This window comes from Mammaliicoccus sp. O-M54 (assembly GCF_022386035.1).
GTDB lineage: Bacteria > Bacillota > Bacilli > Staphylococcales > Staphylococcaceae > Mammaliicoccus > Mammaliicoccus sciuri_A.
On the sequence record NZ_JAJNJE010000004.1, the window covers coordinates 230,686 to 288,072 of the forward strand.

General features: G+C 33.5%; 65 protein-coding genes and 2 riboswitches (2 of these 67 cut by a window edge). Of the genes, 57 read left to right on the forward strand and 8 right to left on the reverse strand.

Annotated elements, in window-relative coordinates; all coding sequences use genetic code 11:
* Together LQ673_RS08990 and LQ673_RS08995 are read left to right on the forward strand one after the other, a co-directional pair.
* On the forward strand, positions 1-1,206 hold the 3' portion of the coding sequence (locus tag LQ673_RS08990) for an FAD-binding oxidoreductase (protein ID WP_025906398.1). The gene continues 204 nt to the left of window position 1, outside the view; 1,206 of the gene's 1,410 nt are visible here — the last part of the coding sequence; the start codon falls outside the window, past its left edge; its stop codon occupies positions 1,204-1,206.
* Positions 1,196-2,452, forward strand: coding sequence for a (Fe-S)-binding protein (locus LQ673_RS08995; RefSeq protein WP_191836465.1), 1,257 nt, complete (start codon positions 1,196-1,198; stop codon positions 2,450-2,452). The genes LQ673_RS08990 and LQ673_RS08995 overlap by 11 nt, the downstream gene beginning before the upstream one ends.
* A gap of 824 nt (positions 2,453-3,276) precedes the next feature.
* Here LQ673_RS08995 and deoD read toward each other — a convergent pair.
* On the reverse strand, positions 3,277-3,987 hold the full coding sequence (deoD, locus tag LQ673_RS09000; protein WP_025906394.1) for a purine-nucleoside phosphorylase: 711 nt from the start codon (positions 3,985-3,987) through the stop codon (positions 3,277-3,279).
* 112 nt (positions 3,988-4,099) lie between these two features.
* On the opposite strand from deoD, the gene LQ673_RS09005 reads away from it, so the two are divergent.
* The 5 genes from LQ673_RS09005 to LQ673_RS09025 all read left to right on the forward strand — a co-directional run bounded on the left by LQ673_RS09005 (position 4,100) and on the right by LQ673_RS09025 (position 8,713).
* Positions 4,100-5,035 carry a sugar-binding transcriptional regulator gene (locus LQ673_RS09005; protein ID WP_191836464.1) on the forward strand — a complete coding sequence of 312 codons (936 nt, stop codon included), beginning with the start codon at positions 4,100-4,102 and terminating at the stop codon, positions 5,033-5,035.
* Positions 5,036-5,119: 84 nt separating this feature from the next.
* Complete coding sequence (gene deoC / locus LQ673_RS09010) at positions 5,120-5,782, forward strand: deoxyribose-phosphate aldolase (RefSeq protein ID WP_037589818.1); 663 nt, start codon at positions 5,120-5,122, stop codon at positions 5,780-5,782.
* An 83-nt stretch (positions 5,783-5,865) separates the two neighbouring features.
* Positions 5,866-7,167, forward strand: coding sequence for a pyrimidine-nucleoside phosphorylase (locus LQ673_RS09015; RefSeq protein WP_239745039.1), 1,302 nt, complete (start codon positions 5,866-5,868; stop codon positions 7,165-7,167).
* An 11-nt stretch (positions 7,168-7,178) separates the two neighbouring features.
* Positions 7,179-8,363, forward strand: a complete 1,185-nt coding sequence (deoB, locus tag LQ673_RS09020) for a phosphopentomutase (RefSeq protein ID WP_025906387.1) — start codon at positions 7,179-7,181, stop codon at positions 8,361-8,363.
* Positions 8,363-8,713, forward strand: coding sequence for a DoxX family protein (locus LQ673_RS09025; protein WP_191836463.1), 351 nt, complete (start codon positions 8,363-8,365; stop codon positions 8,711-8,713). Before deoB ends, LQ673_RS09025 begins: the two co-directional genes overlap by 1 nt.
* Positions 8,714-9,197: 484 nt before the next feature.
* On the opposite strand, the gene LQ673_RS09030 is transcribed toward LQ673_RS09025, so the two are convergent.
* Positions 9,198-9,665, reverse strand: a complete 468-nt coding sequence (locus tag LQ673_RS09030) for an S-ribosylhomocysteine lyase (RefSeq protein WP_126477249.1) — start codon at positions 9,663-9,665, stop codon at positions 9,198-9,200.
* Between the two features lie 137 nt (positions 9,666-9,802).
* Here LQ673_RS09030 and LQ673_RS09035 point away from each other — a divergent pair, with 137 nt between their 5' ends.
* The 9 genes from LQ673_RS09035 (at position 9,803) to LQ673_RS09075 (ending at position 17,162) form a co-directional block, all read left to right on the forward strand.
* Positions 9,803-10,345, forward strand: coding sequence for a GrpB family protein (locus LQ673_RS09035; RefSeq protein WP_025904443.1), 543 nt, complete (start codon positions 9,803-9,805; stop codon positions 10,343-10,345).
* Positions 10,346-10,388: 43 nt separating this feature from the next.
* Positions 10,389-10,488: riboswitch (SAM riboswitch) on the forward strand.
* Positions 10,489-10,547: 59 nt separating this feature from the next.
* The gene (locus tag LQ673_RS09040; protein WP_037589813.1) at positions 10,548-11,735 is read left to right on the forward strand and encodes a M20 family metallopeptidase; all 1,188 of its coding nucleotides are present in this window, start codon (positions 10,548-10,550) and stop codon (positions 11,733-11,735) included.
* Positions 11,732-12,925: an L-aspartate--L-methionine ligase LdmS gene (gene ldmS / locus LQ673_RS09045; RefSeq protein WP_191836462.1), complete on the forward strand. Its 1,194-nt coding sequence runs from the start codon at positions 11,732-11,734 to the stop codon at positions 12,923-12,925. The genes LQ673_RS09040 and ldmS overlap by 4 nt, the downstream gene beginning before the upstream one ends.
* Before the next feature lie 95 nt (positions 12,926-13,020).
* Positions 13,021-13,683: a DUF2750 domain-containing protein gene (locus LQ673_RS09050; RefSeq protein WP_025904446.1), complete on the forward strand. Its 663-nt coding sequence runs from the start codon at positions 13,021-13,023 to the stop codon at positions 13,681-13,683.
* 223 nt (positions 13,684-13,906) lie between these two features.
* Positions 13,907-14,677 carry a hypothetical protein gene (locus LQ673_RS09055; RefSeq protein WP_239745040.1) on the forward strand — a complete coding sequence of 257 codons (771 nt, stop codon included), beginning with the start codon at positions 13,907-13,909 and terminating at the stop codon, positions 14,675-14,677.
* Positions 14,664-15,320, forward strand: a complete 657-nt coding sequence (locus tag LQ673_RS09060; protein ID WP_191836460.1) for a hypothetical protein — start codon at positions 14,664-14,666, stop codon at positions 15,318-15,320. The genes LQ673_RS09055 and LQ673_RS09060 overlap by 14 nt, the downstream gene beginning before the upstream one ends.
* Complete coding sequence (locus LQ673_RS09065; RefSeq protein ID WP_191836459.1) at positions 15,317-16,015, forward strand: hypothetical protein; 699 nt, start codon at positions 15,317-15,319, stop codon at positions 16,013-16,015. Before LQ673_RS09060 ends, LQ673_RS09065 begins: the two co-directional genes overlap by 4 nt.
* Entirely contained in the window at positions 16,012-16,632 is a 621-nt protein-coding gene (locus tag LQ673_RS09070; RefSeq protein ID WP_191836458.1) for an ATP-binding cassette domain-containing protein, read from the forward strand. The genes LQ673_RS09065 and LQ673_RS09070 overlap by 4 nt, the downstream gene beginning before the upstream one ends.
* Complete coding sequence (locus tag LQ673_RS09075) at positions 16,629-17,162, forward strand: hypothetical protein (protein WP_191836457.1); 534 nt, start codon at positions 16,629-16,631, stop codon at positions 17,160-17,162. The genes LQ673_RS09070 and LQ673_RS09075 overlap by 4 nt, the downstream gene beginning before the upstream one ends.
* A 73-nt stretch (positions 17,163-17,235) precedes the next feature.
* Here the strand turns inward: LQ673_RS09075 and LQ673_RS09080 are convergent, their stop codons facing one another.
* From LQ673_RS09080 to coaW, 3 genes are read right to left on the reverse strand one after another with little or no spacing between them, the layout of a single operon-like run.
* On the reverse strand, positions 17,236-18,006 hold the full coding sequence (locus LQ673_RS09080) for a TrmB family transcriptional regulator (protein WP_191836456.1): 771 nt from the start codon (positions 18,004-18,006) through the stop codon (positions 17,236-17,238).
* Between the two features lie 11 nt (positions 18,007-18,017).
* The gene (locus LQ673_RS09085) at positions 18,018-18,647 is read right to left on the reverse strand and encodes a pentapeptide repeat-containing protein (protein WP_191836455.1); all 630 of its coding nucleotides are present in this window, start codon (positions 18,645-18,647) and stop codon (positions 18,018-18,020) included.
* Between the two features lie 18 nt (positions 18,648-18,665).
* Positions 18,666-19,463 carry a type II pantothenate kinase gene (gene coaW / locus LQ673_RS09090; RefSeq protein WP_107617612.1) on the reverse strand — a complete coding sequence of 266 codons (798 nt, stop codon included), beginning with the start codon at positions 19,461-19,463 and terminating at the stop codon, positions 18,666-18,668.
* A 150-nt stretch (positions 19,464-19,613) separates the two neighbouring features.
* On the opposite strand from coaW, the gene LQ673_RS09095 reads away from it, so the two are divergent.
* Genes LQ673_RS09095 through LQ673_RS09110 form a run of 4 tightly spaced genes read left to right on the forward strand, consistent with a single transcriptional unit; the run spans position 19,614 to position 22,330 of the window.
* Positions 19,614-20,222, forward strand: a complete 609-nt coding sequence (locus LQ673_RS09095) for a CDP-alcohol phosphatidyltransferase family protein (protein WP_202188953.1) — start codon at positions 19,614-19,616, stop codon at positions 20,220-20,222.
* Positions 20,219-21,157 carry a phosphatidate cytidylyltransferase gene (locus LQ673_RS09100; RefSeq protein ID WP_025904453.1) on the forward strand — a complete coding sequence of 313 codons (939 nt, stop codon included), beginning with the start codon at positions 20,219-20,221 and terminating at the stop codon, positions 21,155-21,157. The genes LQ673_RS09095 and LQ673_RS09100 overlap by 4 nt, the downstream gene beginning before the upstream one ends.
* A 13-nt stretch (positions 21,158-21,170) precedes the next feature.
* Complete coding sequence (locus LQ673_RS09105) at positions 21,171-21,800, forward strand: lysophospholipid acyltransferase family protein (RefSeq protein WP_159315416.1); 630 nt, start codon at positions 21,171-21,173, stop codon at positions 21,798-21,800.
* Positions 21,794-22,330 carry a YqaA family protein gene (locus tag LQ673_RS09110; protein WP_191836454.1) on the forward strand — a complete coding sequence of 179 codons (537 nt, stop codon included), beginning with the start codon at positions 21,794-21,796 and terminating at the stop codon, positions 22,328-22,330. Before LQ673_RS09105 ends, LQ673_RS09110 begins: the two co-directional genes overlap by 7 nt.
* Positions 22,331-22,398: 68 nt before the next feature.
* Here LQ673_RS09110 and LQ673_RS09115 read toward each other — a convergent pair whose 3' ends face one another.
* A complete protein-coding gene (locus LQ673_RS09115) occupies positions 22,399-23,997 on the reverse strand; it encodes a BCCT family transporter (protein WP_126477259.1) in 1,599 nt (532 codons plus the stop codon).
* Positions 23,998-24,149: 152 nt separating this feature from the next.
* On the opposite strand from LQ673_RS09115, the gene LQ673_RS09120 reads away from it, so the two are divergent.
* The 3 genes from LQ673_RS09120 to LQ673_RS09130 all read left to right on the forward strand — a co-directional run bounded on the left by LQ673_RS09120 (position 24,150) and on the right by LQ673_RS09130 (position 27,377).
* The gene (locus LQ673_RS09120) at positions 24,150-25,010 is read left to right on the forward strand and encodes a GNAT family N-acetyltransferase (protein ID WP_162841896.1); all 861 of its coding nucleotides are present in this window, start codon (positions 24,150-24,152) and stop codon (positions 25,008-25,010) included.
* 104 nt (positions 25,011-25,114) lie between these two features.
* Positions 25,115-25,630 (forward strand): DNA-directed RNA polymerase subunit delta, encoded by a 516-nt coding sequence (gene rpoE / locus LQ673_RS09125; RefSeq protein ID WP_037589792.1) that lies wholly within the window; start codon positions 25,115-25,117, stop codon positions 25,628-25,630.
* Between the two features lie 145 nt (positions 25,631-25,775).
* Positions 25,776-27,377, forward strand: coding sequence for a CTP synthase (locus LQ673_RS09130; RefSeq protein WP_025904459.1), 1,602 nt, complete (start codon positions 25,776-25,778; stop codon positions 27,375-27,377).
* 220 nt (positions 27,378-27,597) lie between these two features.
* On the opposite strand, the gene LQ673_RS09135 is transcribed toward LQ673_RS09130, so the two are convergent.
* On the reverse strand, positions 27,598-28,125 hold the full coding sequence (locus LQ673_RS09135; RefSeq protein ID WP_239705397.1) for a DUF2529 family protein: 528 nt from the start codon (positions 28,123-28,125) through the stop codon (positions 27,598-27,600).
* A 60-nt stretch (positions 28,126-28,185) separates the two neighbouring features.
* Here LQ673_RS09135 and LQ673_RS09140 point away from each other — a divergent pair, with 60 nt between their 5' ends.
* From LQ673_RS09140 to fabZ, 30 genes are all read left to right on the forward strand, one after another.
* On the forward strand, positions 28,186-28,539 hold the full coding sequence (locus LQ673_RS09140) for a response regulator (RefSeq protein WP_025904461.1): 354 nt from the start codon (positions 28,186-28,188) through the stop codon (positions 28,537-28,539).
* 85 nt (positions 28,540-28,624) lie between these two features.
* Positions 28,625-29,482: a class IIb fructose-bisphosphate aldolase FdaB gene (gene fdaB, locus LQ673_RS09145; RefSeq protein WP_025904462.1), complete on the forward strand. Its 858-nt coding sequence runs from the start codon at positions 28,625-28,627 to the stop codon at positions 29,480-29,482.
* 274 nt (positions 29,483-29,756) lie between these two features.
* Positions 29,757-31,013: a UDP-N-acetylglucosamine 1-carboxyvinyltransferase gene (locus tag LQ673_RS09150; RefSeq protein ID WP_037589788.1), complete on the forward strand. Its 1,257-nt coding sequence runs from the start codon at positions 29,757-29,759 to the stop codon at positions 31,011-31,013.
* Between the two features lie 72 nt (positions 31,014-31,085).
* The gene (locus tag LQ673_RS09155) at positions 31,086-31,415 is read left to right on the forward strand and encodes a winged helix-turn-helix transcriptional regulator (RefSeq protein WP_025904464.1); all 330 of its coding nucleotides are present in this window, start codon (positions 31,086-31,088) and stop codon (positions 31,413-31,415) included.
* A gap of 170 nt (positions 31,416-31,585) precedes the next feature.
* Complete coding sequence (locus LQ673_RS09160) at positions 31,586-33,016, forward strand: aldehyde dehydrogenase family protein (RefSeq protein WP_037589787.1); 1,431 nt, start codon at positions 31,586-31,588, stop codon at positions 33,014-33,016.
* Positions 33,017-33,231: 215 nt separating this feature from the next.
* Positions 33,232-34,548 carry a transcription termination factor Rho gene (gene rho / locus LQ673_RS09165; protein ID WP_025904466.1) on the forward strand — a complete coding sequence of 439 codons (1,317 nt, stop codon included), beginning with the start codon at positions 33,232-33,234 and terminating at the stop codon, positions 34,546-34,548.
* 109 nt (positions 34,549-34,657) lie between these two features.
* The gene (locus LQ673_RS09170; protein ID WP_025904467.1) at positions 34,658-34,912 is read left to right on the forward strand and encodes a type B 50S ribosomal protein L31; all 255 of its coding nucleotides are present in this window, start codon (positions 34,658-34,660) and stop codon (positions 34,910-34,912) included.
* A gap of 118 nt (positions 34,913-35,030) precedes the next feature.
* A complete protein-coding gene (locus LQ673_RS09175) occupies positions 35,031-35,630 on the forward strand; it encodes a thymidine kinase (protein WP_025904468.1) in 600 nt (199 codons plus the stop codon).
* Positions 35,623-36,699, forward strand: coding sequence for a peptide chain release factor 1 (gene prfA / locus LQ673_RS09180; protein ID WP_025904469.1), 1,077 nt, complete (start codon positions 35,623-35,625; stop codon positions 36,697-36,699). Before LQ673_RS09175 ends, prfA begins: the two co-directional genes overlap by 8 nt.
* Positions 36,686-37,540 (forward strand): peptide chain release factor N(5)-glutamine methyltransferase, encoded by an 855-nt coding sequence (gene prmC, locus LQ673_RS09185; RefSeq protein WP_191836452.1) that lies wholly within the window; start codon positions 36,686-36,688, stop codon positions 37,538-37,540. Before prfA ends, prmC begins: the two co-directional genes overlap by 14 nt.
* A gap of 90 nt (positions 37,541-37,630) precedes the next feature.
* The gene (locus tag LQ673_RS09190) at positions 37,631-38,677 is read left to right on the forward strand and encodes an L-threonylcarbamoyladenylate synthase (RefSeq protein WP_107565675.1); all 1,047 of its coding nucleotides are present in this window, start codon (positions 37,631-37,633) and stop codon (positions 38,675-38,677) included.
* Positions 38,674-39,090 (forward strand): low molecular weight protein arginine phosphatase, encoded by a 417-nt coding sequence (locus LQ673_RS09195; RefSeq protein ID WP_191836451.1) that lies wholly within the window; start codon positions 38,674-38,676, stop codon positions 39,088-39,090. The genes LQ673_RS09190 and LQ673_RS09195 overlap by 4 nt, the downstream gene beginning before the upstream one ends.
* 86 nt (positions 39,091-39,176) lie before the next feature.
* Entirely contained in the window at positions 39,177-39,614 is a 438-nt protein-coding gene (rpiB, locus tag LQ673_RS09200; RefSeq protein ID WP_191836450.1) for a ribose 5-phosphate isomerase B, read from the forward strand.
* Complete coding sequence (locus LQ673_RS09205) at positions 39,611-40,135, forward strand: TIGR01440 family protein (RefSeq protein WP_191836449.1); 525 nt, start codon at positions 39,611-39,613, stop codon at positions 40,133-40,135. Before rpiB ends, LQ673_RS09205 begins: the two co-directional genes overlap by 4 nt.
* A gap of 24 nt (positions 40,136-40,159) precedes the next feature.
* Entirely contained in the window at positions 40,160-41,401 is a 1,242-nt protein-coding gene (locus LQ673_RS09210) for a serine hydroxymethyltransferase (RefSeq protein ID WP_025904475.1), read from the forward strand.
* Between the two features lie 22 nt (positions 41,402-41,423).
* A complete protein-coding gene (gene upp, locus LQ673_RS09215; RefSeq protein ID WP_025904476.1) occupies positions 41,424-42,053 on the forward strand; it encodes a uracil phosphoribosyltransferase in 630 nt (209 codons plus the stop codon).
* Between the two features lie 22 nt (positions 42,054-42,075).
* Positions 42,076-43,212 (forward strand): non-hydrolyzing UDP-N-acetylglucosamine 2-epimerase, encoded by a 1,137-nt coding sequence (wecB, locus tag LQ673_RS09220; protein ID WP_239745042.1) that lies wholly within the window; start codon positions 42,076-42,078, stop codon positions 43,210-43,212.
* 162 nt (positions 43,213-43,374) lie between these two features.
* Positions 43,375-43,725 (forward strand): ATP synthase subunit I, encoded by a 351-nt coding sequence (locus LQ673_RS09225; RefSeq protein WP_025904478.1) that lies wholly within the window; start codon positions 43,375-43,377, stop codon positions 43,723-43,725.
* Positions 43,726-43,755: 30 nt separating this feature from the next.
* Positions 43,756-44,478, forward strand: a complete 723-nt coding sequence (gene atpB / locus LQ673_RS09230) for a F0F1 ATP synthase subunit A (protein ID WP_025904479.1) — start codon at positions 43,756-43,758, stop codon at positions 44,476-44,478.
* A gap of 52 nt (positions 44,479-44,530) precedes the next feature.
* Positions 44,531-44,749 carry a F0F1 ATP synthase subunit C gene (gene atpE / locus LQ673_RS09235; protein WP_016998905.1) on the forward strand — a complete coding sequence of 73 codons (219 nt, stop codon included), beginning with the start codon at positions 44,531-44,533 and terminating at the stop codon, positions 44,747-44,749.
* 99 nt (positions 44,750-44,848) lie between these two features.
* Positions 44,849-45,373, forward strand: a complete 525-nt coding sequence (locus LQ673_RS09240) for a F0F1 ATP synthase subunit B (protein WP_239745044.1) — start codon at positions 44,849-44,851, stop codon at positions 45,371-45,373.
* A complete protein-coding gene (locus tag LQ673_RS09245; protein ID WP_025904481.1) occupies positions 45,373-45,912 on the forward strand; it encodes a F0F1 ATP synthase subunit delta in 540 nt (179 codons plus the stop codon). The genes LQ673_RS09240 and LQ673_RS09245 overlap by 1 nt, the downstream gene beginning before the upstream one ends.
* Positions 45,913-45,930: 18 nt before the next feature.
* On the forward strand, positions 45,931-47,445 hold the full coding sequence (gene atpA, locus LQ673_RS09250) for a F0F1 ATP synthase subunit alpha (protein WP_025904482.1): 1,515 nt from the start codon (positions 45,931-45,933) through the stop codon (positions 47,443-47,445).
* Between the two features lie 31 nt (positions 47,446-47,476).
* Positions 47,477-48,346: an ATP synthase F1 subunit gamma gene (gene atpG / locus LQ673_RS09255; protein WP_037589780.1), complete on the forward strand. Its 870-nt coding sequence runs from the start codon at positions 47,477-47,479 to the stop codon at positions 48,344-48,346.
* Positions 48,347-48,364: 18 nt separating this feature from the next.
* Positions 48,365-49,780 carry a F0F1 ATP synthase subunit beta gene (gene atpD / locus LQ673_RS09260; RefSeq protein WP_025904484.1) on the forward strand — a complete coding sequence of 472 codons (1,416 nt, stop codon included), beginning with the start codon at positions 48,365-48,367 and terminating at the stop codon, positions 49,778-49,780.
* A 22-nt stretch (positions 49,781-49,802) separates the two neighbouring features.
* Positions 49,803-50,207, forward strand: a complete 405-nt coding sequence (locus LQ673_RS09265) for a F0F1 ATP synthase subunit epsilon (RefSeq protein ID WP_025904485.1) — start codon at positions 49,803-49,805, stop codon at positions 50,205-50,207.
* 58 nt (positions 50,208-50,265) lie between these two features.
* The gene (locus LQ673_RS09270; RefSeq protein ID WP_025904486.1) at positions 50,266-50,496 is read left to right on the forward strand and encodes a DUF1146 family protein; all 231 of its coding nucleotides are present in this window, start codon (positions 50,266-50,268) and stop codon (positions 50,494-50,496) included.
* Between the two features lie 150 nt (positions 50,497-50,646).
* Positions 50,647-51,942, forward strand: a complete 1,296-nt coding sequence (gene murA, locus LQ673_RS09275) for a UDP-N-acetylglucosamine 1-carboxyvinyltransferase (protein WP_126477264.1) — start codon at positions 50,647-50,649, stop codon at positions 51,940-51,942.
* Between the two features lies 1 nt (position 51,943).
* Positions 51,944-52,228, forward strand: a complete 285-nt coding sequence (locus tag LQ673_RS09280; RefSeq protein WP_025904488.1) for a DNA-directed RNA polymerase subunit beta — start codon at positions 51,944-51,946, stop codon at positions 52,226-52,228.
* Positions 52,228-52,665 (forward strand): 3-hydroxyacyl-ACP dehydratase FabZ, encoded by a 438-nt coding sequence (fabZ, locus tag LQ673_RS09285; RefSeq protein WP_025904489.1) that lies wholly within the window; start codon positions 52,228-52,230, stop codon positions 52,663-52,665. The genes LQ673_RS09280 and fabZ overlap by 1 nt, the downstream gene beginning before the upstream one ends.
* A 589-nt stretch (positions 52,666-53,254) precedes the next feature.
* Here fabZ and LQ673_RS09290 read toward each other — a convergent pair.
* Positions 53,255-53,692, reverse strand: coding sequence for a YwpF-like family protein (locus tag LQ673_RS09290; RefSeq protein WP_025904490.1), 438 nt, complete (start codon positions 53,690-53,692; stop codon positions 53,255-53,257).
* Between the two features lie 180 nt (positions 53,693-53,872).
* On the opposite strand from LQ673_RS09290, the gene LQ673_RS09295 reads away from it, so the two are divergent.
* The 4 genes from LQ673_RS09295 to thiM form a co-directional block, all read left to right on the forward strand.
* On the forward strand, positions 53,873-54,442 hold the full coding sequence (locus tag LQ673_RS09295; RefSeq protein ID WP_159315407.1) for a single-stranded DNA-binding protein: 570 nt from the start codon (positions 53,873-53,875) through the stop codon (positions 54,440-54,442).
* Between the two features lie 369 nt (positions 54,443-54,811).
* The gene (locus tag LQ673_RS09300) at positions 54,812-55,678 is read left to right on the forward strand and encodes an aggregation-promoting factor C-terminal-like domain-containing protein (RefSeq protein ID WP_239705890.1); all 867 of its coding nucleotides are present in this window, start codon (positions 54,812-54,814) and stop codon (positions 55,676-55,678) included.
* Positions 55,679-55,803: 125 nt separating this feature from the next.
* Positions 55,804-55,902, forward strand: a riboswitch (TPP riboswitch).
* A gap of 97 nt (positions 55,903-55,999) precedes the next feature.
* Complete coding sequence (thiD, locus tag LQ673_RS09305; protein WP_107590707.1) at positions 56,000-56,812, forward strand: bifunctional hydroxymethylpyrimidine kinase/phosphomethylpyrimidine kinase; 813 nt, start codon at positions 56,000-56,002, stop codon at positions 56,810-56,812.
* On the forward strand, positions 56,805-57,387 hold the 5' portion of the coding sequence (gene thiM, locus LQ673_RS09310; RefSeq protein WP_191836448.1) for a hydroxyethylthiazole kinase. 209 nt of this gene lie beyond the right edge of the window; the window shows 583 of its 792 coding nt (coding positions 1-583); the start codon lies at positions 56,805-56,807; its stop codon lies off the right edge, out of view. The genes thiD and thiM overlap by 8 nt, the downstream gene beginning before the upstream one ends.

Genomic DNA, 57,387 nt, shown 5'->3' on the forward strand with positions numbered 1-57,387 from the left:
AGTGGTACAAGTTTAAGTGGAGGACCACTTGCAGTTCATGGTGGTATTGTGTTGGATTTTTCAAGATGGGACAATGAAATAACAGTTTACGAAAATGATTTAATGATGGAAGTTTCACCAGGTGTTATCACTGAGAAAATTCATAAAGTTGCTGAATCCTATGGACTGATGTATCCACCTGATCCATCCAGTTCTCGTGTTTCAACAATTGGGGGAAACTTGGCTGAAAATGCAGGTGGACCAAGATGCTTAAAGTATGGTGTCACGAAAGACTATGTTGTTGGATTAGAAGTCGTAACGGCCAACGGAGATATAATTCACTGTGGTGGACGCACAGTAAAAAATGTAACAGGTTATGATATGACGAAATTAATCGTAGGGTCAGAAGGTACGCTCGGTATTATTACAAAAGCTACTTTACAATTGATTCCTAAGCCGATTGATACAAAGACGGCAATGTTGCAGTTTGATGATTTTATTACGTCAGGTGAAGCGGTATCCAAAATTTTAAGATCAGGTATATTACCTTCTAAAATCGAAATTATGGATAAATATTGTGTTGATGCTGTATTGTCGACACATCCAATTGAGAATGTGACAGCCGATGCTGAGTCGGTATTGTTGGTCGAATTAGATGGTCATCCTTTAGCACTTGAAGCAGAAATGAAAATAATTGAAGAAACATGTGCTGCGTTACCTGGATGTAAAGTTATTATTGCTGAAGATGAAAAACAGGCATCTGAACTTTGGGAAGTGCGTAAACTTGTGTCACCAGCTATCGTGAAATTTGGACCGACAAAGATAAGTGAAGATACAAGTGTGCCGGTTAGTCAAATTCCAGCTTTCTTTGAAGAAATCGAAAGAATCCGACAAACTTATCAATTAAATTTAGTTGTGTTTGGGCATGCTGGAGATGGCAATTTACATCCTAATATTATTACGGATAAACGTAAGCCAGAAGAAATGAAACGAGCTGAAGAAGCAGTTGCTGAAATTTTTAAAGCTTCACTGAAATTAGGCGGTACATTAAGTGGTGAACATGGTATTGGATTGTTTAAAAAGCCATTTATGTATAACGAATTTGATGAAGCAGGCATGAAATTTATGAAAGATGTAAAACAAGCATTGGACCCTAATAATCGTCTGAATCCAGGTAAAATCTTTCCGGACGAGCATGAAAGGTTTGTGTTAGTCCATGACGAATAATCTAATCGAAAAATTAGCTTATGATCCAACTTTTGATTGTGTTCAATGTGGCTTTTGTTTACCGTCTTGCCCTACATATTTAACGATGAAAGAAGAAAAACATTCTCCTCGAGGTAGAATCAATCTCGTTAAATATGCAGTTGAAGGTAAAGCTGAACTTAAAGATTTAGAAGAAGCAATTGATTTATGTTTAGGCTGTAGACAATGTGAAACAGTTTGTCCAACGAATGTTCAGTATGGAGACATTTATGAATCGGCAGTCGAAGTATTACGAGAAAAGCGAAATAAAAAATTAGACACTCAAATTATGTCTGTATTTTTAGAACGTCAATATATGATAGATGCGATGTATAAAGGCTTGAAGCTCTATCATACGTCATTTGTTTCAGGGATTTTAAGTAAGACAAATGCATTGAAATTACTACCTGAAAGATTAAGCAATATGGCGATGATTTTGCCACCAGTTCAAAAAGATAAACGACCTTATCAAACGCCTTTTAGAACGAAAAAAACAACAATTGGCTTTTTCAGAGGTTGTATGATGGATTCATTTTTCTCACATATAAACGATCTTGCGATAAAAATTTTAGAAGCGCATAATATTCAAGTTGTAGAAATTAAACAACAAACATGTTGTGGCGCACTTCAACATCACGCTGGAGAAATGGATAAAGCAAGAAAATTAGCCAAATTAAATATTGAAGCGTTAGAAAAATACGATGTAGACTATTATGTCAATGCTATTGGCGGTTGTGGCGCTTCGTTAATAGAATATGATCATTTATTGAGAAATGAAGCGGAGTGGAAAGCTAGAGCAGAACAGTTTGTTGATAAAGTGAGAGATATTTCAGTTATATTAGAAGATATTGACTTGAACTTAGAACACCCGATTAATATTCAAGCCACTTATCAGCCATCATGTCATTTGCAAAACGTACAACATGTATTCAATGAACCTGAAAAAGTAATCAACCAAATAAAGGGACTAACATATAAAGTATTACCCGAAAAAGACATCTGTTGCGGTTCAGCAGGAATATATAATATTGTGAATTATGATGCATCGATGGAAATCTTAAATCGAAAAATGAGTCACGTAAAAGAAATAGAGCCACAATTAATCATCACGTCAAATCCAGGATGTCACTTGCAAATGTTGCTAGGTGTTAAAAATGAAGGATTAGAAGATAAAATACAAGTCAAACATATTGTGGAAGTCGTTGCAGAAGCGTGTGGTATAGAATAATGAGGAAGTTGAGATGAAGAGAGATAATCGGCGAGAGATGAGCGTGTTAGGGACAGAATTCTGAGAAATGTCCGTAAGAGGGTTCGTTAGGGACAGAATTCTGAGAAATGTCCGTAAGAGGTGCTGTTAGGGACAGAATTCCGAGAAATGTCCGTAAGAGGTGTTGTTAAGGACAGAATTCCGAGAAATGTCCATAAGAGGGTTCGTTAGGGACAGAATTCCGAGAAATGTCCATAAGAGGGTTCGTTAGGGACAGAATTCCGAGAAATGTCCGTAAGAGGTGCTGTTAGGGACAGAATTCTGAGAAATGTCCGTAAGAGAGCGCCCATCTAAGTACCAGAATTCGAAATAATGGAAGTTACAGCGTTCTAACTACCAGAATTCGAAATAATGGAAGTTACAGCGTTCTAACTACCAGAATTCGGAATAATGGAAGTTACAGCATTCTAACTACCACAATTCAGAATAATGAAAGTTAGCACCTTCTAATTACCAGAATTCAGAATAATGGAAGTTACAGCATTCTAACTACCAGAATTCGGAATAATGGAAGTTAGCGGACTCTAACTACCAGAATTCAGAATAATGGAAGTTAGCGGATTCTAATTACCACAATTCAGAATAATGGAAGTTATAGCATTCTAACTACCAGAATTCAGAATAATGGAAGTTATAGCGTTCTAATTACCACAATTCGGAATAATGGAAGTGAGCGACATCTAATTATCTAAATCCTGAAACCTAACGCAATCTATATTACTCCTTTACTTTCACAAATGAAAAGAGCTGAGACGGTATTCATCGTCTCAGCTCTCTTTTTATAATTATTCTGCGATTTCTAATGCAATTTCCATCATTTGTGTAAATGAATTTTGTCTTTCTTCTGCTGTTGTTGCTTCATCTCTTAATAAGTGGTCACTTACTGTGAAGATACCTAATGCTTTTTTACCAGCTGCTGCGGCATTTACATATAATCCTGCTGATTCCATTTCAACGCCTAAGATACCTAATCTAGCCCATTTACTTGTTACTTCTGAGTCTGCATTATAGAAAATATCACTTGAGAAGATATTACCTACATGTGACGTTGCGCCGATTTCGTCAGCTTTGTTTTTAGCGCTTGCTACTAAACCGAAGTCTGCGATTGGTGCGAAGTAACCTGGTACGTTGAATTGATCAACATAACGAGAGTTCGTAGATGCACCTTGAGCGATAATAATATCGTATAAGTTGATATCTTCTTGCATAGCACCACATGATCCGATACGAATAATTGTGTCTACGTCAAAGAAATTATAAAGTTCATAAGAATAAATACCGATTGAAGCGATACCCATACCTGAACCCATAACAGATACTTCTTTACCTTTATAAGTTCCTGTGTAACCTAACATATTTCTAACATCGTTGAATTGTTCTACATTTTCTAAAAAGTTTTCAGCGATAAATTTAGCACGTAATGGATCCCCCGGCATTAGTACTGTTTTTGCGATTTTTACACCATTTGGTTGAATATGTGGTGTTCCTTGAGTCATAACTATCTTCTCCTTTAAATAAAATAAAAGTTTTTTCATCTTAAAGATAACATTTGTTTAAATTTTTTGCGAATTTTTGTACGATAAGAGTGAAAGAAAGTGGTGAATAGGGATGGATTTACAAAAGAACAAGGATAGTATCAAGATTGCAAAGCTTTATTATCAAGAAGGTTTGAGCCAAGAAGCGATTGCGAAAAAGTTAAATATTTCAAGACCAACGATATCAAGATTATTGAATCATGCTAAAAATCAAGGCTTTGTGACAATTAAAATTGATGATCCTTACCAAGACGCAGAAAGTTTAGCTTCACTTATAAAAGCGAAATACAATTTAAAAGATTGTGTTGTTGAACATGCATCTTATAACGATTATTCAAATATTCAAACGGCAATTGGTAAAAAGACTGCTGAATATTTAAATAAAATTGTGAAAAGCGGGGATAATATTGGTATAAGTTGGGGTAAAACGATGTATCAAGTTTCTCAATATCTAGAACAAAGTCATTTTAATGATATTGGTATTATCCAGTTGAAGGGCGGCATTAGTTTTTCAGATGTTGATACGAGAAGTCATCAAATTCTAGAAAGATTTGCTCAAGCTTATAATGCGACGCCGAGAGATTTACCGTTACCCGTTATTTTTGATGTAAAAGAAGTTAAAGATATGGTTGAAAAAGACCGACATATTAAATCAATACTCGATCAAGGTAGACAAGTTGATGTTGCGATTTTTACTGTAGGAACAGTAAGAGATTCTGCCCTATTATTTAAACTTGGATTTTTGAGTGAAGAAGAAAAAGACAGACTTAAAAAATCAGCAGTCGGAGATATTTGTTCAAGATTTTATAATACCAAAGGTGAAGTAGCAGACGAAGCTATTAATAATCGTACAATAGGTATTGAACTTGATGCATTGAAAGGCATAGAACATTCAGTATTAGTTGCTGGAGGTGAGCATAAAGTCGCTTCTATTCGAGGTGCACTTGAAGGTAAATTGAGTAATATTTTAATTACAGATCAATACACTGCACAGGCATTACTAGATTAGTGAACAATAATTCAGTTATCGTTTTACAAATGTTCAACAACGTTATATAATAGAGTTAATCAAAAAATATTAGGAGGATTCAACATGTCATTAGCTAAATATATCGATCACACAGCATTAAAACCAGATACGACTTTGGAACAAATTGACGCTTTATTAAGTGAAGCGAAAGAATATGGATTCAAATCAGTATGTGTCAATCCTACACACGTTGCACATGCCAAGAAAGCTTTAGAAGGGTCAGATGTACTTGTATGTACAGTAATCGGATTCCCTCTTGGAGCAAACACAAGTGAAGTTAAAGCATTTGAAACAGAAGATGCAATTAAAAAAGGTGCTCAAGAAGTAGATATGGTTATCAACATTGGCGCATTAAAAGACGGCAGAGATGAAGATGTTAAAAAAGATATCGAAAGTGTTGTTTCAGCAGCTAACGGTGTAACAACTAAAGTTATCATTGAAACTTCATTATTAACAGATGCTGAAAAAGTGAGAGCATGTGAACTTGCTGTTGCAGCAGGTGCTGATTTTGTTAAAACTTCAACAGGATTTTCAACTGGTGGTGCAACTGCAGAAGATATTAAATTAATGCGTGAAACAGTTGGTCCTGATTTAGGCGTAAAAGCTTCTGGCGGTATCCGTTCATACGAAGATGTAAAAACAATGATAGATAATGGTGCAACACGTATCGGTGCTTCAGCAGGCGTTAAAATTTTAAAAGGTGAAGCGTCAGATTCAGATTACTAAAAATTAATGGTACTTGAAATAGTACCTTTAATTTTTCAAATTAAGGTAAGCGTATTCATACAAAAAATTGGAGGGTATTAACGATGAGAATGGTTGATGTAATTGCAAAGAAACGTGACGGGAAAGAATTAACAAAAGAAGAAATTGAATTTTTTGTTAAAGGATATACTGCAGGCGATATTACGGATTACCAAGCGTCTAGTTTAGCAATGGCTATATATTTTCAAGATATGACAGATGAAGAACGTGCAAACTTAACAATGGCTATGGTTGAATCAGGCGATCAAATTGATTTATCTGAAATTGAAGGCATTAAAGTTGATAAGCACTCTACAGGTGGTGTAGGTGATACAACAACACTTGTACTTGCACCTTTAGTTGCAGCATTAGACGTACCAGTCGCAAAAATGAGTGGACGTGGTTTAGGTCATACAGGTGGTACAATTGATAAACTTGAAGCGGTTGAAGGTTTCCATGTTGAAATCAGTGAACAAGAATTTATCGATTTAGTGAATAAAGATAAAGTAGCCGTAATCGGTCAAACAGGTAACTTAACACCTGCAGATAAAAAGCTATATGGCTTACGAGATGTTACAGGTACTGTCAATTCAATTCCATTAATTGCATCTTCAATTATGAGTAAGAAAATTGCAGCAGGTGCTGATGCGATTGTCTTAGATGTTAAGACTGGTGCAGGTGCATTTATGAAGACGATTGAAGATTCTGAGTTACTTGCGCATGCAATGGTTAAAATCGGGAATAATGTAGGTAGAAATACAATGGCAATCATTTCTGATATGAGCCAACCTTTAGGAAGAGCAATTGGTAACGGCTTAGAAGTGAAAGAAGCGATTGAAACATTAAAAGGCGAAGGTCCAGAAGATTTAACGGAACTTGTATTAACTTTAGGTTCTCAAATGGTTGTATTAGCTAAGAAAGCTGAAACTTTAGATGAAGCGAGAGAAAAACTTTTAGAAGTGATTCAAAATGGTAAAGCATTAGAAAAATTCAAAGTATTCCTTGAAAATCAAGGTGGAGACGGCTCTGTAGTAGATGACGTTACGAAATTACCACAAGCTCAATATACTTTCGAAGTTAAAGCTGAAACTTCAGGTTATGTATCACACATCGTTGCAGATGAAATTGGTGTTGCTTCAATGCTTTTAGGTGCAGGTAGAGCAACAAAGGATGATATAATTGACTTGGCAGTTGGTTTAGTATTAAATAAAAAAGTTGGCGATAAAGTTGAAGCGGGTGAATCGTTAGTAACGATTTATGCAAATCAAGAAGATGTTAAAGATGTAGAAGCTAAAATTTTAGAAAACATCACAATTTCTGACGAACAAGTTAAACCAACATTAATTCATAAAGTGATTACAGATTAGGAGTGTGTCAAATGACAAACCGATTTAAACGTATTCATTTAATCGTAATGGATTCAGTAGGTATTGGTGAAGCACCAGATGCTAAAGCATTCGGTGATGAAGGTTCTCATACATTAAAACATACACTTGAAGGTTTTAATGAAACATTACCAAACCTAGAAAAGTTAGGCTTAGGTAATATTGCAGACTTACCAGTAGTTCAAAAAGTATCAAATCCAGAAGCATTCTATACTAAATTAAGTGAAGCTTCAGTTGGTAAAGATACAATGACTGGACATTGGGAAATAATGGGTCTAAATATTGATAAACCTTTTAAAGTATATCCAGAAGGTTTTCCAGAAGAATTGGTAAAAGAAATTGAATCAATCACTGGTAGAAAAGTTGTTGCAAATAAACCAGCATCAGGTACTGCAATTATCGATGAATATGGTAAACATCAAATGGAAACTGGAGATTTAATTGTATACACATCTGCAGATCCAGTGCTACAAATTGCAGCACATGAAGATATCATTCCTTTAGAAGAATTATATGATATTTGTGAGAAAGTAAGAGAGCTTACGAAAGATCCTAAATATCTAATAGGAAGAATTATTGCACGTCCATACGTTGGCGAGCCAGGTAACTTCACAAGAACATCAAACAGACATGACTATGCATTGAAACCATTTGGTAAAACAGTTATGAATACTTTAAAAGATGCGGATTACGATGTCATTGCAATCGGTAAAATTAATGACATTTACGATGGCGAAGGTGTTACGAAAGCTATTAGAACGAAAGACAACATGGACGGTATGGATCAATTAATCGATGTTGTGAAAAGTGATTTCACTGGAATCAGCTTCTTAAACTTGGTTGATTTTGATGCATTGTATGGTCATAGAAGAGATAAAGAAGGTTACGCACAAGCTATTAAAGACTTTGATAACCGATTAGAAGACTTACAAGCAGTATTAAATGAAGATGACTTAGTTATTATTACAGCAGACCACGGTAACGATCCTACTGCTCCAGGTACAGATCATACACGTGAATATGTACCATTATTAATGTATAGTCCAAGCATTAAAGAATATCATGAACTATCAGGTGATGATACATTTAGTTCAATTGGTGCAACAATTGCAGATAACTTTAATGTGACGTTACCTGAATTTGGTAAAAGCTATTTAAATGAGATGGGGATTAAGTAATGAATATAGTTAGACGATTATTTGGAATAGGATTTTCATTTGCAGGTGTGATGCATTTCGTGAGATCAGAAGGTTTTGAAGCAATCGTTCCAAACTATTTACCATTTAAAAAAGCGATTGTTTGGATAACAGGTGTGATGGAAATCGTATTTGGTATCATGTTAATGATCAAAAAGCCAAGTAGTTTAATAAAAAAATTAATCGAATGGTTCTTAGTAGCTGTATTTCCAGCAAATGTTTATATGGCGCAAAAGAACATCCCATTAAACGGTAAACAATTACCAAAATGGGCGTTGTGGGGTAGATTACCACTACAATATGTGATGATTAAATTAGTAAGAAAAATGTAATTTTTATATAGAGAGAGTTTGGGACATCGTATCCCAAACTCTTTTTTTATTGGGGGTGAGCGTGATGGAGGGAATAGATGAATATTATGTTGGGGGAGTTGGGTGTTAGGTGTCGTTATTAGCAAGTTTGGCTGAAGGTGCAAATACTGGGTGCGTTATTAGCAAGTTTGGTAAGAAGTGCAAATAGTGGGTGCGTTATTAGCAAGTTTGATAAGAAGTGCAAATAGTGGGTGCGTTATTAGCAGTTTTGGAGAGAAGTGCAAATAAGGAGCTCCTTGTTTACAGTTCAGCCGAGATTTGTAATTAAGGCGGCCCATAGTAACACTTCGGGCGAGTTTTGTAACTAAGGCGGCCCATAGTAACACTTCAGGCGAGTTTTGTAACTAACACCCCCGTTATGAACAAGTTTGGCGAGAAGTGTTCACAACGCCCAGCGCCATTCCAACATAAAAAAGCCCAGGACATGAATCCTGGGCTTTCCTCATTAATCTTCTTTAAAGATATTTTTCCAATTCTCGCGTTCTGCTAAAAATTCAGTTGCTAATTGTTGTGCGCCTTCTAGTGAATGGCTTGCTGCCCAACCGCATTGTACTTCGTTACATGCTGGGACTTCTGTTGCTTGTTCTACGTCTTTAAGTGTTGCTTCTAATATAGCAAGTACGTCATCATAATCGTCATGATTGATGAATGAAGCATAAAATCCTGTTTGACATCCCATTGGACTTACGTCTACCACTTTGTCTGTATGGTTTCTAATGTTCTCAGCCATTAAATGTTCTAAGGAATGTAATGCAGGCATTTCCATATGTTCTTTGTTAGGTTGTTTAAATCGAATATCATATTTATGAATAACATCACCATTAAGTCCTTCTTTGATTCCCGCAAGTCTCACAAATGGTGCGTCTACTATCGTATGATCTAAATTAAAACTTTCTACATTCATTTTTGTCATGAAGATTCCTCCTTTGATTTCGGCATCATTATATCAAGTTAATTTTGAAAAAACAATCAATTCAGATTTCTTTTACTTTCTTTCTATGTTACTTTATAAGATAATATTAATAAATTATTCTGAAATTAGGTGATGAGATGGAGCGTTTACGTGTAGTCCCTTACGACAGTATATGGCAACACCTTTTTCTTGAAGAGAAAAAATATTTACAGTCGTTATTGAAAGAACATAGTATCAGCATTGAACATATAGGATCAACGGCTATTCCTGGATTATCTGCGAAGCCGATTATAGATATATTAATAGTTGTCAAAGATAGTAAATCGATTGATGAATTTACACATGAATTATCAGCTTTAGGATATGAGTCTAAAGGAGAACGTGGTGTTATCGGTAATCGATATTTCAAAAAATATGATCATTACGGTGCAGTTTCTCACCATTTACATATTTATGATGAAGGTAGCCCACATATTTTAAGATTATTGTCCTTTAGAGATTATTTAAGAGCTTTTAATGGTGAAAGAGAAAGATATAGTCGTCTAAAGCATGACTTAGTCATTGAATTTCCTGATGACAGTGAACAATACTATAAAGGAAAAGACAGCATGATTAAAGAATTCGAGAAAAAAGCAGAAAAATGGTACTTAAATTCCAATGATATTGCAACAAATCATTGACATATCCGAGTAAGACAGTTAGAATTAAATTCAAATTTCATACGAATTATCAAGAGAGACTGAGGGAAGGGCCCGATGAAGTCCAGCAACCTCCCATAATGGAAAGGTGCCAATTCCTACAGTTTGTTACTGGAAGATAAAAGAACGATTGGCGCACTCCTTACAAAGTAGTGCGCTTTTATATTGGAAAGGTGAATCATTAATGAGTAACTTATCACAAAATATTATTAATTATATAGAACAAAATAGACATTTATATTTATCAATGAGTCATCAAATTCATGAGCGTCCTGAGTTAGGAAATGAAGAAGTATTTGCATCACGATTATTAAGCGATCAATTAAAGAGTCATCATTTTAAGATAGAGAAGAATATTGCGAAACATCCGACAGGTTTCATTGCAACGTATGACTCTGGAAAAGAAGGACCAACTATTGCATATTTAGCAGAATATGATGCATTACCTGGTCTTGGTCATGCGTGTGGTCATAATATTATTGGGACATCAAGTGTGTTAGCAGGTATCAGTTTGTCTAAGGTGATTGATCAAGTCGGAGGAAAAGTTGTCGTATTAGGTTGTCCTGCTGAAGAAGGAGGTATTAATGGTAGTGCAAAAGCAACTTATGTGAAAGCTGGCATTATCGATAATATTGATATTGCGCTAATGGTCCATCCTGGCCATGAGACGTACGTGACAGTGCCTTCATTAGCTGTAGATGTATTTGATGTTAAATTCTATGGACGAAGCGCTCATGCCTCTGAAAATGCTTTTGAAGCGGTTAATGCGTTAGATGCTATGTTATCTTTCTTTAATGGCGTGAGCATGTTAAGACAACAAATTAAAAAGACAGATAAAGTACACGGCGTTATATTAAATGGAGGTGAAGCAGCGAATATTATTCCTGACTTTACGCATGCACGTTTTTATACGCGTGCCACTTCTCGAAAAGAACTAGATATTCTTACTGATAAAGTGAGAAAAATAGCTGAAGGGGCAGCTATACAAACAGGCGGTACTTATGAATTAAGACCAATCCAAAATGGTGTAAATGAATTCGTGATTAATAAACCACTAGACGAATTATTTAGAAAGCACGCTGAACAAGTTGGGGAAGAAGTCATTGATGACGATTTTGGTTTTGGTTCTACAGATACGGGGAATGTAAGTCATATCGTACCGACTATACATCCACACATTAAAATTGGACCCTCTAATTTAGTCGGTCATACGAAAGAATTTTGCCAAGCTGCTGCAAGTACAAAGGGTGATAAGGCATTAATTAACGGTGCGAAAATATTGGCATCAATGGGATTAGAACTTATAGAGAATGTATCCCTTAGAAATGAAATCATTGAGCATCATCAAACATTAAGGGAGAACTTGTTATGAACAAAGAATATAGGAAACCACTCAATTTAACGTTAAGAGATTTATATGAAGAAGGTATTGTATATAATGCAAGACCTTCTTATGAAGATAATCCTTGGTTAAAAGCTGAAGAAGCACAATCTAATTTTTTAACAGCAAGAGAAATGATTATTAGTAACATGCCCATGATCGTTCATGAAGCATGTTTAACAGATAATGTTAAAAGAATTTTAAAATTAGTAAATGTGGATATTCCGAGCAATATATATACTTTTAAAGATAGAACGCAATATGAACATTTACTACAACAGTTAACAGCTGACAATCAAAAAATATTCTTCCAATACATACATGGTCAGCATTTATGTAAAGACGAAGAATATGCCGTTTATAAACCTAAATTTATAGATTTAAACAATAAATCTAAAATTGAACAATGGACGGGTGGTAAATATTTACCGAAACGTGAAATTGTGAAAGCAGAAGAATTTGAACAAGCTATTCAAAACTGGGATTTACCATTGGTCATTAAACCGGGAGACGAGTTACCTACAGCAGGTGGGTATGGTGTAATGATTTGTTATAATGAAGCGGATTTAAAGAAAGCAACAAATCGAATTAAAGAAGCATCAGATACAAAACACATTATCATCGAACAATTCATTGAAGAAATTGATAATTATTGCGTTCAATACGTATATAGTGAAAAGACGGGTATACAATATATAGGTGCTGTAAAACAGCTAACTGATGAATATGGCTTCTACAATGGTAATGTGAATTCAAAGCATGTACCACAAAGTGTTATAGATGCAGGATATGAAATTATGAAAAATGGTGTTGACCATGGTTATAAAGGTGTATCAGGGTTTGATCTTCTCGTAGATAAAAACCATGACGTATATGCAATTGATTTAAACTTTAGACAAAATGGTTCAACAAGTATGTTATTACTTAAAGATCGACTGCATGAAGGTTTTCATAAATTTCTAAGTTATCATTCAAAAGGGGATAACACGCATTTCATCAATACAATAGAACAATTCATCAAAAATGGCCACCTCTATCCACTTGCATATTATGATGGTGACTATTTTGGAAAAGACAACGTAAAATCAAGATTTGTTGGAATTTGGCATGCAGAAACTGAAGAAAAGGCATTAGAACAAGAGCAACTTTTTCTAGATGCATTAAGTAGTCTAAATAAATAAAAAATTTTTTACAATTTAACTTCTTTTATATTGACTTATACCTAATACGTATAATATATTTTATTGGGATTAAATATAAAGAAAAGGGTGGTAGAATGGCTATCCAGGATATGTCTAAATTTAAACAAATATTAACAAAAGAAAGATTTTATGTTGTGCTGAATGACCGTAAAATCTTAAGAGACGGCGATACTGATTTTCGTCTGATTTGGTCAACGAAAGAAAGTGCAGAATCATATTTGAAATCGTATGAAATTACTAAATACGATAAAATTATGGAGTTAGATTTAGATAGATTTGTTACATACGAAATGGATGATATCCTTGATGAAGGCGATCAATTCATTGTGGACAAATCAGCAGAAGATAACGGAATAAAAGTAGAAGCAATTCCATTCATAGAAGAAATCATGAGTGAACTAGATGATATCCGAATAGATGAATTTGCAGAAGACATTTGTAACGAAAACTATGTTTACGGGTTAACAGTAAAAGGACAAAAACAATTCATTATCGTATCAGAAGAAGATGCAAGTCTACCAAACATGATGACAGTATGGAGTACACGCAAATTAGCAGAAAAAGTACACCGTGATGACTTCGAAGAATACGATATTATTGAAGTAGAAACAGAAGTCTTCGAAGAATGGTTAGAAGACTTGAAACAAGAAGACATCGCATTAGGAATTAACTTAAAATCAGGCATGATCGGTACAGTAACAGATCCAAAAGCCATTTTAAACGCAATGCCTTGTTAAATAATTAAATAAAAGTAATAAAAATAGACGCTCGCTAAAAAGCAAGCGTCTTTTTTTGTCTTTCGAATTAATTGCAATTAATTAATAATATAATATTATTCGATTGTTGTAAAAACGCTTTCGAGGTATTATAATACTTTTAACATCATGATGGAAAAAATTAGGAGTATTGTACTTTTTAAAGTAGGTGATAACAATTTTAAATTATATGAAACTACGTATAATGAGGGTGCAATTATATATAGTATTTACCATACTAATAATAATTGCATTGTTACATTTATACGATGCTTATCAAACTTATGGTATTAATAAGTTGTTAGAAAATACACCGTATACACAATCTCTATTATTTGATGGGTTTAGTGCATTTCCAACAGTATATTTATTGATTATGCCATTAACAATATCTATTGGTGTAAGTGATATTTTTATTCAAGATCGTAAACAGTATTTAACATACCATTCCTATATGAATCATACGAATAAGTCTGTAAATATGAAAGTGATTTTATACTCAAGTATTGTTGCCTTTCTACTTGTTATAATTCCGTTGTTAATCAATTTTATTGGTGAATTTCTAATACTACCTAATATTTTGCCTGAAAGAATTACTAACAAACCAATAGGAATTCATAGTTCAAGTACATTTAGTGTTCCTTTGTATTATTCTATGCCTACTCTATACATTTTAATGTATATTATTTGGGCTGGTATTTGGGGCGTAGTCATGAATATATTTGCGATAACACTTTCTTTGTATACCAATAGAAGAATTTTAGCAATAATTGGTCCATTTATTTTGCAGATATTACTGATTATATTATCAAGTTTGACTTTTAAAGCTTATGTAGAGCCACCAATGTATTTTATAACAGGAAGGATGGACTTTGTATATTTTGAAGCTTTTCCGATAGTGTTGACTTTTATTTTATATGTAGGTTTATCAATCTATTTCTATATAAGAGGTATGCGCAAATATGAACTTGATTAGATATAGAGTTGCTTCATTGATCAATATAAAGTTTCTATTATGGAATATTGTGTTCTTTGTGTTAATTACTTTATATCAAAAGGGGAATGTTGACTTTTTTGCTTCAGATGAATTTCAATTTACAAATTTATTATTAAGTAAGTTTACGCTTACTTATGTTGTATTACCTATTTTAACTACTATAACCATTGTATTTTATCGTGATGAGTTTGTTCATAAAGTATTTATTGAATTTAGAAAGTATTTAAATATAGAGGTACTATTATATGTTCTATTTATCTCAATACTTGTTAGCATTGAAATGTTGTTAGCTAGTATGTTAGCAATGAATTTCCAAGTTCGATTTAATATGATATTTCTTGTAACAGCTTGTTTGTTAATAGTAGGTAATTTTACGATATCATTAACAGCACTTACATTATATATAAGATTTTTCAATCGTGCTATTTCATTAGTGTTAGTAAATTTAATGGTATTTATAGATTTTGTACTAATGCAAGGTGGAAACAGGAATTGGTTGATTATTGATTCAAAGAGATTATTTTCACTTTCTTGGTCGTGGATAATGTATCAATTGGTTCTCATAATATTTCTTTATTTAGTTGTAGAGTGGATTATTAGTAAGAAGGAAATAATGCGATGAATATTTTAAAATTTATAGGTGGAATCATTCAAAGTTTATGGAAAATATTCATTATTATAAATGGTATATTTATTTTGGTTTTATTGTTATTTAAGCCATATATAAGAATTGGTTTATGGGAATTTATTTTTCGAGGTAACAATGACGTTGAATTGAGTATGCATTTATATAGTATACCTGGGTTATATATATTGATTATGATACTTGCTATTATCTTCATTTATCGATTTATACACGTTATTTATCAATATTATATTGTAGAGTGGCAAATGCAATTAAATATTGCTGGAAAATGGATGGTTCTTCTTACAGTCCCGTTTATTTTAAGTATCATTTATATTATAAGTATATGGTTGCTCATTTCTCTTATCGAAGGCGAATTTACTATTAATGCTATACATTTATCATATTTAATAGTGAGTGTTTATTTCTTAATGATTGTATTTATTTGGACTTACATTGCTTATAAATTTTATATAAGCTTTATGATATCGTTATTGTGGGTAATTGCCACAACAAGGTTTGATTTGGATATTAATATATTAAATGCATCTTTGTTTTCGAGAATACAAGGTGTATCTTACACAAATTTATTGTGTTGTGTACTATCTATTGTTGTGGTGAATATGTTGTTGTTTATTGAATTAGGACGTGATCATCACATTAAATTCCAAAGAGGTGATGATGAAGAATGATTAAATTAGTAAATGTTTCAAAAGAACATCAGCGTAATTTATTGCTGAATAATATTAATTTAGAAATCGAACGTGGGAAAGTTTATGGATTTAAAGGACGTAATGGATCTGGTAAGACGATGCTTTTAAGAGCAATTTTAGGATTAATTAAAGTTGAAGGACAAGTCATTATTAATAATAAACCACTTAAATTTGGAGCAAAATATCCACTTAAAGTTGGCGTGTTTATTGAAAAACCAAGTATCATAACTGAATTTACAGCTTTAAAAAATCTTAAGTTAGTTGCTGCATTAAAAGGTATAACAGATATCAATGTAATGACTAAATATTTAGTAGAACTTGGATTAGATTATAAAGATAAAAGAAAAGTTAGAAAATATTCACTAGGCATGAAACAAAAAGTAGGTATCGCTCAAACGCTAATGGGAGAACCAGAGTTAATTGTTTTAGATGAACCTACCAATGCTTTGGATAGAAAGAGTATTGAGAAACTTGTTCAAATTCTTGAGAGATTAAAACAGCAAGGATGTACAATACTGATTGCTTCGCATCAATTTGAAGACATAGAAAGTGTTGTAGATGAGGTTGTTCATATAGAAGCGGGTGAATTAGAATGAAAAATAAAGTAATTCTATTATCTTCTTGTATTGTATTTGTGGTTCTCGTTATATTAGGATTCAATCAGTATCATAAAGTAAACGCAGAATTTCAAGATTATGAATTCAAGGAAGAGAAAATTAAACTCAATCAACCGCATAATATAACTTTTGGAACGATGCAATTTAGTAATTTGAGTTATAAAGTTAAAGATAAAGAAATATTTCTAAGCGCTGATATCAAAATAGTTAAAAAGAATGACTATCCAGATAAATATTATAATAATATTGATGCAAGTTTATTTTTACGTGTTAATGATGAAATCTTGCAACAGTCAGGTGACTTTAAAACGAAAAAAGGTAAAAGACTTATGCCGGATCGACCTTACTTTGATAAGCATAATATTTATGAGGGTCAGGTTACATTTAGATATACACCAATAGATCCTGATGGAGAAAATGATTTAGAACTTGCGTACCTCGACCGCAATGGTCATAAGTTGAAGAAATTATATTTACCGATTCGTGTTGACGGTGGGAAGATTGTTTGATACATTATTAGTAACTACTAAGGTAGTTACTACATCCCAACGTAGTAAAATCATTTATCCCAAATAATAACCCTTAAGAGAAAAAGGTTTTTCTCTTAAGGGTTATTTCGTCTTCTATTTCTTCTTCAAATTTACTAATATATTTATTAACTAAGACGTCATGCCAAATGTAGTCTTTCATCATTTTTATTTGTGTGTGGTCATAACTGATATAAGCGCGCATATTTGATTCTGCTGTTTGCCCGTAAATCATGTGTTCATCGTCAACGATTACGACAAATGGTTTAAGTGCTAATGAACTTTTGACGTAGTTTGTATAACGATGATTGATGAGATCATAGCCGGGTTGGTCGACTTGGAATGTGATCCCTTGAATATGAATATCTTCTGAGACATGATTTGTTAAGATGTCATATAAGTCTGGCCATATTGAAACGGTGATTTGTCTTTTAGCTTGTTTAATAGCAGATGTTACGGCATCGATGATTGTTGATTCATTTGTTAAGACTTCTATTTGAATAGGTGCATTGTCTGTTACGATATTTAATTTATTGATTTCTTGTTCGAGTTGAAGGAGTTCTTCGTTTTGCTTTTTTTCAAATAGTTGAATGGTTTGTTTTGGTGATAGGGCATAGTAGTATTTCTTTTGGTCTTGTAAATTGAAATAAGCGAGTCCTTGTTCATCAAGCTTATTGAGTGCTTCATAAATTTTTGAACGTGGTACGCTTGATATTTCACTAAGTTTATAAGCTGTTATGCCTGGATTTTGAACAAGGGCGATATAAGCTTTAGAGCCATATTCACTTAATCCAAAGCGTTTTAAAATGTCTATCATTTGATTCATAGTGTCACCTTCTAGTTTGATGTTACGTTAACCCCGAATAACGGAAGTATATCATATGCTTGATATTCAGAAACTGTTGCACCTTTTAAGTCATTAGGTTGTACAACAAGTTGTTCGATTGTATTGGATGATAAATCAATGTCTTTTAGTGATGTTTCAACAACTTCAAGAGATTCTAATGCACATCTTTCAATTGCGACAGATTTTTGAGTACAGAATGAAAGGTATGTTTCTGACATTTGATTATCGTTAAATAAAACGTGATCTAAGTTACAATTTTGAAATTGACTCATTTTTAACTGACAATTAGAAAATTGTACATGCTTGAGTTTAACATCTGTAAAGTTAGCACCAATCATACGACAATCTTTGAAGTGCACTCTATTAAGAGAAGCTTCACTGAATATACAGTTTGAAAGGTCGCATCCTTTAAATATAATATCTAATCCGTGAATTTTAGTGAAATCAACAGATTCAAATGTACATTGATTGAAATACATTGTATCGATTTGACTCGTTTCTTCATCTAATTGAATCAATGCTTTATCAAAGTACAGGTCATACGAAGATTGATAGAGTGTTACGTCTTTTACTTCTTCATATTCAAAATCATTGTGTAGTTTAGGTTCTATAATTTTCATATTAATACTCCTTAATGTTTAACAATATATTGAACCGAGCGCCCCTGAAAATTCACCGTTTTCAATGAAGTATGGTTTTAGACCTCTTAAAATCGTGTAATCAACGACGATATTTTTGAGTAGTTCATTTTTAACAAATGAAGATCCAATAAACACAACATTTTCTGTATTGTATTGTCTTGCGGCATGAATGGATACGGTTGTGACTGTTTCTCCTACAATACCCATTACAGCTGCTAATCGATCAGCATTTGGAAATGCATCGTTCATATGTTGTAATACATGTCCAAAGTTAGCAGCAGTTAATTCTCCAGAAATAGGGGTGTTATCACCTTTATAAATATGTTTAACTTTTAAATCTATTTTATCGCGATCTCCATTTAAAGCTGTTTGAACAAGTTCGTCATAATCACTAATTTGAGTCAGTAAATAACTTAAACCTTGTATCATACCGCCACCAGCTCCTGTACCGCCTGCACGTTCTTGATGATCAGTAGTTGCGTAATGAATAGAAGTACCTGTACCGACATTCGAGAATATATATGTTTCAAGGTCTATATTGTTTTCTTTTAAAAATATTTGAATCCCTTTATAAGTCGCATCAAATTCAATACTACGTTTCGCTTGATGTTTAATGCATGAGTCTAAGTATTGTGCTTTACCACCTGTAATCGATACTTCAACATCATCTAATTGATTTAACCAATCTGCAACTTGATCAATGTCAGTTGCTAACCATTTTTGATACGTTCTTTCATTATTTAATTCAGTTACGACTTTAATTAAAGTACCACCTGCATCAATACCAATTTTCACACGAACACCTCATCTAGAAAAGTAAATAATTATCGTTATTATACTATAAAAAATTGTATATGATAAATTAATGATTTTTAGAAATATATTGTAAAAATTGTATAATTACATGATAAGATGATAACAAGTATAAATGAGGGAGGTTATATTTTGATTAGCATATACGAAATAAAACCGAAATTTCAACAACTATTAATGCCTATCGTTGACTGGATGAGAAAAATCGGTATGACCCCAAATCAAGTTACAATATTAGCACTACTGCTCTCTATCGTAACGGGAATTATTATAAGTATATTTCATGAAAACAAATGGATTTATATTTTAATGCCTATCGTGATGTTTGTGAGAATGGCTTTAAATGCAATTGATGGTGTAATGGCAAAAAAATATCAAATGAAATCTCATTTAGGGTTATTGTTGAATGAATTAGGGGATGTTATAAGTGATTTATTTCTATTTATACCATTCGTGTTTATTGCTGAAGATTATGGAATAGGTATTTTGTTGTTTATCAGTTTATCAATCATAAGTGAAATGGCTGGTGTAACTGTTCAAGTGATAGGTAGTTCAAGAAGATATGATGGTCCGATGGGTAAAAGTGACCGAGCATTTATTATAGGTTTTATTAGTTTCTTGATTTTTGTTCATTTAAATATCATACCTTATTTACATTTTGTGTTCTATGTTTGTTCAATACTCATGTTAATCAATATATATAATCGAATAACAAATGGGTTAAAGGAGGTTAAATCATGAACTTGGGGAAGATATCTTCAGAAATGCTGATTGTTATGATTGGGGTATTTATCGTACTCGTATTATCCAGTTTGATTAGTATTTATTTAACGAAACGATATCCTGAAAAAGACTTCACTGAAATTAGATTGAGAATTAAATCATGGTGGAGTATGTGTATTATCTTTACAATTGCCTTAGTCATTCACTCTACTGTGTCATTGATTTTTCTTGGCTTACTTTGTTTTTTAGCTTTGAAAGAGTATTTTTCTTTAATACCTACGAATCGTAGTCATAGAGCTGTATTATTCTGGGCGTACTTATCTATACCAATTCAATTTACATTTATCTATTTTGGATTTTATGGCATGTTTATTATTTTTATTCCGGTATATATGTTCTTATTTATACCGATACAAGCAATATTGATAGGTGAAACAAAAGGATTTTTACAATCAATGGGATCTGTACAATGGGGCATGATGCTGATGGTGTTTAGTTTAAGTCATTTAGCATACTTAATTGTCTTACCTGGCGAAAAAAGTTCAGTACCCGGTGCGAGCCTTGTTTTATTTTTAGTAATATTAACGCAAGCAAATGATGTCTTTCAATTTCTGTTTGGTAAAGCATTTGGTAAACATAAAATTGTACCTAAAGTAAGTCCGAACAAGACTTGGGAAGGTTTTGTTGGGGGGATTATTTCAACGACAATCCTATCGTTATGTTTAGCACCATTACTTACGCCATTCACATTATTAGGCATGATTGTAGCAGGTTTATATATTAGTATTATGGGATTTGTGGGAGATGTGAATATTTCAGCTTTAAAAAGAGATTTAAATATTAAAGATACTTCTCAAACAATACCTGGTCATGGCGGTATTTTGGATAGAGTAGATTCTTTAACGTACACAGCGCCACTCTTCTTCCACTTTGTAAGGTTCTTTTACTTTTAAGGGGTGAACCGATATGTTAAGACTCATTATATTTACATGTATCATTAAGCCAATTATTTTAATTGTTTTAGGATTAAATATACGTAGACGAGAATGGTTACCTAAAAAAGGTCCTATCGTGATTATTGCCAATCATAATTCACATTTAGATACACTTGTACTACTTTCATTGTTTCAAGGAGAAGGATTTAAGAAAGCACGACCTGTAGCTGCAGGTGATTATTTTCTGAAAAACAAACTATTAAAATGGTTTTCTATGAATATTATGAGAATCATACCAATAGAGCGAAAAATGACGCGAGATATTAAAGGATTATTTGAACCAATTGTAGATGCTTTAGATGAGGGCAGTATTATCATCTTGTATCCGGAGGGAAGTAGAGGAGAACCTGAAAAGTTATCAAAATATAAATCCGGGATTTATTATTTAATGAGAGAACGTCCAAACATTCCGATACAACCTTTGTTTCTACATGGTTTAGGCAAATCATTACCGAAAGGCTCAAAACTATTTGTACCATTCTTTGTTGATATTTTTGTAGGACGTCCATTTTTATTTAATGAGAATAGAAAAGTATTTATGGATGAGCTTAATGAACGAATGAATGAACTCAGAAATGAAGGTGATTTTAAAGAATGGTAATCATATTTATATGGGCTTTTCTTGAAGCAATTGTATTCTTTATTATCCCTGATGTTGTTCTAACTTATTATGCAATCAAACAAAAAAGTAAATTTAAATTATTATGTGCAAATTTGATTGCAATTATAGGTGCAGTTCTAGGTGGTATCATCGTTTACATTATTTCAATTCAACATTTGAACTTTGTTGAATTGATCATGATTAAGATTCCTGGTATTCATCCTTATATGATAGAACATGTGATACATTCATTAGAAGATAAAGGAGTGCTCGGATTAATAGAAGCACCTTTGTTTGGGGTTCCGTATAAACTTTATGCAATGATGAGCTACCACGAAGGTATATCATTTATTGTATTTATACTCGTAAGTTTCATTGCAAGACTCTTAAGATTTATATTAACGAGCTACCTAGCATATGTACTCAGTCATATTGTGTTTAAAAACGTTAATCGATATATCAAAATATTACTATGGTTAATCGTATGGATCATTGTCTATTGGATATATTTTTCGATACATGCGTTTTAATTTATGAAAATATGACAATCAAAGAAGACACCATTCATTGTTTCATTCAATGAATGGTGCTTTTTTAATTATTTTTCTTCTTCTTCACGTTCTTCTAATGACTTGGAGAAATCTGTGTCATCATCTATATAAGTCATTTTGAAATGTTTAGATGGTTCTCTACGTAATGCTTTCATAATAGAGAACATCATCAAGAATAGTATAAATGCGAATGGTAGACCGGCTACGACTGAAGCGGTTTGTAAACTTTCTAAACCACCTGCTAATGTCATGGCAACTGAAATGGCACCAATTAATGTTCCCCAAACTAATTTATACTTGAATGGCGGTACGATTGAACCTTTATCAGACATACTTGATAAGATAAAAGTAGTTGAATCCGCACTTGTAACAAGGAACAAGAAGATTAATATTATTGCTAGAATACTTGTTGCTTCGTAAAATGGGAAGTTTGATAATAGGGAGAATAGTGCAACTGTATAATCTCCTTTAACATCTTCCGCAATAGAAGCACCTTTATTAATAACTAAATACATGGCCGTTCCACCGAAAGTGGCAATCCAACTAAATGAAATAAGTGGTGGAATAATTAACACGCCAATTACAAATTCTCTTATCGTTCTACCTCTTGATACTCTGGCTACAAATCCTCCGATAAATGGAGACCAAGCAATAACCCATGCCCAATAGAACACAGTCCATTGTTGAATCCAAGAATTGTCGCCTTCATAAGGATTTAATCTTAAACTATATTGTACAAAGTTTGTAATATAGTCACCTATAGCAACTGTAAATGTTTCAAATATAAATTGTGTCGGTCCTAAAATAAGTATAAATATAAGTAAAGCAAAACAAATAAATATGTTAGCATTACTTAGCCATTTAACACCTTTATTAAGACCTGATGCTGCTGATCCAAGAAATAGTAAAGTCATAATAACGGTGATGATAATTTTAGTCCAATTATTATTAGGAATATCAAAAACATGATGAAGTCCGCCACCAATTTGCATTATTCCTAGACCAATTGATGTTGCAATACCCATGACAGTTGCGACTATCGCTAAGATATCGATAACATTTCTGTATGGTTTCTTATACGTTTCACCAAATACAGGTTCCATTGCTGTAGATATTAAACCGTCTCTTCTTTTTCTAAATTGGAAGTAAGCTACGATAAGCCCTGCCATTGCAAAGATAGACCATTGTGAAATGCCCCAATGGAAGAATGTATATCCCATAGCAAGTCGAGCTGATTCTAATGTAGAGCCATCTACTTCATTTGGAAGTGGTGATTTTAAGTAATGTGTCATTGGTTCAGCTACGCCCCAGAATACAATCCCGACACCGAGACCAGCAGAGAATAACATGCCGACCCATGATATAAATGAGAATTCTGGTTCTTCGTCGTCTCTACCGAGTTTAAATCGACCAAACCTCGTTATAGCTAATCCGATTAAAAAGATATCTAAAACGAATACGATGATTAAGAATAACCATCCTGTACTGTTCGATATAAATGTATATAATATATTAGCGTATTTACCAAAACCTTTTGGAAAAATTCCAGCAGTTAAAGTTACTAATAATATAATAGACATAGATACCCAAAATACTAATGTTGTCTTATTATTTTGCCTGTCTGTATTTTCTTTTGACTGTTTCATTAATATCCCCCTTTAAATTATGCAGTCTTAATTCTATTACCCTCATCCAAATCAAACTAACATGTGTACGATAATTACGTTTTATAAGGTTCTTAATTGCGAAATGAATGTAAAATTCGTTATTATATATATAAACAAACGGGGGGATATCAATCATGAAAGCTAAATCATTCGGTGAAATCGTCATTAAACCATTTGAAGAACATATGAGAACGGCACTATATGATTTTGAATTAAACGAACGACAACAAATTTATTCTTCATTGCCTAAAGAAGTGTTGGATGGTGCTATCGAAGATCCTGATAGAAGACCTAATGTTGTCGTAAACGATCAAGACGACATAGTTGGTTTCTTTGTATTGCATAAGTATTATCAACATGAAGGTTACGACACACCGCATAATGTTGTATATATACGTTCATTATCAATTAATGAAAAGTATCAAGGAAATGGGTATGGCACAACTATAATGATGAATTTACCTGAGTACGTTCAACATGTGTTCCCTGATTTTGATCATTTATATTTAGTAGTAGATGCTGAAAATGAGGCAGCATGGAATTTATATGAAAGAGCTGGCTTTATGCATACAGCTACAAAAGAAGAAGGTCCATTAGGTAAAGAACGTTTATATTATTTAGATTTAGATTCAAAATATGTATCTTCATTGAAGCTTGTACTAAATGAAGATGATTTAGATAATGAATTTGTCGATATACATTTAATGAAAGATAATCAAAAAGTAGGTATCATCGTATTAGAAGATAAAGATCATTATTTTGATATTCGTAGTATTGAAGTTGAAGAAGACGAAAGAAAAGAAGGTATCGCTGAGAGTGCTTTAAGACAGTTAAGTACTTTTGTTAGAAGAAGGTTTGAAGATAAGAAAGAAATACACATCACTTTATTCGGTTCTAACAATAAATTGAAACCTTTATGTGAGAAAGCACGATTTGTAGAAATACAAAAATCTGAGGACTATATTAAACTCATGAAATATATTAAGTATTAACTAACATTTGCTAAAAATCATCTTGTCAATTATAATCGTAAACTGTTATGATTATAAATATTAATGTGCGACAATAGTTCGATTGTTGAAAGGAAGAGTAAAGCATGAAATTAAAAGATTTCACAAAAGAAATGGTAGATGAGCATTCATTTATCGAAATGGCTTATATTTTATTAACAGAGAACGGTAAAGAAACAAACTTATATGATATGATAGACGAATTCAAAAGCTTAGGTAATTATAATGATTCAGAAATTGAGAACCGTATTTTACAATTTTATACGGACTTAAATACTGATGGACGCTTCTTAAGTGTGGGTGAGAATATTTGGGGACTTCGTGACTGGTATTCAGTTGACGATATCGAAGAAAAAATCGCACCAACAATTCAAAAATTCAACGTTCTAGATGAAGACGATGAAGCTGATTCAGAAATTTCATTATTAGGGGAAGAAGATAAATCTAAAGATCTTGATATTACAATTGATCAAGATGATGAAGAAGGTTTAAATGATCCTGAAGACCCTGAAGATGAAGACGTAGAAGATGAATTAGATGAAGCTGGTCTTGTTGTAGACGAAGAAGACGAAGATGAGGAAGACGAAGAAGACGAATTTTAATTGACTTTTCTTTAAAAGATGGTAATATTTTATTTGGGCTCCTTTAAATAGGACAATCGTATAAATATAGCGCTCCCTCCTTGCATTTTAAATAATGTAAGTGGGAGCGTTTTTTATTTTTTAAAAAATAAATGGAGGTACAAACATGACAAAGTTCATTTTCGTAACAGGTGGCGTAGTATCGTCTCTTGGTAAAGGTATTACAGCAGCATCACTAGGGAGATTACTTAAAAATAGAGGATTAAATGTAACGATTCAAAAGTTCGACCCATACTTAAATGTTGATCCAGGTACAATGAGTCCATATCAACACGGTGAAGTTTTTGTAACTGAAGATGGTGCAGAAACAGACTTAGACTTAGGACATTATGAAAGATTTATTGATATTAACCTTAATAAATATTCAAATGTAACGGCAGGTAAAGTTTATTCTCACGTACTTAAAAAAGAAAGACGTGGAGATTTCTTAGGTGGTACTGTCCAAGTTATCCCACATATTACAAATGAAATTAAATCAAGATTATTAATGGCTGGCGAAAGTACAAATGCTGATGTTGTGATTACTGAAATTGGTGGTACAACTGGTGATATTGAATCTTTACCATTTATAGAAGCAATAAGACAAATCAAGAGTGATCTTGGTCGTGAAAACGTTATGTACATCCATTGTACGTTACTTCCATACATTAAAGCTGCTGGTGAAATGAAGACTAAACCAACACAACATAGCGTTAAAGAATTAAGAGGTTTAGGTATTCAACCAGATTTAATTGTGGTTCGTACTGAATATGAAATGACTCAAGATTTAAGAGATAAAATTGCATTATTCTGTGACATTAACAAACGTGCAGTCATTGAATGTAGAGATGCTGATACGTTATATCAAATTCCATTAGCATTAAAAGAACAACATATGGATGATATCGTCATTGAAAGATTAGATTTAGAAGCTGCACCAGAAGCGGAATTAACAGAGTGGAACCAATTATTAGACACTGTACGTAATTTAGAAGGTTCAGTGAAAATTGGTTTAGTAGGTAAATATGTTAGTTTACAAGATGCATACTTATCAGTTGCAGAAGCATTAAAACATGCTGGTTATGATTTTAAATCAGATGTTGAAATTAAATGGATTGACTCTGAAAAATTAAACGAAACAAACTATCAAAAAGAACTTGCAGATGTAGATGGTATTTTAGTACCTGGCGGATTCGGAGATAGAGGTGTAGAAGGTAAAATATTAGCCATTCAATATGCACGTGAAAACAACGTACCATACTTAGGTATTTGTTTAGGTATGCAATTAGCAACAGTTGAATTCGCTAGAAACGTAGTTGGATTAAACGATGCACATTCAGCAGAATTAGATCCAAACACACCATACCCAATTATCGATTTATTACCAGAACAAAAAGACATCGAAGATTTAGGCGGAACATTAAGATTAGGTGTTTACCCATGTAAAATTGAAGAAGGTACAATTGCACATAAAGTCTATGGTGAATTAGAAGTAGACGAAAGACACCGTCACCGTTATGAATTTAATAACGAATATCGCGAAAGATTAGAAGAAAAAGGTATGAAATTCTCAGGAACAAGCCCAGATGGTAGATTAGTAGAAATCGTAGAATTAGAAAATCACCCATGGTTTGTAGCATGTCAATTCCATCCAGAATTCTTATCTAGACCAACACGTCCACAAAAATTATTCAGAGGATTTGTAGAAGCAAGTATTCAAAATAAATAATATATAAAGCGCCCTTTATCCTAATACTTTTTCAAGTATTTAAGATAGAGGGCGCTTTTTTGTATAAATATGTGTGTGTGGGATATTAAGTGCTGCGTTGTGAACACTTCTGGCCAAACTTGTTCGTAACAGGTGCGTTAATTACAAAACTCATAAGAATTGTAACTAAAAGCTCCATCATCCACCAACTCGTAAAATTGAGACCCGTTATCTTCTATTACTAGATTTCTTCATTTAAATCTTGTGTAATCTCGTGCATTTCAGCAAACATGATATAATATATATAATTTAAAGCCATAAGATGTGGGGTAATAATTTTACTGTAATCAGCGGTTGGAACGATTGCTCTTGGTGTTGATAAGTCAATATAATGCATGAGTGATTCATGTGTCTTATTGTCTTTATCTTTGTTGGCTATTACGACAAAATCTATATCGTGGTCGTTTAATTTTGTAATCCATTCGTTGAGTTCTTCAGTAAAGGAAGTACCGGCTAATAATACGCGGTCAGTAGAATCGATCTTTTCGATTTCATCTAAAGTATTGAGTGTTTCTGCATGTGGTAAGCTTTCGTTACCATCAGTCATAAATGTTTGGAAATGATTGATTTCATCGAAAGTTTTGATGCGTATTTTGCCTTCACCGTTTGCTGCTTGCATAAGCAGTTGTGATGCGATTTCAATTTCTTCAATTTGGGCATCTATTTTACTAGATATGCCGTTTAATTGTGTATTAAAAATTTTAAGCAATTTGTATTCTCCTTATTAACGTCATTAAATTTATTTTATAGAAAAAGTGGGGTATCTTCAATGGATGTACTTATTATAGATGATGAAAAGAATATTAGACAATTATTAAAAGAAATTATGGAATTAAATCAATTCAATGTAGATACTGCTAAAAATGGAGCGGAGGGTATTGAATTATTTCATAAAAATACTTATAAATTGATTTTTATAGATAAAAGAATGCCTGGAATTTCTGGTGAAGAAGTATTTGCCGAAATTAGAAAATCTGATAAAAATATTCCAGTTTATATCATTTCAGCATTTCAATCATCTACCGAGTTAGAAGTTTTAAAAAAAGGAAATATTACAGGTGTGCTAATGAAGCCGTTTACAATTGAAGAAGTTATGAAAATTGTAAGAAAACATTTAGGATAGGGCTTTCAAAAGGTGCATATATTCACAAAGTTTGATATAATAATCTTGTAAATAATTCGTGCCTTGCACATTAGGAGGAAACTCAATGCCTTTAGTTTCAATGAAAGAAATGTTAATTAAAGCAAAAGAAAATGGTTATGCTGTTGGTCAATACAACATCAATAACTTAGAATTTACACAAGCTATTCTTCAAGCTTCACAAGAAGAAAATGCACCTGTTATCCTTGGTGTATCTGAAGGAGCTGGACGTTATATCGGTGGTTTCAAAACTGTCGTTAAAATCGTTGAAGGTTTAATTGAAGATTACAACATTACAATTCCAGTTGCTATTCACCTTGACCACGGTTCAAGTTTCGAAAAATGTAAAGAAGCTATCGATGCTGGATTCACTTCAGTAATGATCGATGCATCTCATCACCCATTCGAAGAAAACATCGAAATTACTTCTAAAGTAGTTGAATATGCTCATGCTAACGGTGTTTCTGTTGAAGCTGAATTAGGAACTGTTGGTGGACAAGAAGATGACGTAGTTGCAGAAGGCGTTATCTATGCTGATCCTAAAGAATGTCAAGAATTAGTTGAAAGAACTGGTATTGATACTTTAGCACCTGCATTAGGTTCAGTACACGGACCTTACAAAGGTGAACCAAACTTAGGTTTCAAAGAAATGGAAGAAATCGGTGCTTCAACTGGTTTACCATTAGTATTACACGGTGGTACTGGTATCCCAACTCACGATATCAAAAAAGCTATCACTTTCGGTACAGCTAAAATCAACGTTAACACTGAAAACCAAATCGCATCTGCTAAAGCAGTTCGTGAAGTGTTAAACAACGACAGCGAAGTTTACGATCCACGTAAATACTTAGGACCTGCTCGTGAAGCAATTAAAGCAACAGTTAAAGGTAAAATCCAAGAATTTGGTACTTCTAACCAAGCTTAATTTTAATTAAATTCAAACTACTACAAGCATCGTGCTTGTAGTAGTTTTTTCTGTTTTTAAAGATAAATTGAATATTTATTCAATACGTTTATTCAATTTATTTTAATGTCAAAAATTTAAAATTTGATACTTCTTTCGTAGTAAATTATGTCATTTCTATTTACTTTTTATGTTTTTGCGTTTATCTTATTGAATAGTATATAATGGAAATAATTATCTATTCATGTTGAGAGAGTATGCATTCTCTAAGACGATGAAGTAAAGGAGTAAACATATGTCTCAAGAAGTTATAAAAATAAATGGTGGCAAAAAATTAAATGGTAAAGTCCAAATAAGTGGTGCTAAAAATAGTGCAGTTGCACTTATTCCAGCAAGTTTAATGGCGAATGATGTTGTGACATTAGATGGACTACCAGATATTTCAGATGTCAAAACTTTAATGAGCCTACTTGGTGATTTAAATATTAAAACAGAATTAAATGGTGATCAGCTTGTCGTTGATTCAAGCGATGCGGTGAATCTACCTTTACCTAACAATAAAGTACAATCTTTAAGAGCATCTTATTATATGATGGGTGCTATGCTCGGACGTTTTAAAAAATGTGTGATTGGTTTACCTGGTGGCTGTCCTTTAGGCCCTAGACCAATTGACCAACATATTAAAGGTTTTGAAGCACTAGGTGCAAAAGTAACAAACGAACAAGGTGCGATGTATTTAATTGCTGAAGAGTTAGTTGGCGCTAAAATATTTATGGATGTTGTGAGTGTTGGTGCAACGATCAATATTATGTTGGCAGCTTCTTTAGCAAAAGGTAAAACAGTAATAGAAAACGCAGCGAAAGAACCTGAAATTGTTGATGTAGCGACATTATTAAATAATATGGGCGCTAAAATTAGAGGTGCAGGTACAGATACATTGAAAATTGAAGGTGTAGAATCCTTGCACGGTACGAAACATACAATTATTCCTGATAGAATAGAAGCAGGTACATACATGTGTGCAGCAGCAGCCATGGGTGAAGAAGTGTACATCGAAAATATCATTCCTTTACATTTAGAACCATTAATCGCTAAATTAAGAGAAATGGGTACTGAAATCGATTTAGGTGAAGATTCAGTTGTTATTAAAGGTAAAGATGAATATAAACCTGTTGATATACAAACTGCAGTTTATCCTGGTTTTGCAACAGATTTACAACAACCATTTACACCTTTATTATTAAAAGCAAATGGTCAAAGTAAAATAACAGAAACGATTTATCCTGCAAGATTTAAACACGTTGATGAATTGATCAGAATGGGTGCAAATGTGAATTTAGAAAATGGCACAGCTATTTATTATCCATCTCAATTGACAGGTGCAAGTGTAGCAGCAAGTGATTTAAGAGCAGGTGCATCTTTATTAATTGCTGGATTAATGTCTGAAGGCGTTACAACGGTTTATAATGTGAAGCATATTCATAGAGGATACAGCGGTATTGTTGAAAAATTAAAAGCACTAGGTGCTGATATTTGGACTGAAACCGTATAATAAGTATAAATTATATACTTTGTATATAAAGTGTAGTATAATGGCAATATAGAAGTTAAAGAGGTGAGTAACATGGAAGTATGTCCTTATTTGGAAGAAACTTTTAAAGTAATAGGACGCAGTTGGAATGGTTTAATACTTAATTATTTATCACGTTGTGATGAACGTTCGGCTCACTTTTCTGATATGAAAAGAGACTTAAGACGTATTACACCTAGAGCATTATCTCTTAAATTAACTGAATTAAGTGATTGGGGATTAGTTGAGAAGAAAGTTGTTACAACAACGCCTCTATCAGTTGAATATCATTTAACAACTAAAGGATACGAATTAGCACAAGCGCTTGTACCATTAGAAGAGTGGGCACAAAAAAATGTGGAATTGCAAGAGAATCATTCCTAAATGAATTGAATATTATAAAGTACCCGTCAATGCGATGAAACTCATTTCGTTGGCGGGTATTTTATTTGTTTGAAATTTAAAATATTCAATTCTCAAACAGATTATTTTAATTATGACTATCATCCATACTATAATAACCAATGTAACAAATATAAAGGAGTAGATAATTCATGAGACAAGATATCAAGCAATATATAAATGGCGAATGGGTTGAAAGTCATAGTGGACAAACATTAGATGTTATTAACCCTGCTACAGAAGAAGTAATGGGTAAAATTGCTGCAGGTAACAAACAAGATGTTGATGACGCTGTAGCTGCCGCTAAAAAAGTGTACGTGAAATTTAGAAATACTTCTTTAGAAGAAAGAAAAGCTTTATTAGAACGAATTGCAGATGAATATGAAAATAGAAAAGAAGATTTAATAGATGTTATGACGGATGAGCTTGGCTCACCAATTGAAAAATCAGAATCTGTTCATTATCAAATGGGCTTAAATCATTTTAGAGAAGCAAGTAAAGCGATCGATTCAATTCAATTTGAAGAACGTCGTGGTGATGATTTAGTTATTAAAGAAGCTATCGGTGTTTCTGGATTAGTAACACCATGGAACTTCCCAACTAACCAAACGTCATTAAAATTAGCTGGTGCATTTGCTGCAGGTTCACCTGTAGTCTTAAAACCATCTGAAGAAACACCATTTGCAGCGATTATTTTAGCTGAAATATTTGAAAAAGCTGGCGTGCCTAAAGGTGTGTTCAACTTAGTAAATGGTGATGGCCAAAGTGTTGGTGATCCATTAAGTTCACATCCTGATGTACGTATGATGTCATTTACGGGTTCAGGTCCAACTGGTAGAAAAATTATGGAAAACTCAGCTAAAGACTTCAAAAAAGTATCATTAGAGCTAGGTGGTAAATCACCATTAGTAGTCTTAGATGACGTTGATATCGAAGAAGCTGCTAAAGGTGCAGTTGCTAAATTCGTACAAAATACTGGTCAAGTTTGTACAGCAGGTACACGTACATTAGTACCAGAAAGTATTAAAGATGAATTTATCGCAGCAGCTAAAAAAGCAATTGAAAATGTTAAAGTTGGTAATCCTAGAGAAGCTGGCCAAGATGCTGGTCCAGTTGTATCTAAAAAACAATTTGATACAGTTCAAAGCTATATTCAAAAAGGTATTGATGAAGGTGCAACATTATTACATGGTGGTGTTGGTAAACCAGACGGTCTTGAAAAAGGTTACTTCGTTAAACCAACATTATTTACTGATGTAACTAATGATATGACAATTGCTCAAGAAGAAATCTTTGGTCCAGTAGGTACAATTATTACTTATAAAGACTTAGATGAAGCAATTGAAATTGCTAATGATACAATTTATGGTTTAGCAGCATATGTATATGGTAAAGATTTAGAACGTGTAAGAGAAGTTGCTAAAGCATTAGAAGCAGGTACTGTAGAAATTAATGACGCAGGTAGAAAACCTAATTTACCATTTGGTGGTTATAAACAATCAGGTATTGGTAGAGAATGGGGCGACTATGGAATTGAAGAATTCTTAGAAATTAAAGCAATTCCTGGTTATTTTAAAGAATAGTAAAATTACAAAATACAATATATTTTTAAGACTGAAACATTTCGATGTTTCAGTCTTTTTATATGATAGTTATAATTGAATAAAAAAGTGAAATATTTTAACATAATTTATATATAACTTATTTTGTCATCTTCATAAAAAAATGCTATAGTTTAAAGGCAGATTATAAATCTGATAAAAATGAATGAGATTTTTAAGAAATGGGTGTCATAAATATGGCTGAAAGAGTTAGAACAAGTCCTCAGTATGAATCGTTTCACGAATTATACAAGAACTATACAACTAAAGAATTAACATCAAAGGCAAAAGAACTAAGAATAACAAATTATAGTAAATTAAATAAAAAAGAACTTGTCTTAGCAATTATGGAAGCTCAAATGGAAAAAGACGGCAACTATTATATGGAAGGTATCTTAGATGATATTCAACCTGATGGTTATGGCTTTTTACGTACTGTTAACTATTCTAAAGGTGAAAAAGATATTTATATATCTGCTAGCCAAATTAGACGCTTTGAAATTAAAAAAGGTGATAAAGTAACTGGTAAAGTTAGAAAACCTAAAGAAAATGAAAAGTATTACGGATTGTTACAAGTTGACTTTGTAAATGATCAAAATGCAGAAGAAGTTAAAAAAAGACCACACTTTCAAGCGTTAACTCCTCTATACCCACAACAACGTATCCAATTAGAAACTACAAGTAAAAATTATTCAACTAGAATCATGGATTTAATTACGCCAATAGGTCTAGGACAGCGTGGAATGATTGTAGCACCACCTAAAGCTGGTAAGACATCATTACTTAAAGAAATTGCAAATGCTATTGCAATTAACCAACCAAAAGCGAAATTATTTGTATTATTAATTGGGGAACGTCCAGAAGAAGTAACGGATATTGAACGTTCTGTTGAACAAGCTGAAGTCGTTAACTCAACATTTGATGAGCCGCCAGAACATCATGTTAAAGTGGCTGAATTACTACTTGAAAGAGCTAAACGTCTTGTTGAAATCGGTGAAGATGTCATCATCTTAATGGATTCATTAACAAGATTAGCTAGAGCATATAACTTAGTTGTACCACCAAGTGGTAGAACATTATCAGGTGGTTTAGATCCAGCGTCACTTCATAGACCTAAACATTTCTTCGGAGCTGCTAGAAATATTGAAGCGGGTGGAAGTTTAACAATATTAGCGACTGCATTAGTTGAAACAGGTTCTCGTATGGACGATATGATTTATGAAGAATTTAAAGGTACAGGTAACATGGAACTTCATTTAGATCGTAAATTGTCTGAGAAGAGAGTATTCCCTGCAATTGATATTAGAAGAAGTTCAACACGTAAAGAAGAATTGCTATTAGATAAAGAAGAACTTGAAATGATTTGGCAACTACGTAATTTATTTACTGATTCAAATGATTTCTCTGAAAGATTTATTAGAAAGTTAAAACGCACGGATTCTAATGAAGAATTCTTTGAAGTCTTAAGAAAATCTATGGTCGATAGTGCGAAGACTGGTAAACCAATTATATAAATTTAAGGTTGCATTTTAATTCTTCAACATATATAATATGTAAGTATTGAGTGAATAAGTCACAAATAAACTCTGTTCCAGATGGTTCAGGGCAAAGGAGCTGAAAAAAATGAAACAAGGAATTCATCCAGAGTATAATAAAGTTATCTTTTTAGATACAACTACAGACTTCAAATTCTTAAGTGGTTCAACACGTACTTCAAATGAAACTATGGAATGGGAAGATGGAAACGAATACCCAGTTATCCGTTTAGATATCTCTTCAGATTCACATCCATTCTATACAGGACGTCAAAAATTCGCATCTGCGGATGGTCGTGTGGAACGCTTCAACAAAAAATTTGGTTTCAAATCAAACAACTAATTATGAAGCGAATCAAGCATCCTTTTATAAAGGGTGCTTTTTTTTGTAAAAATTAATAAATAAGTAAAAATAATATGATATAATTAAGCGATTATGTTGAAAAAGGTGGATAAGTAATATGTACGAAAATTACCATTCCGGATGGATAGAATGTATTTGCGGAAGTATGTTTAGTGGTAAGTCAGAAGAGCTTATTAGACGTCTGAGAAGAGGTTTATATGCGAAACAAAATGTAAAAGTATTTAAGCCATCTATTGATAATCGATATAGTGAAGAAGCTGTAGTATCTCATAATGGAAATCAGCTTGATGCAATCAGCATAGAACATTCTAGTCAAATATTAAAATATGATTTACAAGGCATCGATATTATTGGAATAGATGAAGTCCAATTTTTTGATAATGAAATCGTAAGCGTAGCACAAAAGTTAGCAGAAGAAGGCTATCGTGTTGTTGTAGCTGGGTTAGATATGGACTTTAAAGGTGTGCCATTTGAACCAATGCCTGAAATGATGGCAGTTGCAGAAATTGTAACAAAATTACAAGCGGTATGTGCAGTATGTGGATCTCCATCAAGTCGAACACAAAGACTTATAAATGGTGAACCAGCACATATTGATGACCCGATTATATTAGTTGGGGCAGACGAAAGTTATGAACCAAGATGTAGAGATCATCATATAATTAGAACTGAAATAAGGAGTGATATAAATGTTTGATCAATTAGAAATTGTTGAAAATAGATATGAACAATTAAATGAATTACTTAGTGATCCAGATGTCGTTTCGGATACAGACAAGCTAAGAAAATATTCAAAAGAACAATCTGACTTACAAAAGACAGTTGATGTATATAGAACTTATAAATCTGTTAAAGGTGACATTGAAGATGCTAAATTAATGTTAAACGAAACAACAGATAAAGAAGAACAAGACATGTTGAAAGAAGAAATTAACAGTCTTACTAAACAAGTACCTGAATTAGAATCTGAATTAAAATTCCTACTTATTCCTAAAGACCCTAACGATGATAAGAACGTTATTATGGAAATTCGTGGTGCAGCGGGTGGAGATGAAGCGGCTATTTTCGCAGGTGATTTATTCAGAATGTATTCAAGATTTGCTGAAGCACATGGCTACAAAATTGACGTCGTTGAAGAGAATATTAGTGACCATGGTGGCTACAAAGAAGTCAGCTTTTCAATTCAAGGAAACGGTGCATTCAGTAAACTTAAATATGAAAATGGTGCACACCGTGTACAACGTGTACCAGAAACTGAATCAGGCGGACGTATTCATACTTCTACAGCAACAGTTGCAGTATTACCTGAAGCTGAAGATGTTGAAATTGATATTAGAACTGAAGATTTAAAAATTGAAACTTACCGTTCTAGTGGTTCTGGTGGTCAGCACGTCAATACGACAGACTCAGCTGTACGTATCACGCATTTACCAACTGGTATTGTTGCAACATCATCTGAAAAATCTCAAATTAAGAACCGTGAAAAAGCATTTAAAGTATTGAAAGCCAGAGTTTACGATATGATGGTTCAAGAAGAAAATGCTAAATACGCTGAAAAAAGAAAGTCAGCTGTTGGTACAGGAGATCGTTCAGAAAGAATTAGAACGTATAACTATCCTCAAAACAGAGTAACTGACCATCGTATTGGATTAACTTTACAAAAGTTAGATCAAATTATGGAAGGTAAAGTTGACGAAATTATCGATGCATTAACGTTACATGAACAAACGGAAAAATTGGAAGAATTAAATAATGGCCAATTATAATTTTCAACAGTTACTAAATGAAACTTATGATGGATTATCAGCACGAGGGTTTGAAACCTCTCGTGCTGATTGGTTATTAGAGGATATTTCAGGCATGTCTAGAACACAAATTGCCATGAATTTAAATCAAAATGTACCTGCTAATATTTTGGAAGCTTATTTAAAAAGTAGAGAACGTATGTATGAAGGTGAGCCTGTACAATATATTGCAGGTTTCGCAGAATTTTATGGTAGAAAGTTTAAAGTAAATCAACACGTATTAATACCGAGACCCGAAACAGAAGAACTTGTCTATCAAACATTACAAATGATTCAGAACGAGCAAGTAGTCGTATGTGATATAGGAACGGGTACAGGAGCTATCGCAATTACACTGAAAAAAGAGCGACCTGATTTATCAGTTATCGCGACTGATATTAGTGCAGGAGCATTATCAATTGCCGAAACAAATGCATCAATACTTGAAGCACCGATAGAATTTCTACAAGGTAAATCTTTAGAACCACTAATTAAAGAAAATATTAAAGTGGATGTACTCGTCTCCAATCCACCGTACATTTCATATGAAGAACAAAAAGAAATGTCTGATACTGTCTTAAATTATGAACCACATTTAGCTTTATTTGCAGAAGATGATGGCTTAGCTATCTATAAAGATATTATTCTAAATTTAGAACACGTTATGTCGGATAATGGACTCGTGATTTTTGAAATTGGCCATTTACAAGGTGAACTATTGAAAGACTTTATTGAAACCCATGTGAATGTTGAACATGTAAAAATCATTCAAGATATAAATCAAAACAATCGTATGATACAATTTAATTGGAATAATCAATAGAAGTTATGCACATTTAACGGGAGTTATCCACGTTGTGTGGATAACTTTTGTTTTAATACAATAAATGCTTTAAAGAAGGGAAGAAATGCATTGGAAACAAATGTTTGGGATGTGCGTAAGTATGTTCATAACTTACAAAGTTATCCACAAATCGATGAGATTATTGCAGGATATCATCAAAATAAATTGATTGCTTTACCAACTGAAACGGTATATGGATTAGGTGCTAATGCAAAAGATGAAGAAGCGGTTAAAGAAATTTATGTAGCAAAAGGTAGACCGTCTGATAATCCACTTATCGTACATATACATGATAAATCTCAATTAAATGACTTCACCCAAAATATATCTCAAGAAACTGAAATTTTAATGGATGCTTTTTGGCCAGGACCAATTTCATTTATTGTGCCTTACAAGTCAGGATTTTTAAGTGATCGTGTTACGGGTGGATTACAATCTGTTGCTGTACGCATGCCAAGTCATCATGTTGGTAGAGCAGTTCTACAATTAACGGATTTACCAATTGCGGCTCCAAGTGCAAACATTAGTGGACGTCCTTCGCCAACTAAATTTGAACATGTTAAACATGACTTGGATGGAAGAATATATGGCATCATTCAAGCAGAAGATATTGATGAAGGTATAGAAAGTACTGTAATAGATTGTACAAGTTATCCATTTAAAATTGCACGACCTGGTTCTATAACAATAGAGATGATTAATAAAGTTCTGCCAAACAGTGTCATTAACGAAAAGTTAGATTTGGAAAAACCAATTGCACCAGGTATGAAATATAAACATTATGCACCTTCGCAACCTGTAACATTAATAGAAGGTGGTATTACAAAACAAATGAGTTTGTCAGATAATACTTCTAAAAAGATAGCAGTAATAGGTCCTAAAAGTATTGAGCCATTAATCTCAGAACAAATGACTTTTATACCGCTTGGTAGAGATATTGCAGATATAAAAGGTGCACATCACGATTTGTATGATGCTTTGCGAATAGCAGATCAACTGACAAACATTGATGAAATTTATATAAGTGGCTACGAAAGAAATGACGATACAATCGCATTAATGAATAGAATTGATAAAGCAAGTGGTCACAATATTAAAGGAGAAGATGAATTGTGAAAATAGTTTTTGTATGTACAGGCAACACTTGTAGAAGTCCATTGGCTGAAGCGATAGCCAAAGATATTAAACCTGAATATAATATTCAATCTAGAGGCATTTCAGCTTTTGATGGGACACCAATATCTCCGCAATCAATGGAAATCATCTTTAAAAATGATTTGCCAATACCTGATACAGCTAAACAATTTTCTGAGCAAGATTTAGATGCTGACATTATCTTAACTATGACTGAATCTCATAAAATGATTTTAGAATCGCAATTTACACATCAGAACATTCATTCAATAAAACAATACGTAAGAGGCGAAAAGGGAGATGTCTCAGATCCCTTCGGACAATCTCAAATCATTTATCAAAATACTTACGAAGAACTTCGAGCACTAATTGAAGATTTATTACAAAGTAATTAAGAATTCAAATAATTTGCAGAATTGCTATAACACACATAGAAAATAAGTTATAATATTATAGTATAAACAAATTGGGAGGTGGGAAGATGAAAGTAGCTATTGCAGCAGACCATGGTGGCTATGAATACAAAGAAGCAATCAAACAATTACTTGATGAAATGAACATTGAATATAAAGATTTTGGTACACATGAAGGTGAGTCAGTAGATTATCCAGATTATGCAAGACCAGTATCTGAAAGTGTTGCAGATGGAACGTTTGATAAAGGAATTTTGATTTGTGGAACTGGAATTGGTATGTCTATCGCTTCAAATAAAGTAAAGGGGATTCGTTGTGCACTTGTGCATGATGTTTTTACTGCTGAAGTGACGAGACAACATAACGATTCTAATGTATTAGCAATGGGCCAACGTGTTATAGGTGAAGGTTTAGCACTTCTCATCGTCAAGACTTGGTTGACAAGTGAATTCGAAGGCGGTAGGCACCAAAGACGTATAGACAAGATTGAAGGCGGTTGTTCATGAAAGAAGATTTAAAACAATTGTTGAATGAGCTGAAGTCTATCGATTTTTTTAAAAATCAAGAACTATGCATCATTGGGTGTTCAACTTCAGAAGTTAAAGGTTCAAAGATAGGTTCAGATGGTTCGATTGATGTTGCTAAGGTTATATATGAAAGTCTTGATTTTATACATAAAGAGACAGGTGTTCACTTTGCGTTTCAAGGTTGCGAACATATTAACCGAGCTATAACAATCGAGCGAGAAATATTTGATCCTTATACAATGACTGAAGTTTCTGTTGTACCACAAGCCAATGCTGGAGGTAGTTTGTCAACTTATGCATACCAACACATGAAAGACCCAATAGTTGTTGAACACATTCAATGCGATAAAGGTATTGATATTGGTCAGACACTAATTGGTATGCATTTAAAGCACGTCGCAGTACCTGTATCAATTGAAACTAAGCGCATTGGAGAAGCTATTGTTACAATAGCTAAGAGCCGTCATAAATTAATAGGCGGCGAAAGAGCAAAGTATTAAATTCTTAAAAGTGAGGGATTGTACATGTCATTAATTAAAAAGCAAGACGAAGAACTTTTCAAAGCAATGGAAAAAGAGTTTGATAGACAAAATAATAATATCGAACTTATAGCATCAGAGAACTTTGTTTCTGAAACAGTAATGGAAGCACAAGGTTCTGTATTAACTAACAAATATGCAGAAGGTTACCCAGGTCGTCGTTATTATGGTGGCTGTGAATACGTTGATATCGTTGAAGATTTAGCGCGTGATAGAGCTAAACAACTTTTCGGTGGAGAACACGTAAATGTACAACCTCATTCAGGATCACAAGCAAATATGGCTGTATATTTTGTAGCTTTAGAACCGGGTGATACTGTACTTGGAATGAACTTAAGTCATGGTGGACATTTAACTCATGGAGCAAAAGTTAACTTCAGTGGTAAGTTATACAACTTTGTAGAGTATGGTGTTTCTGAAGAAAATGAACAAATTGACTATGAAGAAATCTTGAGAGTTGCAAAAGAAGCACAACCTAAATTAATCGTAGCAGGTGCTTCAGCTTATCCAAGACAAATTGATTTTAAGAAATTCAAAGAAATAGCAGATGAAGTTGGCGCTAAATTAATGGTTGATATGGCACATATCGCTGGTTTAGTTGCAGCAGGTTTACATCAAAACCCTGTTGATTATGCTGACTTTGTAACAACGACAACACACAAAACATTAAGAGGACCAAGAGGCGGTATGATTTTCTGTAAAGAAGAATATGCTAAAGAAATTGATAAAACAATTTTCCCTGGTATTCAAGGTGGTCCATTAATGCATGTTATCGCTGGTAAGGCAGTTTCATTTGGTGAAGCATTACAACCAGAATTTAAGGAATATCAAAAACAAGTAATTAAGAATGCTCAAAAATTAGCAGCAACTCTAGAAGACGAAGGTTTAAGAATTGTATCAGGCGGTACTGATAATCATCTTATCTGTGTAGATGTTAAAGGTTCTCTTGGCATTACTGGTAAATTAGCTGAGAATGCTTTAGATGAAGTTGGTATTACATGTAACAAGAACACAATTCCATTTGATCAAGAAAAACCTTTCGTAACAAGTGGTATTCGTTTAGGTACACCAGCAGTAACATCTCGCGGATTTGATGAGGAAGCAGTTGAAGAAGTAGGTAGAATAATAGCACTTGTGCTTAAAAATCCAGAAGATGAACAAACATTAAAAGAAGCACATGAACGCGTATTATCACTAACTTCTAAGTTTCCACTTTACAACAAATAAATATTTATTGGAGGCTAGACTTATGGGTAAAGTACACGTTTTTGATCATCCATTAATTCAGCATAAGTTGAGTTATATTCGTGATCGTAAAACTGGCACTAAAGAGTTTAGAGAGCTTGTCGATGAAGTCGGTATGCTTATGGCGTATGAAGTTACGAGAGATTTTGAAACACAAGATGTTGAAATCGAAACACCCGTAACTAAAATGAACGCTCAAAGATTATCTGGTAAGAAATTAGCACTTATTCCTATTTTACGTGCTGGCCTTGGAATGACAGATGGTATTATGAAACTCGTTCCAGCTGCTAGAGTAGGACATGTAGGGTTATATCGTGATCCAGAAACTTTAGAAGCGGTAGAATATTTTGTGAAATTACCACAAGATATTGAAGAAAGAGAAATTATTGTAGTAGATCCTATGCTTGCTACAGGTGCATCAGCAATCGAAGCGATTCAATCATTGAAGAATCGTGGAGCAAATAAAATACGTTTTATGGGCTTAATTGCTGCACCTGAAGGGGTTAAAGCATTACAAGAAGCACATGAAGACGTAGATATTTATATTGCTGCATTAGACGAAAAATTAGATGACCATGCATACATTACACCTGGTTTAGGTGATGCAGGTGATCGATTATTTGGCACTAAATAGATAATAGGAGGATTTTATTACAATGAAGAAAATTATGACGATATTTGGTACGCGACCTGAAGCTATTAAAATGGCACCTTTAGTTTTAGAATTAAAAAATGATCCGGAGTTACAACCAATTGTTGTTGTAACAGCGCAACATAGAGAAATGCTAGATTCAGTTCTAGAAACATTTGATATTACACCAGATTATGATTTAAATATTATGAAACAAGGGCAAACACTTTCAGAAGTAACATCAAGAGTATTAGGTGGACTTGAAAGTGTTATTCAAGAAGCTAAGCCAGATATGATATTGGTACATGGAGATACAACTACTACTTTTGCAGGCAGTTTAGCAGCATTCTACAATGAAGTTGCAATCGGCCATGTAGAAGCAGGGTTAAGAACTTGGAATAAATATTCTCCATTCCCAGAAGAAATGAATCGACAAATGACGGGGGGCCTTGCTGATTTACACTTCTCACCAACTGATCAGTCTAAACATAATTTACTTCAGGAAAATAAAAAAGACGAATCTATTGTTGTGACAGGTAATACAGCTATAGATGCGTTATCAACTACTGTAACTGACGATTATGAAAGTGAAATTATTAAACGTCACGAAGGTAAACGCATCGTGCTATTAACTGCGCATAGACGTGAAAACATTGGTAAACCGATGGAGAACATTTTTAAAGCTGTTAGACAAATTGTTGAAGAGCATGAAGATGTTGTTGTCGTTTATCCAATGCACAAAAATCCTAAGGTTAGAGAAATTGCTAACCAAATATTGAGTGATCATGATCGTATAGAATTGATTGAACCTTTAGAAGTAATAGATTTCCATAACTTTGCAGCTAATTCTCACTTGATCTTAACAGATTCAGGTGGTGTTCAAGAAGAAGCACCTTCATTAGGTAAACCAGTACTTGTCTTAAGAGATACGACTGAGAGACCTGAAGGCGTTGAAGCTGGAACATTAAAACTTGTAGGTGTAGAAGAAGAGAACATCTATAACGAAACTAAAGCGTTATTAAATGATCAATCATTATATGAAAAAATGAGTATCGCTCAAAACCCTTATGGGGATGGTCTCGCTTCTAAGAGAATATGTGAAAATATTAAATATTATTTTGATATTTTGAAAGAAGCACCGGAACCATTTAGAACAAAATAATTAAAGTGGTGGTTTGTGTCAATTCTGTGACAAAAAAATGACAAAAATTTGTTTTCTATTTTTGTCATAGCATTGACACTATAAGTCCACTATATTATCATGAAAATTGTGTGATGAAACGGTTTTCAAAGATATGCCACTTATCTAAGGAGTTTCAGCTGAATGTTTGATATAAAGGGCTTTTTTAAGTCTTATTTACAGTATTTTATTTTCTTTATTATTATTCTAGTTGTAGTGTATTTCTTCTTGAAACATGAGTTCGTTTTAGGACTTATTATTGGAACAATAGCATCAGCTGTTAACTTGTTTTCATGGGAAGTTTACCTCAATCGAGCTAAAAATGCTGAATCATTACAATTATCAACAGGAAACTGGGTCAGATATCTTGTGACAATCGTTGCTTGCTGTTTTTGGCTTAAATATCCACTAATCGTTGATATTATCGGGATTTTATTTGGTTTGATGATAGCATATGTATTAATTATGTTTAAATCACTGAAAAGTCTCGATTAAATAATTAAAATTGTGAAAAGAGGTGAAGATATGGAACACGAATCACCTATGTGGTCCATCAATTTGGGAGGATTTGATTTAGTTTTCAATCTTTCAAGTATGTTAATGTTGTTAGTTTCTGCAGTTATCGTCTTTGTAATAGCTGTGGTCTGTACTAGGAATCTAAAAATTAGACCTACTGGTAAACAGAACTTTATTGAATGGGTATTTGACTTTGTAAAAGGTATTATCCAAAGCAATATGGCATGGAAAGACGGAGGAAGATTTCACTTCTTGGCGGTTACACTTATATTCTTCATATTTGTATCAAATATGTTAGGATTACCGTTCTCAATTGTTGTAGGACATACACTATGGTGGAAATCACCTACAGCAGATCCAACAGTAACATTAACGTTAGCAACATTGATGGTTCTTTTAACACATTACTATGGTGTTAAAATGCGTGGTACTGGCGCGTACTTGAAATCATTTGTACAACCAGTAGCATTTATGGTGCCATTCAAAATTGTTGAAGAATTTGCTTCAACATTAACGCTTGGTCTACGTTTATACGGTAATATATTCGCAGGTGAAGTATTACTTGGTTTATTAGCAACATTAGCAGCTGGAGGCGTTTTAGGCGCGTTCGGAGCAGTTTTACCAGCGATAGTATGGCAAGGATTCTCAATATTTATTGGTTCAATTCAGGCTTACATATTCGTAATGTTATCAATGGTTTATATGTCCCATAAAGTGGCAGACGATCATTAATATATAATTTAAAAAAACAATTAATATTTTTATTTCTAGGAGGAAAATTATAATGAGTTTAGGTGTATTAGCAGCAGCAATCGCGATTGGTTTAGCAGCATTAGGAGCAGGTATCGGTAACGGTCTTATCGTATCAAGAACAGTAGAAGGTGTTGCACGTCAACCAGAAGCACGTGGTCCATTAATGACAATCATGTTTATCGGTGTTGGTTTAGTTGAAGCCCTTCCTATCATTGCAGTAGTAGTAGCATTCATGGTAATGAATCGATAAGCTAAAATATTTTTAGAACAGGCGGAGTCTATCTAAAAAGGATTTCGCCATTCATTTATGAGATGTTATTCATCTTTAATTGCAGTGAAAGGAGTGTAGTTGGCAGTGGATCAAAACGTATTAGTTTTAGGAGCAGCAGGTGGCGGTGTCGAATGGGGAACAGTCTTATTTACATTGATCACATTTATTATCCTGCTTGCCTTATTAAAAAAGTTTGCTTGGGGACCATTAAAATCAATTATGGATGAGCGTGAGAACGCTATTAATAAAGATATTTATGATGCTCATGAAGCAAAAGTAAACGCTAAGAAATTAGAAGAAGAAAATAGAAATCTATTAAGAAAAACTCAAGAAGAAGTACAAACAATTCTTGATGATGCTAAACATCAAGCTAAAGTACAACAAGAGCAAATTATTAATGATGCAAATGTTAAAGCAAATGGCTTAGTACAATCAGCTCAAGCAGAAATTCAACAAGAGAAACAAAGAGCTATTGCAGATATTAATAATAGAGTTTCAGAACTTTCTGTATTAATTGCTTCTAAAGTAATCAATAAAGAAATCTCTGAACAAGATCAAAAAGACCTTGTTGAAAAATACATTAAAGAGGCAGGGGATAAATAATGGCGAATATTAGTCAGAAATATGCCCAAGCCTTATATGATGTAGCTGAAGCGCAAGATTTAACAGACAGCGTCTTAGATGAACTTACTCAAGTAGCAGAAAGTGTTAAAGAACAAATTAGTGATTTAAAAGCAATTGATAACAATCCTAAATTAGCAAAAAACGACAGACAACAATTTGTTGACAATGTATTTAAAGGTGCTTCTAAACCTTTGTTAAACACATTATACCTACTTGCTAATAACAGTAAATTGTCACTAATTCCAGAAATTCATAAAGATTTTAGCAAAATATACAATCAGGTACATAGCCAAGATTTAATGAAAGTTGAATCTGTGTATCCTTTATCTAATGAAGAATTAGACGAAATTGGTAAAGCATTTATTAAAAGAACAGGTTTGAAAAAACTTATTTTAGAAAATCAAGTTAATGATTCTTTAATTGGTGGTATTCGTGTTTCCATAGGTACAAAAGTATACGATGGTTCCATTCAGAATGACTTAAATCAATTAGCAAAATCATTTCAACAAATGAAATAATATTAAGGAGTGACATAGATGGCCATTAAAGCTGAAGAAATCAGTGCTTTATTACGCTCTCAAATTGAAAACTATGAGTCAGAAATGTCAGTTACCGATGTTGGTACAGTTATCCAAGTCGGCGATGGTATTGCATTAGCTCATGGTTTAAATGACGTTATGGCTGGCGAACTATTAGAGTTCCATACTGGCGTTTTAGGGTTAGCACAAAACTTAGAAGAAAATAATGTAGGTATCGTAATTTTAGGACCTGCAGAAGGTATTAAAGAAGGCGACGAAGTTAAAAGAACTGGTCGTATTATGGAAGTACCTGTAGGGGAAGAATTAATTGGTCGTGTTGTAAATCCATTAGGTCAACCATTGGATGGACAAGGTCCAATCAATACATCTAAGACTCGCCCTGTAGAATCACCTGCAACAGGTGTTATGGATCGTAAATCAGTTGATGAACCATTACAAACTGGTATTAAAGCGATTGACGCATTAGTACCTATTGGACGTGGACAACGTGAGTTAATCATCGGTGACCGTCAAACTGGTAAAACAACAGTTGCGATTGATACAATTCTTAACCAAAAAGACGAAGATATGATTTGTATCTACGTTGCGATTGGTCAAAAAGAATCTACAGTTCGTACAGCGGTAGAAACTTTACGTAGACATGGTGCTTTAGATTATACAATCGTTGTATCTGCATCAGCAGCTCAACCAGCGCCATTATTATACATTGCACCTTATGCTGGTGTAAGTATGGCAGAAGAATTCATGTTTAACGGTAAACATGTATTAATCGTTTATGATGATTTAACAAAACAAGCAGCAGCTTACCGTGAGTTATCATTATTACTTCGTCGTCCGCCAGGTCGTGAAGCTTACCCAGGTGACGTATTCTACTTACACAGTCGTTTATTAGAACGTGCTGCTAAATTAAATGATGACTTAGGTGGCGGTTCTATTACTGCTTTACCATTTGTTGAAACTCAAGCAGGGGACATCTCAGCATACGTTCCAACAAACGTTATCTCAATTACTGACGGACAAATATTCTTACAATCAGACTTATTCTTCTCTGGTGTAAGACCTGCGATCAACGCTGGTTTATCTGTATCACGTGTTGGTGGTTCAGCTCAAATTAAAGCGATGAAAAAAGTAGCAGGTACATTACGTCTAGATTTAGCATCATACCGTGAGTTAGAATCATTCGCTCAATTTGGTTCAGATTTAGACCAAGCTACGAAAGCTAAATTAGAACGTGGTAAACGTACAGTAGAAGTACTTAAACAAGATCAAAACAAACCATTGACTGTAGATCGTCAAGTTGTTATTTTATATGCTTTAACTAAAGGTCATTTAGATGATATCCCAGTTGAAGATATTACACGATTCGAAGATGAATTCTTAAATTGGATTGATGCAAATGCAAGCGATCTATTTAAAGAAATTCGTGAAACAAAACAATTACCATCTGATGATAAATTTGTTTCAGCAATCGATGCATTCAAAAAAGTATTTAATAAATCTCATGTAGAGTAATATTAAGCTTTAAATAAAAGGTGGTGAAATTGTGGCTTCACTAAGAGAAATCAAAGGTAGAATTACTTCTACTCAAAAGACTAGTCAAATTACAAAAGCAATGAATATGGTTTCAAACTCTAAATTGCGTAAAGCAGAAGAGAATACGAAAGCATTTCAACCATATATGGATAAGATTCAAGATGCTGTAACAGCTATTGCTTCTAAGAGTACAGATGTTAATCATCCAATGCTTAAAACAAGACCTGTAAAACGTTCTGGTTACTTAGTTGTTACTTGTGATAAAGGACTTGCAGGACCATATAGTGCTAACATTTTGAAAAATGTCGTTAACGATATTAAAGAAAAACATAACAACAATAGTGACGAATACGGCATTATTGTTGTCGGACGAGTAGGCCGAGACTTCTTCAAAGCTAGAGGATATAACATCATTGAAGAGTATGTAGGTTTACCTGACCAACCAACATTTAAAAATGTACAAGCCTTAACTGAGAAAGCTGTAGACTTGTTTAATGAAGAATTTTATGATGAGTTAACAATTTACTACAGTCATTTCGTGAGTGTGCTTGAACAACAAGTTAAATCTAAAAAAATCTTACCATTATCTGATGAAGATACTGGAAAAGGTTCTAGTATGATGGCTGGTTATGAATTTGAACCAGATAAAGAAACGATTTTAAAAGTTATCTTACCGCAATACGCAATTAGTTTAATTTATGGTGCATTATTAGATGGTAAAGCTAGTGAACATGCATCAAGAATGACAGCTATGAAGAATGCAACAGATAACGCTTCAGAATTAATTGATGAATTATCATTACAATATAACAGAGCTCGTCAAGCTGCAATTACTCAACAAATTACTGAGATTGTAGGCGGAGCAGCTGCACTCGAATAATGATTAGGAGGAATTTACATGGGATTAGGCCGAGTAACGCAAATTACAGGGCCAGTTATTGATGTACGCTTCCCACATGGTGAATTGCCAGAACTTAATAATGCTTTAACACTTAAAGTTGAACGTCCAGACGGATCAAGCTTTGACTTAGCATTAGAAGTTGCATTACACCTTGGTGATGATGTTGTACGTTCTATAGCAATGGCATCAACTGATGGTGTTAAACGTGGACAAGAAGTTACTGATACAGGAAGACCTATTTCAGTACCAGTTGGTGATGCTACATTAGGTCGTGTTTTCAATGTATTAGGCGAAAAAATTGATTTAGGTGAAGAAATTGATGAAAGCGTACGTCGCGATCCAATTCATCGTTTAGCACCTAAATTCGAAGATTTATCTACAAAAGTAGAAATTCTTGAAACTGGTATTAAAGTAGTAGACTTATTAGCACCTTATATCAAAGGTGGTAAAATCGGTCTATTCGGTGGTGCCGGAGTAGGTAAAACAGTACTTATTCAAGAATTAATCAATAACATCGCGCAAGAACATGGTGGTATTTCTGTATTCGCAGGTGTAGGTGAACGTACACGTGAAGGAAATGACTTATACTATGAAATGAGCGATTCAGGTGTTATTAAGAAAACAGCGATGGTATTCGGTCAAATGAACGAGCCACCTGGTGCACGTGCTAGAGTTGCACTTTCTGGTTTAACAATGGCAGAATACTTCCGTGATGAGCAAGGACAAGACGTATTATTGTTCATCGATAACATCTTCCGTTTTACACAAGCAGGTTCAGAGGTATCAGCATTATTAGGCCGTATGCCATCTGCCGTTGGTTACCAACCAACACTTGCTACTGAAATGGGACAATTACAAGAACGTATTACATCTACTAATAAAGGATCAGTTACATCTATCCAAGCAGTATTCGTACCTGCCGATGACTACACTGACCCAGCGCCAGCAACAGCTTTCGCTCACTTAGATGCTACTACTAACTTGGAACGAAAATTAACGGAAATGGGTATCTATCCAGCCGTTGACCCATTAGCTTCAACATCACGTGCTTTAACTCCAGAAATTGTTGGAGATGAACATTATGATGTTGCGCGTCGTGTACAACAAACGTTACAAAAATATAGAGAGTTACAAGATATCATTGCCATACTTGGTATGGATGAATTATCAGATGAAGATAAGAAAACAGTTGAACGTGCTCGTCGTATTCAATTCTTCTTATCTCAAAACTTCCATGTAGCTGAACAATTTACTGGTCAAAAAGGTTCATACGTACCAGTTAGTCAAACTGTACAAGATTTCAAAGCTATTCTAGAAGGACAATATGACCATATCCCAGAAGATGCTTTCCGTTTAGTCGGTGGTATTGAAGCAGTTCTTGAAAATGCTAAAAACATGGGTGTAGAGGTCTAATAATAATTAGGAGGAATGGAAAATGAATACATTTACCTTAGATGTTGTCACTCCTAATGGATCTGTTTACTCAGCAAAAGAAGTAGAACTTGTTGTTTTACATACTGAAACTGGTGAAATGGGTGTAATGGCTGGACATATTCCAACTGTTGCAGCTTTGAAAACAGGATACGTTAAAGTAAACAAAGCAAGTGGTACGGAGTATTTAGCTGTTTCCGAAGGATTTGTTGAAGTAAGAACTAATAAAGTTACAGTTCTAGTTCAAGCGGCTGAAACTGCCGATGAAATAGATAAAGACCGTGCGATTAATTCTAAAGAACGTGCTGAAGAACGATTGAAAATGAATCGTGATGAAGTAGACTTTAGACGTGCTGAACGTGCACTTCATCGTGCAATTAATCGAATTGAAGTGGCTAAATTTAGATAAAATATAAGGCTGAGACAGGTGATGTCTCAGCCTTATATTTTTAGAAGGAGTTGTTAATATGGAATATTATGGTCAATTAGGTATTATCGGACTTTTACTACATGTCATCTGTGTATGTTTAGCATTCTGGGCACTCCAAGGCGTACGATTAGAACAAATTTTTAAGAAAAATCATGTTGCTCAAGCTCAAACATTTATTATCATCTTATCTATCATATTAGGTACGGCTGTAAGTCGTTTTATTTTAGATATACTCCAATATTCGCTACAATTAAGATTGCTATTCTAATAATAAGAAAAAATTACATAAATATATGAAAAAAGAACAAAAAAGTAGTATAATATTTTGGTGATGTTTATGAATCAAGAAAAATGTGTATTAAATAAATATATACATTTGTAAAATAAATAAAAGTGAAGTTTTTTGGAGGATAATTATATGGATAAAATCGTCGTGAAAGGCGGAGCAAGTCTTAATGGCACAGTTGTAGTCGAAGGGGCAAAAAACGCAGTATTACCAATATTAACAGCTACACTTTTACCAAGTGTTGGTCAAAGTGTATTAACGAATGTACCTAAATTAAGTGATGTAGATACAATTAACACAGTACTTACGCATTTAAATGCAGATATAGAATATGATGCAGATCATAACACTGTAAAAATAGATGCATCAAATACATTAAAAATCGAAGCACCATATGAATACGTAAGTAAGATGAGAGCAAGTATTTTAGTTATGGGTCCTTTATTAGCAAGAGAAGGTCATGCTAGAGTCGCTTTACCTGGTGGTTGTGCAATTGGTTCAAGACCTATTGAACAACATTTAAAAGGATTCGAAGCTTTAGGTGCAGAAATTGAACTACATAACGGATTTATTGAAGCAACAACACCTAATGGCTTAAAAGGTGCTAAAATTTATTTAGATTTCCCAAGTGTAGGTGCTACTCAAAATATTATGATGGCAGCAGTACTTGCAGAAGGAAAAACTGAAATTCAAAACGTAGCAAGAGAACCAGAAATTGTAGATTTAGCTAACTATTTAAATGAAATGGGTGCACAAGTACACGGTGCTGGCACGGATACAATTAGAATCACAGGTGTTAGTCAATTACACGGTGCAGAACATGCTATTATTCCAGATAGAATTGAAGCTGGTACATTTATGATTGCAGCAGCGATTACTAGAGGGAATGTCAATGTTATTGGTGCAATTAGAGAACATATGACTAGCTTAGTGTCTAAATTAGAAGAAGCTGGTGTTCAAATTACTGATATCGAAGATGGATTAAATGTTCAAGTACCTGGTGAAATTAAAGCAATTGATGTTAAAACAATGCCACATCCAGGATTCCCTACAGATATGCAATCTCAAATTATGGCTTTATTATTAACAGCTAATGGTACTAGTAAAGTAACTGAAACAGTATTTGAAAACAGATTTATGCATGTAGAAGAATTCAAACGTATGAATGCAGATATTTTCATTAACGGTAGAAGTGCAATGATTACAGGTAATAGTAAATTACAAGGTGCAGATGTAAAAGCTACAGATTTAAGAGCTGGTGCATCATTGATTCTTGCTGGATTAGTGTCTGACGGATATACAAACGTTACAGAACTTAAACATTTAGATAGAGGTTATGTTGATTTTCATGGTAAACTTAAAGCATTAGGTGCAGATGTTGAACGCATCAATGATAATGGCAAGTTAAACGATAAAGCGAGGGTTTAGTATGGCTGAAACACAATCATCAAGATCTGACGATAAAAAAAGAAAGTCAACTTATCAATCTATTAAAGAGAAACTTCAAAGAAATAGAGTAGAAACAATTCAAGGAGTGGAAGTAGAGCATCGTGTCATTCCATTATGGATTAAATTACTTATATTATTAGTATTAATGATTTTATTATTTATTGTTGGAACTATGATTGGATACGGTATACTTCATAATCCATTTGGGGTGTTTAATCCCGAAACTTGGCAACACATCTTTGATTTAACTGGAAGGAGCTCATAATGGAAACTATTTATGACTTTAACGAAATTAAAAAAATTATACCTCACCGCTATCCATTTTTATTATTAGATAGAATAGTAGAATTAGAAGACGGTAAACGTTGTGTAGGTATTAAACAAGTAGCAGGTAACGAACCATTTTTCCAAGGACATTTTCCTGATTATGCAGTAATGCCAGGCGTATTAATCGTAGAAGCATTAGCACAAACAGGTGCAGTTGCAATGCTACGCTTAGAAGAAAACCAAGGAAAACTAGCAATGTTTGCAGGAATTGATAAATGTCGATTCAAAAAACAAGTTACACCAGGTGACACTTTAAGACTTGAAGTAGAAATAAACAAAATAAAAGGTCCAATAGGAAAAGGAACAGCAAAAGCAACAGTAGATGGAGAAGTTGCATGTAGTTGTGAAATTAGCTTTGCTATTGTAGATCAATAAATAGAAAAGAGAAAACAGGCGACTGTTTTCTCTTTTTTTCTGCTTATAAATGGGATTTGATTTTGTTAGGGACAGAATTCCGAGAAATGTCTCTAAGAGAGCGCCCACCTAACTACCAGAATTCGAAATAATGGAAGTTAGCGGATTCTAATTACCAGAATTCGAAATAATGGAAGTTAGCGGATTCTAATTACCAGAATTCAGAATAGTGGTAGTTACAGAGTTCTAATTACCAGAATTCGGAATAGTGGTAGTTACAGCGTTCTAATTACCAGAATTCGGAATAGTGGTAGTTACAACGTTCTAATTACCAGAATTCGAAATAATGGAAGTTAGCGGATTCTAACTACCAGAATTCAGAAAAATGGAAGTTAGCGAGCTCTAACTACCACAATTCGAAATAATGGTAGTTACAGGATTCTAACTACCACAATTCAGAATAATGGAAGATACAGTATTCTAACTACCAGAATTCAGAATAATGGAAGTTACAACATTCTAACTACCACAATTCAGTATAATGATAGTTACACATCCAAATACACACCTAACAAAAAATCTAGGACCACAAACTGTCCTAGATTTTTCTTTATATATTGCTTTTTTCGTCTTTTAATTTTGGTTTAGATTGCATCAATCTATTAAATGATGTTTTAAGCTCATCTCCTGATAAGCCTTCATCTATGAGTTGCTCTAATAATCGTTCTGCATATACTTGTCGTAATGTATAGATATGACATTCAAATACGACGGATATTTTATCTTCTAGTTGTTCTATGTATTTGATGGTTGCATCAAATAATGCTGGGTCGTTTGAAGGTCTTGTTATAACGACACGTGTATCTAGTAAGGTTTGGTTATCGTGATATTCTTTCATTTGTTCATAATGAATATCTGAAATTAAGATCTCTAGTAGCCATCCTGTACCACTATTTTCTTTATTTATAATGATACCATCTAATAATTCATATTCTGTAATCTGTTCATCGTCTACAATTTGAAAGCGTACGGCTTTAAATGTTTTCATAAACATCCCCCTTATCGTTAAATCTACGAATGTTTAACTTTGTTATCTATTATAAAGCACTTTTGCATGAAATAACAATAATCATAAAATAAAGTGAAGAATAAGTGTTTATTTTATGATTTATCGGACTTTGACTGAAAAAATTGACTCATTATATTATAAGTATAAGGAGGTGAGAATATGTTAAATAAATCTGTATTAGTTGGACGTTTAACTAAGGACCCTGCATATTATAAGAAAGGCGAAATTATCATTTCTACATTTTGTTTAGCTGTTGAACGCGGATATAAGACTAAAGATGGCACGATTGCTGTTGATTTTATTGTATGTAAAGCATTTGGTAAACTTGCACATAATATTCATGAATATACTAAGAAGGGACAGCTTGTTGCATTAACTGGGCAAATTCAATCAAGAGCATATGTTAAAGATGATAAGAAACACTATATAACAGAAATTATATGTGAAACGATTAAATTCTTAAATATGCCTGCATCAAGTAAATCAACGATCCCTCAAACAAAAGAGGAAATGAGTGAATTAATTAGTGAAAGTGCTGAAAGTTATGCTAGTGACCTTTCATCTAAAGTAGCAAAAGAAAAATTACGAGCTGAAGCATTAGCTAAAGAAAATGGTGAAAATAACTTAGATGATAAGTTATATAGCGAATATCATAATGTCGTTGACGTTATTAAAGAAACTGAACAACAAACTCCTGATGCTGATGCATCAAAAGTAACAACCTCGTAGCATTAAACTTCAATAAAAACTGTTTATAGAAATACTTCCGAAAATAAATATTCTTGATTCTAAATTCCGAAACTTGCTGTCTTGCTGTAGGGCAGCAAGTATACATAATTACAAGTAATTGTTTAAAAAATTACATGAATATGACAAATTGTCTGATAATTAATTTTGTTCAATCTTTATAAATGCCTTTGTTAAGGTGTTTTAATGATTAATATTCAGAATATTGTCTGAAAATTAACGTAATCTAACTGTAATATTAGCTGTAATTTTTTCATATAGCTGTAACCTATGACATAAAAATAAGTGGTATAGTTTAAACAGTAAAAATCATATAAAAAGTGAAAACCTTACAGGAGGAAACATTCAATCATGAAAAAATTATTAGCAGTTTCAACTGCGGCAGTTGCAGTTACTACAGGGGTAACAGCTACAGCCGATGCAGCAACACATACAGTAAAATCTGGTGATACTTTAGGTAGTATTTCACAACAATATGGTACTTCAGTAAGTGCTATTAAAGCAGAAAATGGTTTAAAATCTAACTTAATCTTCCCTAACCAAGTAATCAAGGTTAACGAGAAAAGTTCAGAATCAACTACAGAATACACTGTAGTAGCAGGAGATACTTTAGGTAAAATCGCAGCTAAATACGATGTAACTGTATCTCAATTAAAAGCATGGAACAACTTATCTTCAGATCTAATCATTGTTGGACAAACTTTATCATTACAAGCTCCAGCTCAATCAGCTGAGCCAGCTAAAGCGCCTGTAGCACAACAAGCGCCAGTTCAACAAACTCAAGAACAAGTTGCAGCTCCAGCTCAACAACAAAGCTACCAAGCGCCTGTTCAATCATACCAAGCGCCAGCACAACAAACTTACCAAGCACCAGCACAACAAACATATAAAGCACCAGCTCAACAATCATACCAAGCGCCAGCTCAAAAAGTTAGAACTACTCAAACTTCAACAGCTAGCACTGGTGGATCTACTAAAGCTCAATTCTTAGCTGCTGGTGGTTCAGAAGCTATGTGGAATGCAATTGTATTACCAGAATCAAGTGGTAATCCAAATGCAGTTAACCCAGCTGGATACCGTGGTCTTGGTCAAACTAAAGAAGCATGGGGACAAGGTTCAGTAGCTACACAAACTAAAGGTATGTTAAACTACGCTAAAAACCGTTACGGTTCAGAATCAGCTGCTATTGCTTTCCGTCAAGCTAAAGGATGGTGGTAAGCCATACACTTTAATCTAAAGTGGCTATAAATTAATTTATCCAATCGCCTAGGAAATATCCTAGGCGATTTTTTAATTTGACCACAATACGTCTATTTGATAATCTTAAATAAACTGAATATATGAGTGACTGCTAGGGGCGCCATTCGGCTGAGATGAATTAATTCAGTCCCTTAACACCTGATTTGGATAATGCCAACGTAGGAAAGTGGTCGATGAACGTTTTTACAACTATTAATTGACCTCTTTCTTATGAAAGAGGTCATTTTTTATGAAGTTATCAATAATAGAATTATAAATATAAATTTGAGGTGGATTACAATGAAAAAACCGAATATAGCATTAACGATTGCTGGAACGGACCCAAGTGGTGGAGCAGGTATTATGGCAGATTTGAAATCATTTCATGCATCAGGCGTTTATGGAATGGCAGTTGCTACTAGTATCGTTTCACAAAACAGTCTAGGTGTACAAGATGTTTACCATTTACCTGTTGAAGTTATTGAAAGCCAATTAAAAAGTGTCTTTGATGACGAAGTACCACATGCTATCAAAACAGGTATGATTGCATCAGAAGAAATGATGCAAACGATTAAACCATTTATTGAACAATCTGGTAAACCGTATGTTATTGACCCAGTCATGGTTGCTAAAAGTGGTGATGCGCTAATGGATGATGAAGGGAAAGGGAAACTTAAAGAAATATTATTACCCTTAGCTACAGTCGTTACACCTAATATTCCAGAAGCAGAAGATATTACTGGATTTAAGATTCAAACTGAAGAAGAAATTAAAAAAGCTGGTGCATTTTTCTTAAATGAAATTGGATCTAAAGGTGTCGTTATAAAAGGTGGCCATCTGGAAGGTGATGCAATCGACTATTTATTTACTGAAAATGGCGTGAAAAGTTGGAAAAGTGAAAGATTCAATACGAAGCATACACATGGAACAGGTTGTACATTTAGTGCAGTAATAACAGCAGAATTAGCTAAAGGTCATACAATTGAAGAAGCGGTAGAAGTAGCTAAAAGATTTATTACGTTAGCTATTCAATATACACCTGAAATAGGCAAAGGTAGAGGTCCAGTAAACCACTTTGCATACCAAAAGATAGAGGGATTAGATTATGAGTAAATTAACAAATATTAGAGAAAATAGTCCATTAATCGTATGTTATACAAATGATGTCGTTAAAAACTTTACAGCAAATGGTTTAATTTCATTAGGCGCAAGTCCAGCAATGAGTGAAGAACCTGAAGAAGCAGAAGAATTTTCAAAAGCAGCAGGCGCTTTTCTTCTTAACATAGGTACGATTACGACTGATAAAGCATATGATATGAAGCAATATGCTGAAATTATGCATAGAAATGGTGTTCCAGTAGTTCTAGATCCAGTTGCTGTTGGTGCATCACAATTAAGAAAGACTTTTTGTACGACATTATTAAATGATGAAGTAGTTGATGTTATAAGAGGCAATGCATCAGAAATATTAGCGCTTATAGAAGAAGATACAATTATGAAAGGTACAGATAGTGATGATACGCTTGATGCTGTTAAAATTGCAAAAAAAGCACATCAACAATTAAAGCTACCGATTATCATAACTGGTAAAGTCGATGTCATTGCATGTCATAATAAAATCATCGAATTGCACAATGGTAGTGAGATGTTAACGAAAGTAACTGGCGGAGGTTGTTTATTAGGTGGGG

Excerpts from the sequence above, each read along its gene's own strand:
- LQ673_RS09225 (WP_025904478.1), top strand. The coding sequence starts at position 43,375 with ATGTTTGATATAAAGGGCTTTTTTAAGTCTTATTTACAGTATTTTATT.
- thiD (WP_107590707.1), top strand. The coding sequence starts at position 56,000 with ATGAAAAAACCGAATATAGCATTAACGATTGCTGGAACGGACCCAAGT.
- LQ673_RS09100 (WP_025904453.1), top strand. The coding sequence starts at position 20,219 with ATGAACTTGGGGAAGATATCTTCAGAAATGCTGATTGTTATGATTGGG.
- LQ673_RS09160 (WP_037589787.1), top strand. The coding sequence starts at position 31,586 with ATGAGACAAGATATCAAGCAATATATAAATGGCGAATGGGTTGAAAGT.
- LQ673_RS09130 (WP_025904459.1), top strand. The coding sequence starts at position 25,776 with ATGACAAAGTTCATTTTCGTAACAGGTGGCGTAGTATCGTCTCTTGGT.
- LQ673_RS09040 (WP_037589813.1), top strand. The coding sequence starts at position 10,548 with ATGAGTAACTTATCACAAAATATTATTAATTATATAGAACAAAATAGA.
- LQ673_RS09070 (WP_191836458.1), top strand. The coding sequence starts at position 16,012 with ATGATTAAATTAGTAAATGTTTCAAAAGAACATCAGCGTAATTTATTG.
- LQ673_RS09025 (WP_191836463.1), top strand. The coding sequence starts at position 8,363 with ATGAATATAGTTAGACGATTATTTGGAATAGGATTTTCATTTGCAGGT.
- LQ673_RS09265 (WP_025904485.1), top strand. The coding sequence starts at position 49,803 with ATGAATACATTTACCTTAGATGTTGTCACTCCTAATGGATCTGTTTAC.
- LQ673_RS09005 (WP_191836464.1), top strand. The coding sequence starts at position 4,100 with ATGGATTTACAAAAGAACAAGGATAGTATCAAGATTGCAAAGCTTTAT.
- LQ673_RS09295 (WP_159315407.1), top strand. The coding sequence starts at position 53,873 with ATGTTAAATAAATCTGTATTAGTTGGACGTTTAACTAAGGACCCTGCA.
- prmC (WP_191836452.1), top strand. The coding sequence starts at position 36,686 with ATGGCCAATTATAATTTTCAACAGTTACTAAATGAAACTTATGATGGA.
- upp (WP_025904476.1), top strand. The coding sequence starts at position 41,424 with ATGGGTAAAGTACACGTTTTTGATCATCCATTAATTCAGCATAAGTTG.
- ldmS (WP_191836462.1), top strand. The coding sequence starts at position 11,732 with ATGAACAAAGAATATAGGAAACCACTCAATTTAACGTTAAGAGATTTA.
- deoD (WP_025906394.1), bottom strand. The coding sequence starts at position 3,987 with ATGACTCAAGGAACACCACATATTCAACCAAATGGTGTAAAAATCGCA.
- LQ673_RS09205 (WP_191836449.1), top strand. The coding sequence starts at position 39,611 with ATGAAAGAAGATTTAAAACAATTGTTGAATGAGCTGAAGTCTATCGAT.
- atpA (WP_025904482.1), top strand. The coding sequence starts at position 45,931 with ATGGCCATTAAAGCTGAAGAAATCAGTGCTTTATTACGCTCTCAAATT.
- LQ673_RS09300 (WP_239705890.1), top strand. The coding sequence starts at position 54,812 with ATGAAAAAATTATTAGCAGTTTCAACTGCGGCAGTTGCAGTTACTACA.
- LQ673_RS09105 (WP_159315416.1), top strand. The coding sequence starts at position 21,171 with ATGTTAAGACTCATTATATTTACATGTATCATTAAGCCAATTATTTTA.
- LQ673_RS09175 (WP_025904468.1), top strand. The coding sequence starts at position 35,031 with ATGTACGAAAATTACCATTCCGGATGGATAGAATGTATTTGCGGAAGT.
- deoB (WP_025906387.1), top strand. The coding sequence starts at position 7,179 with ATGACAAACCGATTTAAACGTATTCATTTAATCGTAATGGATTCAGTA.
- rpoE (WP_037589792.1), top strand. The coding sequence starts at position 25,115 with ATGAAATTAAAAGATTTCACAAAAGAAATGGTAGATGAGCATTCATTT.
- LQ673_RS09085 (WP_191836455.1), bottom strand. The coding sequence starts at position 18,647 with ATGAAAATTATAGAACCTAAACTACACAATGATTTTGAATATGAAGAA.
- wecB (WP_239745042.1), top strand. The coding sequence starts at position 42,076 with ATGAAGAAAATTATGACGATATTTGGTACGCGACCTGAAGCTATTAAA.
- prfA (WP_025904469.1), top strand. The coding sequence starts at position 35,623 with ATGTTTGATCAATTAGAAATTGTTGAAAATAGATATGAACAATTAAAT.
- LQ673_RS09030 (WP_126477249.1), bottom strand. The coding sequence starts at position 9,665 with ATGACAAAAATGAATGTAGAAAGTTTTAATTTAGATCATACGATAGTA.
- LQ673_RS09115 (WP_126477259.1), bottom strand. The coding sequence starts at position 23,997 with ATGAAACAGTCAAAAGAAAATACAGACAGGCAAAATAATAAGACAACA.
- fdaB (WP_025904462.1), top strand. The coding sequence starts at position 28,625 with ATGCCTTTAGTTTCAATGAAAGAAATGTTAATTAAAGCAAAAGAAAAT.
- LQ673_RS09080 (WP_191836456.1), bottom strand. The coding sequence starts at position 18,006 with ATGAATCAAATGATAGACATTTTAAAACGCTTTGGATTAAGTGAATAT.
- LQ673_RS09155 (WP_025904464.1), top strand. The coding sequence starts at position 31,086 with ATGGAAGTATGTCCTTATTTGGAAGAAACTTTTAAAGTAATAGGACGC.
- LQ673_RS09015 (WP_239745039.1), top strand. The coding sequence starts at position 5,866 with ATGAGAATGGTTGATGTAATTGCAAAGAAACGTGACGGGAAAGAATTA.
- atpD (WP_025904484.1), top strand. The coding sequence starts at position 48,365 with ATGGGATTAGGCCGAGTAACGCAAATTACAGGGCCAGTTATTGATGTA.
- LQ673_RS09150 (WP_037589788.1), top strand. The coding sequence starts at position 29,757 with ATGTCTCAAGAAGTTATAAAAATAAATGGTGGCAAAAAATTAAATGGT.
- LQ673_RS09075 (WP_191836457.1), top strand. The coding sequence starts at position 16,629 with ATGAAAAATAAAGTAATTCTATTATCTTCTTGTATTGTATTTGTGGTT.
- murA (WP_126477264.1), top strand. The coding sequence starts at position 50,647 with ATGGATAAAATCGTCGTGAAAGGCGGAGCAAGTCTTAATGGCACAGTT.
- rho (WP_025904466.1), top strand. The coding sequence starts at position 33,232 with ATGGCTGAAAGAGTTAGAACAAGTCCTCAGTATGAATCGTTTCACGAA.
- LQ673_RS08995 (WP_191836465.1), top strand. The coding sequence starts at position 1,196 with ATGACGAATAATCTAATCGAAAAATTAGCTTATGATCCAACTTTTGAT.
- LQ673_RS09050 (WP_025904446.1), top strand. The coding sequence starts at position 13,021 with ATGGCTATCCAGGATATGTCTAAATTTAAACAAATATTAACAAAAGAA.
- LQ673_RS09170 (WP_025904467.1), top strand. The coding sequence starts at position 34,658 with ATGAAACAAGGAATTCATCCAGAGTATAATAAAGTTATCTTTTTAGAT.
- atpB (WP_025904479.1), top strand. The coding sequence starts at position 43,756 with ATGGAACACGAATCACCTATGTGGTCCATCAATTTGGGAGGATTTGAT.
- LQ673_RS09245 (WP_025904481.1), top strand. The coding sequence starts at position 45,373 with ATGGCGAATATTAGTCAGAAATATGCCCAAGCCTTATATGATGTAGCT.
- LQ673_RS09140 (WP_025904461.1), top strand. The coding sequence starts at position 28,186 with ATGGATGTACTTATTATAGATGATGAAAAGAATATTAGACAATTATTA.
- LQ673_RS09110 (WP_191836454.1), top strand. The coding sequence starts at position 21,794 with ATGGTAATCATATTTATATGGGCTTTTCTTGAAGCAATTGTATTCTTT.
- fabZ (WP_025904489.1), top strand. The coding sequence starts at position 52,228 with ATGGAAACTATTTATGACTTTAACGAAATTAAAAAAATTATACCTCAC.
- deoC (WP_037589818.1), top strand. The coding sequence starts at position 5,120 with ATGTCATTAGCTAAATATATCGATCACACAGCATTAAAACCAGATACG.
- LQ673_RS09055 (WP_239745040.1), top strand. The coding sequence starts at position 13,907 with ATGAGGGTGCAATTATATATAGTATTTACCATACTAATAATAATTGCA.
- LQ673_RS09065 (WP_191836459.1), top strand. The coding sequence starts at position 15,317 with ATGAATATTTTAAAATTTATAGGTGGAATCATTCAAAGTTTATGGAAA.
- LQ673_RS09270 (WP_025904486.1), top strand. The coding sequence starts at position 50,266 with ATGGAATATTATGGTCAATTAGGTATTATCGGACTTTTACTACATGTC.
- LQ673_RS09280 (WP_025904488.1), top strand. The coding sequence starts at position 51,944 with ATGGCTGAAACACAATCATCAAGATCTGACGATAAAAAAAGAAAGTCA.
- LQ673_RS09060 (WP_191836460.1), top strand. The coding sequence starts at position 14,664 with ATGAACTTGATTAGATATAGAGTTGCTTCATTGATCAATATAAAGTTT.
- LQ673_RS09210 (WP_025904475.1), top strand. The coding sequence starts at position 40,160 with ATGTCATTAATTAAAAAGCAAGACGAAGAACTTTTCAAAGCAATGGAA.
- atpE (WP_016998905.1), top strand. The coding sequence starts at position 44,531 with ATGAGTTTAGGTGTATTAGCAGCAGCAATCGCGATTGGTTTAGCAGCA.
- LQ673_RS09035 (WP_025904443.1), top strand. The coding sequence starts at position 9,803 with ATGGAGCGTTTACGTGTAGTCCCTTACGACAGTATATGGCAACACCTT.
- rpiB (WP_191836450.1), top strand. The coding sequence starts at position 39,177 with ATGAAAGTAGCTATTGCAGCAGACCATGGTGGCTATGAATACAAAGAA.
- LQ673_RS09290 (WP_025904490.1), bottom strand. The coding sequence starts at position 53,692 with ATGAAAACATTTAAAGCCGTACGCTTTCAAATTGTAGACGATGAACAG.